The organism is Paenibacillus phoenicis (assembly GCF_034718895.1).
Lineage (GTDB): Bacteria > Bacillota > Bacilli > Paenibacillales > Paenibacillaceae > Fontibacillus > Fontibacillus phoenicis.
On record NZ_JAYERP010000001.1, the window covers coordinates 3972672 to 4030342 of the forward strand.

The window sequence follows — 57671 nt, forward strand, 5'->3', positions numbered from 1 at the left end:
GAGCAGGGGAAGGTGCAGAAGCTGGACGGGGAACTGATCGTGCGAGGCTCAAGTCATGTTCGTTTAAGCTAAGAGAAGCGGAGACGAAGCTGATCTTGAGCTCAGCGGAAAATGTAAGCGGTTAACTACAGGGGTTCTGTTGACGAAAATAAAAACGTTTTTATCCATACGGGATAAAGAGAGGAGCGCAAAATGGCGAAGTCAGCTGCGTCAGCCAAAAAGCCGATGGGATTAAGAATGAAGCAGTTCTTTATCGATTTCGGCAGGCAGTGGGAAATCCAGTCGATGATCTGGCCGGGCATCATTTTTATGATTATTTTTTGCTACATTCCCATCTACGGACTTACGATCGCTTTCAAAAATTATACGGTCATCGATACGTTAAGCTCCGCTCCATGGGTAGGTTTGGACAACTTCAAAATTATCGCCACCGACAAATACTTCTGGGAATCCGTGGTGAATACGCTGGGGATCAGCTTCCTGAAGCTGGCCATCGGTTTTGTGATCCCGATTATTCTCGCGATTATGATCTATGAGGTCGGGATGGGCCGGTTTAAAAAAATCGTGCAGACGATCTCGTACCTGCCGCACTTTTTGTCCTGGATCGTGCTCGGCGGGATGCTCATCACCTGGTTCTCGACCACCGGGATGTTCAACCAGATGCTGCTGGACTTGGGCTTGATCTCGAAGCCTCAGAACATTCTGCTTGATCCGGGCAAGTATTGGTGGATCGCGGTGCTGTCGGATGTTTGGAAAGAGGCGGGCTGGGGAACGATCCTGTACCTCGCCATCATGGCCAAGATCGACCCGACTTATTATGAAGCCGCGAAGATCGACGGGGCGAGCCGGCTCCGGCAAATTTGGAACATCACGCTGCCCAACATGCGGATGATTATTAGCTTGAACCTGATTCTGACCATCAGCGGCCTGCTGGGTTCCAACCTGGACCAGACCTTGGTGCTGATGAATTCTCAGAACCGCGAAAAGGCCGAGGTCATCAACTCCTACGTATACCGGATGGGGATGACGCAAGGGGACTTCTCCTACGCGACTGCCGTCGGACTTGGGGTTTCGGTTGTATCGGTCATTTTGTTGGTGCTGGCGAATAAGGTGACCAGCAAACTCAACGATAATCAATCTGTCCTGTAAGGAAGGAGCAGCAGCCATGAATCGAAAGGTGCTCAAACAGGATCTCGACAGCAGAATCTTTGATACGGCGAATGCTGTGATCCTGATCTTATTTACGATCATTATTGTGATTCCACTCTGGAATGTCATCGTTTCTTCCTTCAGTTCGGGACGAGCTCTTGCCGAAGGAGGGTTTGTCTTCTGGCCTAAAGAGTTTTCTCTGGAGAACTACCAGGCGGTGTTTCGGGACGATACGATTTGGCAGTCGTTCCTGATCTCCGTCCTCAAGACAGTCATCGGCGTTGTGACCCACGTCTTCTTCTGCGCGATGATTGGCTACGGTCTCAGCAAGAACAATGTACGCGGCCGCAAGCTGTACGTGACGATGGGCGTCATTACGATGTTCTTCTCGGGCGGTATGATCCCGACGTACTTACTGATTAAATCCCTGGGGCTGCTGAACAGCTTCTGGGTGTATATCATTCCGGCTTTGTTCAGTTATTACGATGTCGTGATCTTGATGAATTTCTTCCGCAATGTGCCGGATTCCCTGGAGGAATCGGCCAAGATTGACGGTGCCGGCGACTGGAGAATCTTCTTGAAGATCTTTATCCCGTTATCGATGCCGGCCTTGGCTACCATCGCTTTGTTCAACGGGGTAAGTCAGTGGAATGACTTTATGACAACCAAGTTGTACATCACAGATGAATACCTGTACCCGCTGCAAATGAAGCTGTACGAAATCATCGTACAGTCCCAGACCCAATCGATGCAGAACATCGCGGGTTCCGTCGTCATTGAAACGACAACCAAAGGAGTTCAACTCGCAACAATTGTGATTACGACTTTGCCGATTGTTGTGATTTATCCATTGTTACAAAGATACTTCATCTCGGGCATGATGCTGGGGGCGGTGAAGGAGTAACGCATCCGCATGAAACGCTAGGCTTGATGTGCGAGTTGGACTAGCTGTGCTTCTTACAAAAAAAGGAGGGTACAACGAATGCTTAAGTTGAACAAAAGTCTTGCAAGAAAAGGGATGACCGCATGCGCTGCACTGCTCACCGCTGCGCTGATCGTTACCGGCTGCGGCGGCTCCGGCGGCGGTTCGAAGGCCGCAACAGAGGTATCCTTGGAAGATCGGTATACCTTGGACCCGAACACGCCGGCATGGAAGCTGGACAAGAAAGAAGAGCCAACCCAGCTGACCTGGTACGTGAACGCCGATTGGTGGAATACCGATTTCGGCAATGATGTGGTCACGAAGAAGATCAAGGAAGATTTGAATATTGATATCAAATTTATTACCGGCGACGATACCAAGCTGAATACGTTTTTTGCCGGAAGCGACATGCCGGACTTGATTACTGTGTTCGATTCCAATTCGGCCGTTGTGCAGAAGGCTTCTTCCTGGGCCTTGCCGCTGAACGAGCTGGCGGAGAAATACGACCCTTATTTCAACAAAGTCGCCGCGCAAGATACGCTCAACTGGTTTAAGCAAGCGGACGGCAACACGTACGGTTACCCGAACTACTCCAACACGCAGGCCGATTATGACAGCGGTAACATTCCAGCGAAGACGGCTTTTGTGATCCGCAAAGACGTGTACGAAGCGCTGGGTCAGCCTAAGATCGGTACGCCTGAGGAATTCAAAAATGTGATGCAGCAGATTAAAACCCAATTCCCGGATCTGATTCCGTTTGGATTTAACTCAATTGGCGAGGGGACGGGCTCCTTGGGGGATGTGTTCCAAGACTTCCTGGGCGTTCCGCTGGAAACGGAGAACGGCGAGTTCTACAACCGTAATTTGGACGAGGATTATCTGACCTGGCTCAAGACGTTAAATGAAGTGCACCGCGCGGGAAATATCAGTGACGACAGCTTTGCCGATGACGGCCCTGCTTTTGAAGAGAAAGTGAAAGCCGGCAAATACGCCACGATATTGCTGGACGGAACGCCGCAGCAAGGCGGCAACTTGCAAATCTTCGCCACCGCTCATCCGAATCAAGCCTACCTGGCGATCGACGGACCGCAAAGCACGGTGGGCAACACGCCAAAGCTGAACCAATCCGGGATTACCGGCTGGATGATCAGCTTTATCACGAAGCAATGCAAGGACCCGGCGAAGGCGATCCAAATTTTCACGTACCTGTTGGATGAAGAAGGCCAAATGCTGATGAACTACGGCATCGAAGGCGAGACCTACACGAAGAATGCGGACGGAACGGTGCAATTCACACCAGAAGTGAAAGAGCTGCAGCAAAAGGATGCCGATAAATTCAAGAAGGAATACCGCATGGGCGAATTCATGTTCTTTGGCCATGACCGTCACAAAGCGCTCAGCGCCGATGCTTTCCCGGATTCCATCAAGCAAATGCAAGAGTGGGGCAAAGGAAAGCTGTACCCTCACTTCGTCCTTGAAAATATCAACCCGGATGCCGGATCTCCGGAAGCTCGCTCTTTGACGGCGATTAACACCACTTGGAACACGACGATGGTCAGCTTGATCCGCGCCAAGAGCGACGAAGAATTCGAGAGCACGCTCAACAATTACAAGAAGTTCCTTGAGGACAACGGTTGGGATAAAATCGTGCAAATCCGTACGGAGAAAATGAAAGCCAATAAAGAAAAACTCGGCCTCCAGTAAACCGTGGCCATTAATCGAAGTGGAGGGAAACAGCATGCGTGAGCTTGACATTTATTATTCCACTGGAGAAAAATCACTCTTCGTCCGTACAACGGAGGAACAGCTGAGGCCGGCGGATTCCGATGCCGGGGATGTCGAGGTCCGATTAGACGAAAGCGTCAACTATCAGACGATGGATGGGTTTGGAGCGTCTTTTACCGATTCGGCCGCCTATCTGATTCATCAGGTGCTTCCTGAAGAGCAGCGTTCTTCCTTGATGAAGAAGCTGTTTGACCCGGAGGAGGGAATTGGCTTATCCGTGCTGCGCAACCCGATGGGGGCCTCGGATTATGCCCGGTTCTTCTATAGCTACAACGATTTGCCCGAAGGTGAGTCCGATCCGGAAATGCAGCGGTTCTCGATTCGTCACGACGAAGTCGATGTCATTCCGCTCTTAAAAGAAGCGCTGGCCTTAAATCCGTCCATCAAGCTGTTTGGCTCCCCCTGGAGCGCACCGGGATGGATGAAAACCAGCGGTTCAATGATCGGCGGGGAACTGAAGAAGGAGTATTACGAAGCGTACGCGAACTACTTTGTCCGTTATATCGAGTCTTACGCCAAGCACGGTTTATCCATATATGCGGTGACGCCGCAGAACGAACCGCTTTATGTGCCGGGACATTATCCGGGGATGCTGATGACGGCTGAGATGCAGACCGATTTCGTGAAAAATTATCTGAAGCCGGCTTTTGTGAAGCATGGCTTGTCCACGAAGATTTTGGCGTATGACCATAACTGGGATCGGCCGGATTATCCGCTGACTGTGCTGAAGGAAGCGGCCGAAGCGGTCGACGGAGTAGCGTGGCACTGGTATGGAGGGGTAGCCTCGGCGCAAAGCCAAGTGAAGGAGGCCTTCCCGGGCAAAGAGGTTCATTTTACCGAAGGCTCTGGCGGGGAATGGATTCCGGCGTTTGAACCGGCGTTCTCCAATGTTATGCGGACGGGAATCGAGATATTGCGAAATCACAGCCAATCATTGGTGCTCTGGAATATGGCTTTGGATGAGCAAAATGGTCCGACTGTACCAGGCTTTGGCCGCAGCACCTGCCGCGGGATCGTGACAGTGAACCAGCAGACCCGCGAGCTCGAGTATACGCTGGACTACTATGCACTGGCCCATTTCAGCAAAGTGATCCGTCCGAAGGCCGTAAGAATCGCCGCCGAGTCGGGACAGCCTTCGATACGTTCCGTCGCGTTCCGCAATACGGACGATTCGATTGGGGTCGTATTGTTTAATGACGGCGAGCAGGCCTCTGATGTTCGCTTGCGTCTCCGGGGAACCGAGCTGCCGAGTTTCCGGATGGAATCAAAAAGCGCTTTGTCGATCCGACTGACCAATTGAGAAATTGAGAAACGAGGAATAAGTAGACGAGGCTCTCCCTATGCGGGAGGGTCTTTTTTTCTATGAAAACAACCGATCTGCTTTGCCGCCATCCGCAATTTTGCTGAGACACAGCAGGCCTATTTTCGACAACTCTCTGATCCAAATGTCAGGATCTTACGGGATTCTTTGCGCCTAGGGGTATAACTGCTCGGAAGAAAGTAAATGATACGGACGTCAGGCTTGCAACTAAGGAGATTATTGAGTAAAATAACAGTGGGACTTAAAAAGTTATCCCGGGACATTTTAAGGCCAGGAGATGGAGAGAGAAGACGAAGCTTGCAGGAGTGGAAAGCATGCGAAACATATTAGAGATTCAAAAGCAGCTTCTTCCTGATCTCATGGACATTCTCAAGAAAAGGTACACCATACTTCACCAGATCATGTTGTCTGATGTCATTGGCCGTAGAACCTTGGCGAATTCGCTGGACATGACGGAGCGTGTGTTGCGTGCCGAAACAGATCTCCTGAAGGCCCAGGGCCTGATAGAAATCGAGAATATAGGCATGAGAATCAGCGACGCGGGACGGCGATTGCTTGAGGATTTGGAGCCGGTCGTCAAAGAATTGTTTGGCCTCTCCAACTTGGAGGAGACGATCCGTCAGCATTATGGGCTGCGCAAAGTAGTAATTGTACCTGGAGATTGCGAGGCCTCCCCGCTGGTGAAGCGGGAACTGGGGCGAGCAGGTGCCAAAGCGCTGCTTAGTGTAATGCGCGGGGATGAGGTGGTCGCGGTAACCGGCGGCACTACGCTGGCGGAAGTCGCGGATCAGCTGAATCCGCCGCCTAACGTCACGATGAAGCAGAGCTGGTTCGTACCGGCACGCGGGGGTCTTGGCGAGAGCCTGGAAATCCAAGCGAACACGATTGCTTCCGGTATGGCGAAGCGCGTGGGTGCGGGTTATCGTTTGCTGCATGTCCCCGATCTGTTGGGGAAGGAAGCTTACGAGTCGTTGGTACACGATCCGAATATCCAGGATATCGTGGACATGATCCGTCAGGCGCGTATCGTAGTGCACGGGGTCGGAGACGCTATGGAGATGGCGCGCCGGCGCAAGCTGGAGCCAAGCATGGTCGAAGAAATCCGAAGAGAAGGCGCGCTCGCGGAATCATTTGGATATTACTTTAATGAAGACGGCGTCGTCGTGCACAAAATGCTGACCCTAGGCCTGCGTCTCGAGGATATCATGCGAACCGAGACGGTGATCGGCATCGCGGGTGGTAAGAGCAAAGCGAGAGCGATCCATGCCGTATTGCGGTTTGGCCAAGAGGATATCCTAGTGACCGACGAAGCGGCGGCACAAGAGATCGTAAATGAGTTGATCAACGGCTCCGGGAATAAATAGGTTTACTCATGACGGGTTTTATCGGGCCTGTCTTGAATAATAAAAAATCAAACACTGGGAGGAACTATCAATGAGTGTAAAAGTAGGGATTAACGGTTTTGGACGTATTGGACGCCTGGCTTTCCGCCGCATTCAAAACGTTGAAGGTATCGAAGTCGTAGCAATCAATGACCTGACAGATGCAAAAATGTTGGCTCATTTGTTGAAATATGATACAACTCAAGGCCGCTTCGAAGGCGACATCGAAGTACATGATGGATTCTTCAAAGTAAACGGCAAAGAAGTTAAAGTTCTGGCTAACCGCAACCCTGAAGAATTGCCTTGGGGCGAGCTTGGCGTTGACATCGTTCTGGAGTGCACAGGCTTCTTCACAACGAAAGAAAAAGCTGAGCTTCACCTGAAAGGCGGCGCGAAGAAAGTTGTAATCTCCGCTCCAGCTACTGGCGACATGAAAACCATCGTTTACAACGTAAACCATGAAATCCTCGACGGTACGGAAACGGTAATCTCCGGTGCATCTTGTACGACGAACTGCTTGGCTCCAATGGCTAAAGCGCTGAATGACAAATTCGGTATCGTTCAAGGCTTGATGACAACAATCCACGCTTACACTGGCGACCAAAACACGCTGGATGCTCCGCATGCGAAAGGTGACTTCCGTCGTGCTCGCGCAGCTGCTGAAAACATCATTCCTAACACCACTGGTGCTGCAAAAGCAATCGGCCTGGTTATCCCTGAACTGCAAGGCAAATTGGACGGCGCTGCACAACGCGTACCTGTTCCAACTGGTTCCTTGACTGAGCTGGTATCCGTTCTGAAAACGAAAGTAACTGCTGACGAAGTTAACGCTGCAATGAAAGCTGCTGCTGACCCAGAAACTTTCGGTTACACGGAAGACGAAATCGTATCTTCGGATATCAAAGGGATGACTTTCGGTTCCCTGTTCGACGCTACGCAAACGAAAGTATTGACTGTCGGCGACCAACAACTGGTGAAAACTGTAGCTTGGTATGACAACGAAATGTCCTACACTGCTCAATTGGTTCGTACGCTGGAATACTTCGCGAAAAAAGTAAAATAATCCAGTTACCCATATTAGAGATTCATCCCAAAGAGGAGCAACCTGTTCAGGACTCCTCTTTGGTTCTTGCATGTAATACGGCATTCACACACACCCCAAATAAATAGATAGAGATTCGTTTCATTGCGTTTTATTTAGGAGAGGAACCAAGACAAAGCCGTAGACGCGCATTTTTTGGTCTGAGAGACCCGCGCATACCGTTTAGGAGGAACGTGGAGATGAACAAGAAAAGTGTACGTGATGTGGAAGTCACCGGCAAACGCGTGTTTGTTCGCGTAGATTTCAATGTACCAATGCAAGATGGTCAAATTACCGACGACACCCGGATTCGCGAAACGCTGCCAACGATCAAATACTTGGTTGAACGAGGCGCGAAGGTGATTCTTGCGAGCCACTTGGGCCGTCCGAAAGGCCAAGTGAATGAAGATATGCGGCTTACGCTGCCGGCAAAACGCTTGAGCGAGCTGCTTGGCAAAGAAGTAGCAAAAGTCGATGAAGCTGTTGGGGAAGCAGTTAAAGCGAAAGTCAATGCGATGAACAATGGCGACGTCCTGGTACTTGAAAACGTACGTTTCTACCCAGGCGAAGAAAAGAACGATCCAGAACTCGCAAAACAATTCGCTGAGCTGGCTGACCTGTTCGTCAACGACGCATTTGGCGCTGCACACCGCGCGCACGCTTCGACCGAAGGGATCGCTCATTATCTGCCAGCCGTATCCGGCTTGCTGATGGAGAAAGAATTGTCCGTTCTCGGTAAGGCCTTGACGAACCCGGACCGTCCTTTCACCGCAATTATCGGCGGTTCGAAGGTAAAAGACAAAATCGACGTTATCGACAACCTGTTGAACATCGCGGACAACGTGTTGATTGGCGGCGGTTTGGCTTATACCTTCTTCAAAGCCCAAGGTTACGAAATCGGCAAATCGCTTCTGGATGAAACCAAACTCGATGTTGCCCTTGGCTTCATCGAGAAAGCGAAGAAGCTGGGTAAAAACTTCCTTCTCCCTGTCGACTGCATCGTAGCGGATGACTTCAGCCCAACCGCAAACCACAAAGCTGTGGATATCGACAGCATTCCTGCAGATTGGGAAGGCGTGGACATCGGGCCGAAGACTCGCGCGAAGTATGCTGAAATTATCAAGAACTCCAAGCTGGTTGTATGGAACGGACCGATGGGCGTGTTCGAAATTGATATTTTCTCCAACGGGACAAGAGAAGTGGCGGAAGCCTGCGCAACGACGGAAGGCTACACCATTATCGGCGGCGGGGATTCCGCAGCAGCAGCCGAGAAGTTCAATCTGGCTTCCAAAATGGACCACATCTCCACAGGCGGCGGCGCTTCCCTGGAATTCATGGAAGGCAAGGCGCTTCCTGGCGTCGTAGCATTGAACGACAAGTAAGAAAAAGTAGCTAGATCAAGGCTCAAAAAACGGGCTTCCAGCACCTCAGAAGGTTGGATGAAGTAATGAAGTTCGTTTTTTGAGCTACCTCTATGAAATAAAAGGAGTGGGCTCTGTGAGAACACCTATTATCGCCGGAAACTGGAAAATGTTCAAAACCGTTTCCGAAGCCAAAGCCTTCTTCGAAGCCGTGAAAGGGAAAGCGGAGGTTGCCGGCGTAGAGAGCGTCATTTGCGCGCCGTTCACCAACCTGCCGGCTTTGGTAGAAGCTGCGAAAGGCACGTCGATCAAAATCGGCGCACAAAACATGCATTTTGAAGACGAAGGAGCTTTCACTGGCGAAATCAGCGGTCGCATGCTGAAAGAGCTTGGCGTGGACTATGTGATCATCGGCCATTCCGAGCGCCGGGCGTATTTCGGCGAAACCGACGAAATCGTCAACAAGAAGATCCTGGCTGCCTTCAAACATGGCTTGACCCCGATCCCTTGCGTTGGCGAGAAGCTCGAAGAGCGTGAAGCTGGCCAAACGAAAGAAGTCGTGAAGGTTCAAACCGAAGCGGCTTTGAAAGGTCTGACTGCAGAGCAAGCAGCGCAAGTGGTGATTGCGTACGAACCAATTTGGGCAATTGGTACGGGCAAATCCTCGACCGCACAAGATGCGAACGAAGTAATTTCCTACATCCGCAGCCTGGTTCAGGGGCTTTACGGTGACGACGTAGCGGCGAAAATCCGCATTCAATATGGCGGCAGCGTAAAACCAGAAAACGTGAAGGAGTATATGGGCCAAAGCGACATCGACGGTGCGCTTGTCGGCGGTGCCAGCCTGCAGCCAGAATCGTACATCAAGCTCGTTGAGGGGGCGAAATAAATGACGGCTCCAAGACCAGTAGCTCTGATTATCATGGACGGGTTCGGGCTTCGCGACAAAGTGGAAGGCAACGCGGTTGCCCAAGCGAAGAAGCCGAACTATGACCGTTATTTGAAACAATACCCGAACACTACGCTGACGGCCAGCGGGGAAGCCGTTGGTTTGCCAGAAGGGCAAATGGGGAACTCCGAAGTCGGCCACTTGAACATCGGCGCCGGCCGGATCGTTTACCAAGACTTGACTCGGATCTCCAAATCGATTCGTGAAGGGGAATTCTTCACGAACGAGACGCTGGTGGATGCGGTACGTAGCGCGAAATCGAAGGGTAAAAAGCTGCATCTGTACGGCCTTCTGTCCGACGGCGGCGTTCACAGCCACATCGATCATATGTTTGCGATGCTCGAACTGGCGAAGAAGGAAGATATGCATGAAATTTATGTGCATGCATTCCTGGACGGACGCGATGTAGCTCCGGACAGCGCGAAAGGCTTCCTTGAGCAATTAATCGCTAAGATGAACGAGCTTGGCGTGGGCAAGATTGCCACCGTCCAAGGCCGTTACTATGCGATGGACCGCGACAAACGTTGGGACCGCGTCGAGAAATCGTACCGGGCCATGGTTTATGCGGAAGGTCCCAAATATACCGACCCGATTAAAGCAGTCACGGAATCGTACGAGAAATCGGTCTATGACGAATTCGTGATGCCAACCGTAATCGTGGACGACAAAGGCGAGCCAATCGCACAAGTTGAGAGCGGCGATTCCGTCGTGTTCTTGAACTTCCGTCCAGACCGTGCGATTCAGCTGTCCAACGTATTCACGAATAAAGACTTCCAAGGCTTCGATCGCGGCCCTAAATTCCCGAAAGATCTGCATTTCGTCTGCTTGACGTTGTTTGCAGAAACGGTGAACGGGTACGTTGCGTACAAGCCGAAGGATCTCGACAATACTTTTGGTGAAGTGTTAGCTCAACACGGGAAGAAACAACTGCGGATCGCCGAAACGGAAAAATACCCGCACGTGACATTCTTCTTCAGCGGCGGACGCGATGTTGAGCTTCCAGGCGAAAAGCGCGTGCTCATCAACTCCCCGAAAGTCGCAACTTACGACTTGAAACCGGAAATGAGCGCTTACGAAGTCGCTGAAGCTTGCGTGAAGGAAATCGAATCCGATGAACACGACGCGATCATTCTGAACTTCGCAAACCCGGACATGGTCGGCCACTCCGGTAAAATGGAGCCAACGATCAAAGCGGTTGAAGTGACGGACGAGTGCGTAGGCAAAGTCGTAGACGCCGTTCAAGCCAAAGGCGGAGTGGTTGTCATTATTGCCGACCACGGGAACGCGGATATGGAAATCGACGATGAAGGTCGTCCGTATACAGCGCATACCACGAACCCGGTACCGTTTATCGTAACCGACGAGAACGTGGTGCTTCGCGATAAAGGCATTCTCGCCGACGTAGCTCCGACGCTGCTCGACCTGATGGGCTTGCCGAAGCCGCCGGAAATGACCGGTCAATCGATGATTGCCAGCCGCAAGGCGTAAGAACATAGATTACCATTTGAATGGAATAACTACTTAAAAAGGAGACTGTAACCATGACGATTATTTCTGACGTATACGCTCGCGAAGTCCTGGACTCCCGCGGGAACCCAACGGTTGAAGTTGAAGTTTATCTTGAATCCGGTGCTATGGGCCGCGCCATCGTTCCTTCCGGCGCATCCACGGGTGCGCATGAAGCTGTAGAGCTTCGCGATGACGACAAAACTCGTTACCTAGGCAAAGGCGTACTGAACGCCGTGAAGAACGTTAACGAAATCATCGCTCCTGAAGTGATTGGCATGGACGCGCTGGACCAAGTCGGCATCGACAAATTGATGATCGAGCTGGACGGCACGCCAAACAAAGGCAAACTGGGCGCTAACGCGATCCTGGCCGTTTCGATGGCAGTTGCTCGCGCAGCAGCGGATGCTTTGGATCTGCCGTTGTACGCTTACCTGGGCGGATTTAACGCGAAGCAGCTTCCGGTTCCGATGATGAACATCGTTAACGGCGGCGCGCATGCTGACAACAACGTAGACGTACAAGAATTCATGATCCTGCCGGTAGGCGCTCCTTCCTTCAGAGAAGCGCTCCGCACAGGTGCTGAAATCTTCCACAACCTGAAATCCGTTCTGAAATCGAAAGGCCTGAACACGGCAGTAGGCGACGAAGGTGGCTTTGCACCAAACTTCTCTTCCAACGAAGACGCATTGTCCTCGATCATGGAAGCTATTACGAAAGCTGGCTATACACCGGGTAAAGACGTATTCCTGGGTATGGACGTTGCTTCCACCGAGTTCTACAAAGACGGGAAATACCATCTGGAAGGCGAAGGCAAATCCTTTACCTCCGCTGAGTTTGTGGACTTGCTCGCTTCTTGGGTTGAAAAATATCCGATCATCACGATCGAAGACGGCTGCGCTGAGGACGATTGGGAAGGTTGGAAACTGCTCACTGAGAAACTGGGCAGCAAAATCCAACTCGTGGGTGACGACCTGTTCGTAACCAACACCGAACGTTTGTATAAAGGCATCAAAGAAGGCATCGGTAACTCGATCCTGATCAAAGTAAACCAAATCGGTACGTTGACCGAAACGTTCGACGCAATCGAAATGGCAAAACGTGCTGGCTACACTGCGGTAGTATCCCACCGTTCCGGCGAATCCGAAGACAGCACGATCGCCGATATCGCTGTGGCAACGAACGCTGGCCAAATCAAAACCGGTGCTCCGTCCCGTACGGACCGTATCGCGAAATACAACCAATTGCTTCGCATCGAAGATCAATTGGCCGATCTCGCTCAATACAACGGCTTGAAATCCTTCTACAACCTGAAAGCTCATCGTTAAGAAGGGCGGCCGTTCAGATCACGGCCTAACTAACGCAAGTCCCCTGCTCGTAAGAAACAGGGGACTTTGTGTATGGTTGGACGGGGTTGTACGCACGAAACGGTTGTTATTTCGGGAACGCTGTGGTACAATAATAATGCTGTTTTTGTATCGTAAACATCAAAGTTATGGAATAGATGAAAGATGTTTCTCACTTAGGAGGTGGATTGAATGGATATTTTGCTTAAGGTATTGCTCGTTATTTTCTCGATCGGCTTGATCGCAGTTGTGTTGCTGCAGAAAGGGAAGAGCGCGGGTCTTTCCGGAGCCATCTCCGGGGGTGCTGAACATCTTTTCGGAAAAACGAAAGCTCGCGGCATGGAGCTCGTTCTCGAACGAGTCACGGTTGGATTGGCGGTTGGCTTCTTCATCTTGTCGATCATCGTGGCCATCGTACCAGACTAAGCAAATCAAATTTGTCAGGCAAGCCCTCGTCTCCTATGGGGAGACGGGGGCTTTTTAGCTTTTACCCGCATTTCGGTACGGCCTCTCCTCGGCAACATAGTGTCTCCTTCCGGCAACATAGTATCTCCGCCCGCCTTTTTTGAGGATTATCCCGTTGCATCAGGTTGTTGTGAAAGTGCAACAGAATCAGAAACAGAAAAGTGAACAGAAATAGGGCAACAGAAACAGAAAGTGAAACAGAAGTAGAAGCAGAAATAGCAACAGAAACAGAAAGTGAAACGGAAGTAGAAACAGAAATAGCAACAGGAACCGAAACCCAAGCACAGTGGGGAAGTAAAATTGTCTGCGAAAAAGGCTAATCGATACGGGCCTATAAGAAAAGTTGCAAAAAATTGATTGGTAAGGATATCACGATCAAGCCGAAGGGTATGGATAAAAGCCGTCTTGGAACGAGTTCAGAGATAACGAATTGTTTGAGAAAAGAAGGGAGCCTTGTTTAGGCTGATTGAGTACAAATGGCACCCATTGTGAAACAAACCACCCACCTACCTGATTACATACACTCCAATAACCCCAAGCTATAGCACCTCATCCTGCCATTTCCCGACCGTTCTAGCACTTCGATTAAGCAGCAGCCGCAATCGCAATGGACTGATTCTGGTGATGGTTGATCAACTCGCGGTAAGGGATAGCTGGAATGGATATGCACATCTGCAGCATGTTCTGGTGCATTTCTTCCTCGGAACCGGACATACGCAGATGGCGGCGGACGGTGCACTCATTCAAATATGCCTGAAGATGCTTTATTCCTAAGGCGACATATGTACGCTTTAGAGAATTCCATGCCGCTCTTACTTCTTTCCGCAAAGGCAAATACAGCCGATAAGCCAAATGGAACGACTGAACGGTGGAGGTATGGACATCGATATGATCATGGATGAACGCGGCGAGATCATGCCGGTCGGCCCGTTGTCCTCTTTTATGCGAAATCAGCTGGATCTTCACCCGCTCCGGCTCGCCATACTCCGTGACCGTGCAGCCGGCTACAACCGCGGTGGCATAAGGCTGAGCAGCCGGATGATAACGCGACGAATCATACGCATACTGATCGCAGCTTACCTTCACGTCTCCAGAGAGCAGTTCCCGAGCATCGCATTCGCCGAGGGTATGACGGATTTTGTGCAGCATGAGCCAAGCGGTCTTGTAGGTAACTTGAATCACCTGACTCAACCGCAGCGCCGAGATGCCGTCGGGAAGCAGGAACAACTCGATGGCTCGAAACCACTTCACAAGGGGCAGATGGGTTCTTTCAAAAATCGTGCCGACCAAAGGAGAGGCTTGATAGCTGCATCTTCCACATTCAAATAAAGGAAGGCGACGGGAGGACAGACGGGTGCACTCGGTATAAGCGCAGCGCGGACAAAAGAAACCGTCAGGCCACTTCATAGCGATGATCGCCTCGATGCAGTCCGCCTCACTTTGAAAACGGCTGCTGATAGGGTGAAGATCCGTATTCATATTTAATTCCATGCCCGATCCCTCCGCTTCAAACGAAACTAAAATCAAATATACGCACATATATTCTTGTTTTCCTTATTATACCAAACATACGTTCCTATTACAAGAATTTAATTCCATTTTTAACCTAATTATTTTGCTTTGGATGATCAGCAAAAAAATGAGGATGGAAACCTCTTAAAATCCCCATCTGAACGAAAGGGATAATCAGGTAAAGAGGGGAGGAAGGTATAAAGGTGGGAAGGGTGGAACGGCGGTAGGATGGAGCGGAAGTAAGATGGAGCAAAGGTAAGATAGAGCAAATAGATAGAGCGGTGGAAAGTGTAGAAGGATAACGGTGGAACGATGGAACGGCGAAAAGCGGAGGTACAGAGGGGTATCTATAACGTTCAAGAGAAAGGACCTCAACGACGAAGTTTAAGTGCCCGAAAGATGCCGTTCTGTAAATGGGCGGCGATGCGGTGAGACGATCTTGGGTCTGAGTTCTGAAAGAGAATTGTAACAATATTGAAAGGAATTTTTTAGTAATAAATGTTAGATTATGTAGGATTTTCGTGGTTTGTGAGGGGTAAAAATATTACAATTTTGGTACATGCAATGAGAGGAGGAAGGAATTTGTACAAGCCGGTGGACACGGTGGAGGAAGGAACCTTGTTCCACTCGATTTGGATGGAGGCCTGGATGGAAAAAGGCTTTGAGCCGGAATTTGCTGAGAACGTCTTAGGTCGTTGCCTCGTATATGACGAGGCGGGGGTGCCGGTGGGAACGGTGGAGTTTAAACCCTATGTCCCGCACTCGGACGAGCCCTTGAACCGATTGGCGCCGTTTGACGATCATCCGGCCATCATGTGCTCTGGGCCAGGGGAGATCGCCGAGGTGGATAAAGTCGCTCTGCTGAAGAGATACCGCGGCCGCAACCTGAACCGGTTGCTCGCAACGATCGTCCTGTTTGCAGAGCAGAACGGGATTCGCCATTACGTCACCTTGCTTGAGCCCACCTTGTTCCGGGCGCTTCGTATCTCTTTTCATGTTCCGATGACCCAAGTTGGGGAACGCCAATTCTATAAAGGAGACGACGTTATACCGGCCATTATTCATGCGGCAGAGTTCTATGAGCATCCGGAGCGTTATGATTGGTATTTGGAAACGATCAAGTCCTTAAGTCTGGACACGGTTTTATCTACATAATGCAATAAAGGGAAAGGCTTGCCTCAGGCAAGCCTTTTTTTGTGTGATTCTTTGCTAGCCGACTGAGACAGGCTCTTTGGTAGGTTCCGCCGGAACGGAAGTCTCTTGATCTTGAATCGTCTTCGCTTCCGGGTTGGTCGAACTCGAAGAAGGTTCGTGTGATTCTGAAGTGGACCCGGACGACACCGTTGCTGGTTGAGGAGTGATGTCCTGCGTCGTATCCCCTGCGGCCGTCGCCGATAGGGTGAGAATCAAGTTGTCGAGATCTTGATAGTGTCTCACGATCTCGTGAATTTTGCTGTCCTGCGCTTCGATGCCCGCCAGAATTTGCTGCGCGGCGCTCATGTTGTGCTCGGTGCTCTCAGCTAGCTCCATAATTTCTGTCATAATGCTGGTGTACTGGTCCTGCATCTGCCGTACCGAGCGATCGACTTCGCCAGAGTGCTCATTCACCGTGCGGGCATTGTCAGACACTTTGCCCATGTAGCTTTGGACTTCTTGGGCTTCTTCCTGCCCGGAATGAACCGCAGTGGAGCCAAGTGTGATCTGTTCAGCAACGTTGTTGATTTGCCCAATGACGTCCGCCAGAATATCGTTAATCCGCTGGGTGGCCTGCTGTGAGTTCTCGGCAAGCTTGCGGATTTCCAAGGAGACCACGGCGAAGCCTTTGCCATGCTCTCCGGCATGAGCGGCTTCAATTGCGGCATTCATCGCCAGCAGGTTTGTTTGCGCAGAGATACCATGGATCGTATCGACAATTTGGCTGACTTGCTCATTTTGGTCCCGAAGCTTCTGCATTTGGGTGACGGTGTCGGTAATGATTTGCTGCAAATGTTGAATATGTACGGATAAGGCGTTCATCTTCGCTCCGGCGGCTTCTGTATTATGCAGCATGTCTGATGACAGCTCTTGAAGCCGGGCTGAGATCTCGGCTGTCACCTCTACGGCTCCGCCAACCTCCTGCACCGATTGGGTTGTAGATTGCAGCCCCAGCGTCTGCCGTTCCAAGGTCGAGGAGACGCTGCCAAAGGTCGTCGTAATTTCTTTGGAGATGGACCCCGTGACGGTTACGTTCTCCCGCAACTGAGTGCTTAGACGTCCCAGCACGTCCAGTGAAGCTTGCAGTTTCGAAAGCAGCTCGTCACTGCGGCGTTTTGCCTCCATCGTATCCTGCTGCTGAGATAATACATCCTTCTGCAGACGTTCGCTGAACCGGGCAGCAAAAGCTAAAGCAACTGTCAGAAATGCCAGGAACAGCAGCAGATAGCTCAACGACTCGCGGGGGAATAATTTATCGTGGTAGAAGGGAACGTTGAAGAAATAAATCGTAATCCCCATCCCCAATAAGCCAGATAGAATGATCGGCTTGTAGTTCGAATACAACGTCATGATGCCGATAGATACGTAGACGAGCAAATACGTGCTGACGATCGGATCGGGATCATGATAGATCAGCAGAAAAGTCAACAATGAGGTGATCACGGGAATGACAAACATGACGTAGCGGGTTCCTTTGTTGGCGTAAGTCATGTAGGTTGCGATGGAGCAACAAATTCCGCCGACGATGATCAAGGTATATAGAACTTTGCTGTCCACCTGGATCATGATGTCGGTCAGGACGCCAAGGGCGACCATTCCCCATATAATTTTGACGAATAATTTATTACGTCGTTGCAGAATTCGATAATTCTCCATACCCTCTCCCTCTCATAATTCATGGAATCCCTACTTTATAATGTCGGTTATTTTTTCATAAAATGAAGGCTTTTTCATGAAAATCAAGCGATTTCACCCAATCCCGGGCGAAAACGGATGCCAAACCCGAATTTCGTGTATACTAGGGGATATACACCGTGAGGAAGATCATGGAATCATCATGCAAAATAACACCCCGGCCCCTGCGGGACGAGCCGGGTTTGAGGTGAAATCATTTGAAAGTAATTACGGAAGAGGAACTGCTCGCTTTTATGCGGGAAACGGCATATAAACCGATGACGTACCAGGAGTTGGAGGAGCATTTTGGGATCACCGATGCCGCCGATTTTAAAGAATTTCTGAAAATGCTCAACCGGTTAGAGCAAAATGGACAAATTATTCTTACCCGCACTCATCGCTACGGGGTTCCGGAACGAATGGATTTGGTGCGCGGGCGCTTGCAGGCTCATCCCAAGGGCTTTGCATTTCTGATCCCAGAGGATCGCGATCATCCGGACGTCTACATTCATGCTAATGATTTGAAGAGCGCGATGAACGGCGATACGGTGCTGGTGCGCGTCAGCTCGAAGAGCGCGGGCGGCGGCAAGCTGGAAGGTGAGGTCGTACGCATCGTGCACCGGGCCATCACGCAGGTGGTAGGCGTCTTCCAGAACAACGAATCGTTTGGCTTTGTGATCCCGGACGATAAACGGATCAACAAGGATCTGTTTATCCCGCGGGAAGGCTTTGGCGCTGCAGTTGACGGCGAGAAGGTCGTGGCCGAAATCGTGGAGTATCCCGAGGGACGGTCTGCGGCGGTTGGTCGGGTCATCGAGATTTTAGGTCACAAGGATGACCCGGGCGTCGACATTTTGTCGATCATCCGCAAGCATCAGTTGCCGGAGGCTTTTCCGGATGACGTGATGGCAGAGGCGCAGGAAGTTCCCGACGTGATCGACGAGGCGGAGATCGTCCGCCAAGGACGGCGGGACTTACGCGACAAGGTGATCGTGACGATCGACGGTGAGGATGCGAAGGACCTGGATGATGCCGTAAACGTAGAGCGCCTGCCCAACGGGAATATTAAGCTGGGCGTGCATATCGCCGACGTTGGGTATTACGTGCGGGAGAATTCGAAGCTCGATCAGGAAGCCTATAACCGCGGCTGCAGTGTGTACTTGGTAGACCGCGTTATTCCGATGCTGCCGCACCGGTTGTCCAATGGGATTTGCTCGTTGAATCCGAAGGTGGACCGGTTCACGTTGTCCTGTGAGATGGAATTTAACGAGCAGATGAAGGTCGTGAAGCACGATATTTTCACCAGCGTGATCCGTACGAAGGAGCGAATGACTTACACGAATGTGCGCAAGATCCTGGAGGAGGAAGATCTTGAAGTTACGGCACGGTATGCGGATCTCGTTGAGACGTTCCAGCTGATGAAGGAGCTGGCGCTGAAGCTGCGGGCGAACCGTATGCGGCGCGGGGCGGTCGACTTCGACTTCGTGGAATCGAAGGTGATCGTTGATGAGAACGGGAAACCGGTGGATATCGTCAAGCGCGAGCGTTCGATCGCGGAACAGATCATCGAGGAATTTATGCTGGCCGCGAACGAAACGGTGGCGGAGCATTTTTATTGGCTGAAGGTGCCGTTTATTTATCGGATCCATGAGGATCCGGATCAGGAGAAGTTAATGAACTTCCTGGCGTTTGTCGCCAACTTCGGCTATACGGTCAAAGGCAGCAAAGGCAACAAGGTGCATCCGCGCGCGTTGCAAACGCTGCTCGAGGATATTCAGGGCACGAAGGAGCAGACGGTCATCAGCACGATGATGCTGCGTTCGATGAAGCAGGCGAAGTATGATGCGGAAAGCACCGGGCATTTTGGGCTGGCGGCAGAGTTCTATACGCACTTCACGTCGCCGATCCGGCGCTATCCGGACTTGGTGATCCACCGGGTTATCCGCGAGGTCATCGAAAGCGGCGGGACGCTGAGCGAAGCGCGCATGGAGTATTTGGCCAGCCGCATGCAGGATATCGCGCAGCAATCGTCCGAGCGGGAGCGCATCGCCGTGGAGGCGGAGCGCGATACGGAACAGCTGAAGAAAGCGGAGTTCATGCTGGACAAGGTCGGGGAAGAATTCACCGGCATTATCAGCAGCGTAACCAGCTTTGGCATGTTCGTCGAGCTGGAGAACACGGTGGAAGGGCTGATCCGGCTTAGTGCGATGACGGATGACTATTACCATTTCCACGAGCAGCATATGGCGCTGATCGGGGAACGGACGTCGAAGATCTATCGGATCGGCGACGAAGTGAAAATCCGCGTGGCCCGCGTGAATATGGACGACCATACGATTGATTTTGAGATGGTCGACATGAAGCCGCGGCAGCGCGGGGATTTCGCGGGCGGGCGCGGCGGCTGGGGCGGCGGCCGGGGCAACAAGGCCGCCAAGGGCAAGGACGCCGGCCGTGGCAAAGCCGGCGGCGGCAAAGGCAAGGGCGGCCGCGGAGCCGGCAAGCCCGGCCGAGCAGCGGCGGCGGACTTCGTCGCCGCCGATGAGGACGCCGGGGTGGGCACCCCCGGCGGGAAGCGCGGCAAGCGCGGCGGCGCTGCCAAAGGCAGCGGCGGCATCGCGCTTGGCCGCGCTGAGGCCCGCGCCGACAGCAGCGCGGGCGAGGACACCGGCGCCGCGGCGAGCGCGCCGGCGCCGATGTTTGGCTTCGGCTCCGGCAAGGGAGGCTATGCCTCCGGGACGGTCGCCGTCGCCCGCGATGCCGGCCCTGGTTACCGCACCGGCGAGGGCAAGAGCTCGCGGCGGAAGAAGACGTCCGCGAGCGGGATCTTCATCGGCGCCCGCGACGAGGGCGCCGGGGATGCCGCCCCAAGCCGCAAGCGGGGCGGAGGCAAGGGCAAGAGCGGCGGCGGGAACGCCACCGCCGCGTTTGTGCGCAAGAAGAAAAAGTAAACACGTTTCCAGATTATCGATTTGGAGCTAAAGACACCGATGGCGGTGTCTTTTTTTTGCTTGCTTATTGTCCTTCTATAAGGGAGCGAGGAAAATCACAATGTTGTACAATTCGCATGCTAGAAATTGGGATGAAAACGCGTACATTTTCCGGATGCGGGATGATAAGATGATTTTGGGCGAAAGAGGCTGATTCCACCACCAGCTACTTGGAGAAAGGAGGAGAATATGGAGCTTGATGCGAGAAGCAGTCAACTGTTGCGTGAGCTGTTGACCAATCCCGGAATCAAGAACAAGGATCTGGAGCATAAGTACGGCTTAAGCCGAAGGCAGGTGGAGTACAGCCTGAGCAAAATCAATGATTGGCTCAAAGCCAATTATTTGCCGGAAATCAAGAGAAGCAGGACCGGGCAATTTCTGATCGGCAAGGCGCTGTTTACCGCGCTGTCGATGGACCGGGAGCGGAACACGAAGGGCAACTACAATTTGTCCGCGGAAGAACGCGCCAATCTGATTATTTTGATGATGCTGAGCAAAAACGAAGAATTGTCGCTGTTTCATTTTACGCATGCTCTCGGTGTGAGCAAAAATACGATTCTCCGCGACTTGAAAAATGCGCAGGATGCCATAAGCCCGCTGCATTTAGAGATCAAATACTCCAGAATGCACGGCTACTACATCGAGGGAAATGAGTTTAACCAGCGGCAGGCCCTGATCGACATCGTCCACAAAACGCTGGAAACGTATGGCGGAGAGAACTGGCTCAGGGAGCTTGCCGGAGCCGCTCCTTCCCAAGTCGCCGCCCTTCGCCGCAAAATCGAAGCGGTGGAAAGCAAGCTGAACCTGAAATTCACCGACGAAAAGCTGGAGTCCATGCCCTATATTTTGCTGTTGCTGCTCAGAAGAGTGAAGCAGGGGCGAGTTGTCGAGGGGTTCCATATTCACTATGATGAACTGTCCGATACCAAGGAGTACAGGGCCGTGGAAGAACTGCTCAGCGAGCTTGAGCCCATTCCGATGGAAGAGAGAATGTTCATTACGCTACATCTGCTTACGACCAACATCTCTTCCACCGATTATTTGTCCGACGATACGTTGCCGGAGCTAAACCGGGCGTTGTCCGAGATGCTGTCCCAGTTCGAGCGTAACGCCTGTGTCACGCTGCAGGACAAGGAGCAGTTGCACAACAAAATTTTGCTGCACCTGAAGCCGGCCTATTACCGGATCAAATACCGTCTCTCCATTACGAATCCGCTGCAGGAATCGGTCAGCAAGGAGTTCAAGGAACTGCATCATCTGGTCAAAAAATCTTGCGGCCCTCTCGTGGAACTGATTGGCGCCGAAATACCGGAGAGCGAAACGACTTATTTGACGATGCTGATCGGCGGCTGGTGCACAAGGCAGGGGGACAGCATTCGGCAGAAGATCAGGGCGCTTGTCGTTTGCCCCAAGGGCGTGTGTGTCTCCAGGCTATTGGAGAGCACTTTGCGCGAACTGTTCCCGGAATTCGTCTTTTTCGATGCGCTGTCCGTCCGCGAGTTCCACAATTACGCGCTGGAGTACGATGTCGTGTTCTCCACCGTTTATTTGCCGACCGACAAGAAGCTGTTTCTCATTAAGACATTTCTCGGGAAAGAGGACAGATACAGACTGCGCAAGCAGGTGATGGAGGAGCTCCACGGTTATGTTCCTTCCGAGTTCAACATGGACAGAATCATGGAGATCATCGGAAAATATGCCGTTATCCAAAACAGCCAGTCTCTGCTCCTGGAGCTTAGGCAGTATCTCATGCCTGAACGCGAGCCAAGGAACAACCCCTTTATGGCCCCGGAGATGCCGGACTTAAGCGATCTAATTGTTCCAGATACGATCACGCTGGCCAGATGCGCAAAATCTTGGGAGGAAGCCGTCCGTATGGCCGCGGAGCCGCTGCTTCGCCGCGGCAGCATCACTGCGGGCTATGTGCAGGCTATGTTGGAAGCCAGTGAGAGCAGGGATCCTTACATTATCATCGGCCATCAAGTGGCCATCCCGCACGCCGATCCCGAATGCGGAGTCCATGAAGTGTCCATGAGCCTGCTGCGTCTGGAGGAACCGGTATGTTACGCGGAAGGGTACATGATCCATGTCATTGTGGTCATTGCCGCCAAGGATAAGTACCGGCATCTGCGCTCCTTGAACCAACTGATGAAGCTTGCCGGCAACCAAGAGGAGGTGATGGCCTTGATTGAAGCGGATACGCCCGAGAAAATCCACGAAATCGCCGCCGCATTTTCCATAGATGAAGAGAGAGGGATCGTACATGAGTACCGAATGGCTTGAGGAATCTTTCATTTTGCTTGGCTTGGAGGGAGACAGCAAGGAAGAAGTGTTAAGCGAAATGGCCGGCAATCTGCTGGCCCACGGTGTTGTGAAGGAGAGCTACATCCGGGCGATCATCGAACGCGAGCAGACCTTTCCCACCGGGCTTCCGACCGTGTCCTGCTCCGTCGCCATTCCCCATACCGATATCGAGCATGTGAACCGCAAGGCGATCAGCATCGGCATTTTAAAGCGGCCGGTGGAGTTCGGCATCATGGGCGAAGAGAGCGCGACGACCCCGGTGGAGATCGTATTTATGCTGGCCATGGACCAGAAGAAATCCCAGCTTAGGCTGCTGACGCGCCTGATGCAAATTATCCAGGACGGACGGATGCTTGATGCGCTTCGCCATGGGGAGAGCGCCGCCGCCGTCAAAGCATTGATGAACGACAAATTGCAGCCTGAAGAAATCAAGGAGGTCGAATCATATGACTAAAAAGACCATTCTGGTCGCCTGCGGGGCGGGCATCGCCACCTCAACCATCGTCACTGAAGCGCTCAAGGAATTGTGCAAGGCCAACCATATCGAGGCCAATTTAGTGCAGTGCAAAATTACCGAAGTGCCCTCGCTGGCTGAAGGTGCGGACCTGCTCGTCAGCACGACCATCGCCAACAAAGAATATCCATTTCCGGTCATCAACGCAAGAGCGTTTCTGACCGGGATCGGCATCGATGAAGTCAAAGCCAAAATTTTGCAGGAACTGTTGAAATAATACATTTTTACATTTTGGGGGGATTGGAATGCAAGATATGGTTGGCGCTTTACGCTCATTTTTGGATTTAGGTCCGACCGTCATTTTGCCGGTGGCGATCTTTATTCTGGGGATAATCTTCGGGCAGAAGCCGGGCAAGGCTTTCCGTTCCGGTCTGACGATCGGCGTAGGGTTTATCGGCATCTCTCTGGTCGTGGATTTGCTGGTTAATAATCTTGGACCGGCGGCGAACGGGATGGTCGAGCGGTTTGGCATCCAGCTCAACGTGATCGATGTCGGCTGGCCCGGTTCGGCTTCCATCTCGTGGGCTTCGCCGATCGCGCCGTTCATTATCCCGGCAGGGCTATTGGTCAACGTGATCATGCTGGTGACGAAAACGACCAAGACGATGAACGTCGATATTTGGAACTTCTGGCATTTCACTTTTACAGGCGCTTGTGTGTATGCGCTTACCCAAAGCGTCGTTTTAGGTTTGCTGGCTGCGATCATTTTCCAGATTATCGTGCTCAAAATTGCCGACTGGACCGCGCCGATGCTGGAGAGCTATTTCGATTTGCCCGGCATTTCCGTGCCGACGGGCAGCACCGTATCTTATGCGCCGCTCGGCATTCCGCTGGTGAAGCTGATTCAGAAAATTCCGGGAGTGAGCAAGCTGCATGCCGATCCGGAAAGCATTCAAAAGCGCTTTGGCGTCTTTGGAGAACCGATTTTCATGGGGCTGGTGCTGGGGATCGCGCTTGGCATTTTGGCCGGGTACAACGCGGGCGAGGTGATCAAGGTCGGTATGGCGATGGGCGGCGTAATGTTCCTGATGCCGCGGATGGTCAAAATCTTGATGGAAGGTCTGATGCCGATCTCCGAATCGGCCCGCGATTTCCTCAAACGCAAGTTCGGCGCCGACAACGTGTACATCGGGCTTGACGCCGCAGTGGCCATCGGCCATCCGTCGGTCATTGCCACCGCGCTGATTCTGGTTCCGATTACTGTTGCGCTGGCGGTGTTCCTGCCCGGCAACAAGGTGCTGCCTTTCGTTGATCTGGCCACGATTCCGTTCATTGTAGCCTTCATCGTCGGCGCGGCCAAAGGCAACATCATCCACTCGGTGATTGCCGGGACCGTGCTCATCGCCTTGTCGCTATATATGGCGACCGACCTGGCGCCGCTGAATACGCAAATGGCGATAGATGCCCATTTCAACATGCCTGAGGGAACAACGCAAATCTCCAGTATCGACCAGAGCGGGAATCTGATCAACTACGTCATATATAAAGTGTTTGCCTTGTTTAACTAAGGGCGGCAAACAACTGCATTCCAGAGCTAATATAAGCTGGCACTTATATTAGCCCGTGTGAAACAACAGTCTTTGCATCCGGATGGCTTGGACAACAAACGGCCTGTTTTTCAAATAAGCTCACCCCGAACAGACGGGAAACGGGCCGTTTATGACCTTTTTTGGGGGCTGCAAAGCTGCCGAATAAACGCGGAAAACCGATCCTTACATCCGCGCTTATTCTTCCTCATTATACCTTATGCAGGCAGCGGCGCACCACCAAATAAATAGATACAAATTGGAGGGGCGAAGATGAAAGCATTGGTTAAAAAGGAGCTTGGATTTGGAAACCTGGAGGTCATGGAGGTCGAGGAACCGCAGATCGGGCCGGATCAGGTCAAAATTGAGGTGAAGTATGCCGGCGTGTGCGGAACGGATCTGCATACCTATGAAGGCAAGTATAAAGTCAAGGCGCCCGTTACCCTGGGCCATGAGTTTTCCGGCCAGGTGGTAGAGGTGGGAGCGAACGTAGAGGGAATCCAGGTCGGGGACCGCGTCACTTCGGAAACGACCTTTTTCATTTGCGGGGAGTGCAGGTATTGTAAATCACGGCAATACAATCTGTGCGCAAGCCGCAGAGGGCTGGGAACCCAGCAAAACGGAGGTTTCGCCAAATATGTCGTCGCCCGCAAAGAAAGCGTGCATAAGCTGCCGGACAACGTGGATTATTTGTCGGCTGCCCTGACCGAGCCTCTTGCTTGCGCGCATCATGCCGTTTCCAAGGCCGGCATTAAGGAAGGCGAGGTCGTTGTGGTGCTAGGCCCGGGACCGATCGGGCTCTTGACGGCGCAGATCGCCAAAAGCCTGGGCGCAACTGTGATCATTACCGGGCTCAGCAAAGATAAGGTCCGTCTCGAAAAGGCGCTTGAACTGGGGATCGACTATGCTGTGAACATCCAAAACGAGGACTTAAAGGAGCTGGCTAACGGGCTGACGAACGGATACGGCGCGGATGTTGTGCTGGAATGCACCGGCGCGGTGCCGGCTGTTGCGATGGGACTGGACGTTCTGGCCAAACAAGGGCGTTATGTGCAGGTGGGCATATTCGCATCGCCGGAAATCCCGGTTGATTTTGAGAAAATTATCCAGAAGGAAATCAGCGTCATCGGCTGCCGCAGCCAGAATCCGTTCGATTGGGAGCCTTCCCTGCGGCTTATGAACGAACAGCGCGTCAACGCGAAAGCGCTGGTGACGCACAAATTCCCTATAACGGAATGGGCAGAAGCGTTTAAGCTGATGAGAAACGGCGAGGCGATCAAGGTTGTTCTGACCCCCGTTTCTTAAAGCAGGGGCTTCAATTTAGCGGAAGCGGGTGATTGTATGGTGGAAAGCTTCCTGGACTATATTTTGGGACCGCACGGCAGGTATATTAGCGGACTTTTGCTTAAATATCAATTCCCGGCAAGCTGCGTCGTTTTTATCTATGCCATCTTCAAAATCGTTCGTCGGACGGCGCTAAAAAAGCAGGGGACGAAAGGAGAAAACCGATGAATAAGCCGAAGCTGGCGCCATCGATTCTTGCGGCGGATTTCTCCAAGCTTGGCAGCGAGATTGAGGCGGCCGACAAGGCAGGAGCCGATATGATTCATATCGATGTGATGGACGGAGCGTTTGTGCCGAATATTACGCTGGGACCGGACATCATCGCATCCGTCCGCCCCTATACCAATCTGGCTTTCGACGTGCACTTGATGATCGAGGAGCCGCAGCGGTACATCGCCCGTTTTGCCGCTGCAGGCGCCGATATCATTACGGTTCAAGCGGAGGCGTGCCGCCATTTGCACCGGACCATTCAGGAAATTAAGGCTTCCGGCGTCAAAAGCGGCGTCGCTCTCAGTCCGGCGACACCGCCGGACGTGCTGGATTACGTGATTGGAGAGATCGACATGGTGCTGCTGATGAGCGTAAATCCAGGGTTTGGCGGGCAAAGCTTCATCCCTGCTGTTCTGGAGAAGATCAGGGCGGTGCGGAAAACGATCGATGCGCTGGGCGTGAGTGTGGATATAGAGGTGGACGGAGGCATCAAGCTGTCCAATGTCGGTAAGGTTGTCCAAGCGGGCGCCGATGTGATCGTCGCCGGTTCCGCTCTGTACAACAGCGAAGGCATCGGGCACAATGCCGCCCGTTTCAGAGCCGCCATGGACAACGCGGCTTTGCCGAAAGGGATGTGACCGCTACACGCTGGTCGCGAATTTTGGATGGGCTGCACCCGGTACGGCGCGCGGCCGGGCGAGGATGCCTTGTGCAGCCGAAAGCGGCGCATCCCAATGATGCACATGGCGCGGGCGATAAATTGGGATGAAAACGCGTACATTCGCAATTTTCACAATGATATGATGAAAATGAGGAAAGGAGGGTGAGATTGTTGCGATGAAGGTTGTCATAGCCAATGACCACGGCGGATTGATGCTGAAAAGGGAGCTTGCGTCCCTGCTGCGGGAAATGAACGCGGAAGTCGTCGACCTCGGCTGCGATACCCAAGATGCGGTGGATTACCCCGACTATGCGATTCGGGCGGCGGCGATGGTCGCCAACGGAGAAGCGGAGCGGGGAATTCTGATTTGCGGAACGGGAATCGGCATGTCGATCGCGGCCAACAAGGTGCCCGGCATTCGCTGCGCGCTCGCGCATGACGTGTTCAGCGCGAAGGCGACGCGGCTCCATAACGACAGCAACATGCTGGCTTTGGGCGAGCGGGTTATCGGGCCCGGATTGGCAAGAGAAATCGTGAAGACCTGGATAGAGACGGAGTTTGAAGGCGGACGCCATCAACGGCGGATTGACAAGGTGTCAAATTACGAGCGTTCCGCCCGATCCGAATAAAGAAAGAGGGAGAAAACCTTATGAATACTGATTCTGCTGCAAACAGTATCGAAATGCTGGCGGTGAATACGATCCGCACTTTGTCCATCGATATGGTCGAGCGGGCGAAATCCGGCCATCCGGGCATGCCGATGGGCGCTGCGCCCATGGCCTACGCGCTGTGGGCCGGTGAGCTGAGCCATAATCCTGACAATCCGGGATGGTTCAACCGCGACCGGTTCGTATTATCCGCCGGACACGGATCGCCGCTGCTGTACAGTCTGCTGCATCTGTTCGGCTACGGGCTGACCTTGGAAGATTTGCGAAGCTTCCGGCAGTGGGGCAGCCGAACGCCGGGGCATCCCGAGTTCGGCCATACGCCCGGAGTGGACGCGACGACCGGCCCGCTGGGTCAGGGCATCGCGATGGCGGCGGGAATGGCCATGGCCGAACGGCATTTGGCTTCCATCTATAATAAGGAAGGTTACCCGCTTGTAGACCATTACACCTACAGCATTTGCGGCGACGGCGACCTGATGGAAGGCGTGTCCGCGGAAGCGGCGTCACTCGCCGGACATTTGGGATTGGGACGGCTGATTGTGCTGTACGATTCCAACGATATTTCGCTCGACGGCGATCTTGACCTGTCTTTTTCGGAAAATGTCCTGGAGCGGTTCCGGGCTTACGGATGGCAGACGCTGCGCGTGGAAGACGGGAACGATCTTGCGGCGATCCGCCGGGCGATTGCCGCAGCCAAAGCCGATACCGAACGGCCGTCCTTGATCGAAGTGAAGACGGTCATCGGCTTCGGCGCGCCGAACAAGGGCGGGACGTCGGCCTGCCACGGCGCTCCGCTGGGAACGGAGGAGGCGTCGGCCGCCAAGGCCGCCTATGGTTGGCATTACCAAGAGCCGTTTTATGTGCCGGAGGAAGTGAAGGCGCACTTTGCACGGCTGGCGCAGCGCGGACGGGAGCGGGAAGCCGCCTGGAATGAACTGTGGAACAGCTACCGGCACAAGTTCCCGGAAGAGGCTGCGCGGTTTGCCGCCGCCGTATCCGGGCAGCTTCCGGAAGGCTGGGATGTGGGCTTGCCTTCGTTCGCGACCGGCCAGATGATGGCGACGCGCGATGCTTCCGGCAAGACGCTGAACGCGGCGGCGCAGGCCATCCCGCAATTGATCGGCGGCTCGGCCGATCTGGCAAGCTCCAACAAAACGCTGCTTGCCGGCGAAGGCAATTTCAGCCGCCGCGATTACGCCGCGCGGAACATCTGCTTCGGCGTACGCGAGTTCGCCATGGGAGCGATGATGAACGGCATGGCGCTGCATGGAGGCGTCAAGGTGTACGGAGCGACGTTCTTTGTATTCTCGGACTATCTGCGTCCGGCGATTCGCCTGGCGGCGTTGATGAAGCTTCCGGTCATCTACGTATTTACGCATGACAGCGTGGCGGTCGGGGAAGACGGGCCGACCCACGAGCCGATCGAGCAGTTGGCTTCGCTGCGAGCGATGCCAGGATTGTCCTTGATCCGTCCGGCGGATGCGATGGAGACGGCCGCGGCTTGGCGGCTTGCGCTGGAGAGCCAAGATACGCCGACGGCGCTCGTGCTGTCCCGCCAGAGCCTGCCGACGCTGCCCATTTCCCGGGAAGCGGCTTACGAGGGCGTGGCGAGGGGCGCGTATGTCCTTTCGCCTGCGCAGGGCGAGGCGGAAGGTTTATTGCTGGCGACCGGCTCTGAGGTTGCCCTGGCGCTGGCCGTACAGGCGAAGCTGGCGGAAGAGGGGATCAAGGTATCGGTGGTCAGCATGCCGAGCTGGGACCGTTTCGAGCGCCAGAGCGCCGAGTACAAGGAAAGCGTGCTGCCGTCTTTGCTGAAGGCGCGGCTAGCGATTGAACTCGGTTCACCGCTTGGCTGGAGAGAGTATATAGGGGAGCAAGGGGATGTGCTTGCGCTGGATCATTTCGGGGCGTCCGCGCCGGCGGAGGTTTTGCTCGAAGAGTACGGTTTTACGGTCCGGCATGCGGCCGACCGATTTAAGACGCTGGCGGCAGCGGTGAAAAGGCAGGGTGGCGGATCATGGTGAACGAGACGTTTGTAGTGACGGAGGAGTCCGGCATCCATGCCCGCCCGGCATCGGTTCTGGTGCAGCACGCGAGCAAATTCAAATCGGACATCCGGCTGGAATACGACGGGAAGACCGTCAATCTGAAGTCCATCGTCGGCGTCATGTCGCTGGGTATTGAATATGGGCATCGCTTCACGATCACGAGCTCCGGGGAAGATGAAGAGGAAGCGATCGCCGCTTTGCGCGGAGTTATCATCCGGGAGGGGCTTGGCCAATGAGCGTGAAGATGGTGCGAGGCATTCCCGCTTCGCCGGGCATTGCGATAGCGAAGGCCTATGTGATGGAAAGCCATGAGCCGGTGATCGAGAAGGAAAGCGCGCTTGGCGCGGAAGCGGAATTGGAACGTCTGGAAGCCGCCGTAGCCCAAAGCAGCCGGGAGCTTGAGGAAATCCGTGAGCATACCGCCGCTGAACTTGGAGAGGAAGAAGCTAAAATATTTGAAGCGCATTTGCTTGTCCTTCAGGACCCGGAGCTGCTCGGCCCGGTCAGGGACAAGATCCGCAATGAAGCGGTGACGGCTGAATTCGCCCTGCGGGAAACGGCGCGGGAAATCGCCGCGGCGTTCGAAGCGCTGGGCACGGAATATCTGCGGGAACGTGCCGCGGACATCCGCGACGTAACGCGGCGGGTGCTGGCTGCCTTATCCGGCGAACCGTTCCAGGATCTCGGCGGGATCACGGAGGAGGTCATCATTGTCGCGCATGACCTGACGCCTTCCGATACGGCCCGGTTGAACCGGACTTTTGTGAAGGGATTCACGATCAGCGCCGGCAGCCGCACCTCTCATTCGGCGATCATGGCCCGATCCATGGGGATTCCGGCGATCGTCGGAAGCGCGGACGTGATGGAGTCTGTCCGGCACAACGATCTGTTGATCCTCGACGGCCATGAAGGCGTCCTGCTGGTGAATCCTTCGCGCGAGCTTGTCGCGGAGTATGAAGACAGACGGAGGGAAGAAGCGCAAAAGAAACGGGAATGGGCTTTGCTCGTCGGGCAGCCTACCGTCACCGGCGACGGGCAGCGGGTGCTGCTGGCCGGAAATATCGGCAGTCCAGCCGACGCCGCCGAGGTAATTGAATGCGGCGGCGAAGGCATCGGTCTGTTCCGTACGGAATTTCTGTATATGGGGCGCACCGACGCTCCGTCCGAAGAAGAGCAATTTTCGGCTTACCGCCAGGTGCTGGAGACGATGGCCGGAAAGCCGGTCATCGTGCGCACGATCGATATCGGCGGCGATAAGGAGGCGCCTTGTCTGAATCTGCCGCGGGAGGACAATCCGTTTCTCGGCTTCCGGGCGATCCGCCTGTGCCTAGATAGCGCGGGGGAGGAGCTGTTCCGTACCCAACTGCGGGCTCTGCTGCGGGCGAGCGTGTATGGCCGGCTGCACATCATGTTTCCGATGATCGCCGCTCTGGAGGAGCTGCGGCGGGCCAAGCAAATGCTGGCGGAAGAGAAAAGGAAGCTTCTTGCTGAAGGGGCAGAGGTTTCGGATAACGTCAGTGTCGGGATGATGGTCGAGATTCCGTCGGTTGCGGTGATGGCCGATCTTTTTGCGCCGGAAGTCGATTTTTTCAGCATTGGAACCAACGACCTGATCCAGTATACGATGGCGGCCGACCGGATGAACGGCCGGGTCTCGCATCTATACCAGCCGTTCAATCCGGCGGTGCTTAGGCTGATCGCGGGAGTGATTGACGCCGCGCACGCCCACGGCAAATGGGTGGGCATGTGCGGGGAAATGGCCGGAGACCGCCTGGCCGTTCCGCTGCTGCTCGGTTTGGGGCTGGACGAGTTCAGCATGAGCGCCGCGTCCATTCTTCCTGCCCGCAGTCTGATCCGCAGCCTGTCCAGGGCGGAGATGGCCGTTATGGCGCAGCAGGCCCTGCGGCTGGCCGATGCCCGGGAGGTCGCCGACTTCGTCCGGCGCTCCGTTAACGCAGCGGTCGTATCTCCTTGATATTGGCATCAGGAGGACATTTTGAGACGTTTTGTTTAGGCGCATCCGGTTTCTGAGTTTCTGATCCGTTTTGAGAAGCCCGTGTTCTTTCACGTTTTGGGAGAACCGGGTTCTTTTTTTACGTCCTTAGTTTGCGTGCTTGTGGCTTGGAACACAGTGGCCTTATTTTGTCTTTTGCCGTTTACCACTTGATTCCTGTTTTTTCGGCAAATAAAAGGCGCTTTTCTTGCTCCTTGTTATTGTTGTAGGAATTACGGAGGAATTATTCATAGTCCGGGGGTTCATTTTCGGCAGCGCATCCTTGCTTTTGACCGCCGGAGTTGATACAATTAATGTCTGGTAAACTGCCCCGTGGGGCTTCAGGAGGAGGATGAACATGGGTAAGAAAAGTGAAGGCAAGGTACTCGCGCAGAACAAAAAAGCTTCCCATGATTATTTCATCGAAGACACCTACGAAGCGGGCATGGTCTTGACGGGAACTGAAATCAAATCGATCCGCAATGGCCGAGTGAACATCGGGGATGCGTTTGCGACGATCCGCAACGGCGAGATTTTTATCCACAACATGCATATCAGCCCGTTCGAGCAAGGCAACCGGTTCAATCCGGCCGACCCGACGCGAACGCGCAAGCTGCTGATGCACAAAGCGCAAATCAACAAGCTGCTCGGCTTGTCCAAACAGGAAGGCTATACGATCGTGCCGCTGAAGATTTACATCCGCAACGGATACGCGAAGTTGCTCCTGGGTCTGGGCAAAGGGAAAAAGCAATACGACAAACGCGACGCCGCCGCCAAACGTGACGCACAGCGCGATATCCAGCGCGCGCTTCGCGAAAAGCAGAAGGTGGCAAGGTAAGTTCAGTTGCTCAGTTCCCTCTGTTTCCATCAAGTCCATAAACATGAGGCAGTTTAAACGTGTTATACTATGTATTGTAACAATGCGGTCGCTAATCCTTGGTCGGACAAGGAAAGTGACTGCAAAGCAGCACACCTTTGCCGGCTGCACCGATGATCCAAAACCTTTTTCATTCGGGGGCGTTTTTGGATTCGACGGGGGTAGATCGAGCATGGGTAGCGGGTAGTGGGGAGCGTCCGCTTTATCAACGCTAACGCCAAATTTAAACGGCAAAGCTAAACAACCAACTCTGGCTCTGGCCGCCTAATAACGGCCTCCAGGCTCCTACCTTCCATCGCCCATGTGGCAGGATAGGGGCTCAACCATTAGTGGGATACGCTGTCCAGTCTCCGCCTGGGGCTGGCTGAAGAAGACAATCAGGCTGATCCGGAAGGAAGCCGGTTACGGGGCGGCCTTCCGGGTGACATCAAAACCGTGACTACACCCGTAGAAGCCTGTGTGGCGTTGCCTTCGGACAGGGGTTCGACTCCCCTCGCCTCCATTGTTAAAAACCCTGTACGACGCGTACAGGGTGAGAGTTAAACCATATCTTTGCCGCCGCGGCAAACTTTTGCTTTAATGTTGCATATTTTTGTCTGTATGTGGACAAAAGTATGCTTTTGTTTTATAAACCATCTTTTCGCCAAAGTTAGGGTGGATCAATGTTGGATCATTTAACCTCAGTTGGAGAAAGAATAAAGTCGATCAGAAGACAACATCAATTGACCAAATTGAATTTGCCAAAAGATAAGAAATATCCCAAAGTACGCTCAGTGAGTTCGAATCTGGGAAAGTTACTTAACTGTGACGCCCAATTGCCGCTTTCAGCGACGGCAGAAATGTATCTCAAGAAGCATGAAATGGACGTAAAGATGAAAATGGCCTTGCCTTTACTTACAAACTTCGCAAGCTTGCAACTGAGCCATCCCAATTCAGATCCCTTCATGCAGACACCCATCATGTACGCACCATTTTTTCATTGTGGGATCGAGTACCTATCAAGGCAGACTTGCACTGTCTTGCGGTTTTCACACACCCTTCCGAGATCGTCAGCGCATTCCGCAATGGTTACTTGCTGGAAATCCAAGAAACGGTTCGCTGTTGTTTACGTGTACTAAACCATGGGAAAAGTTTTGGGAATATTTCCGGAAGGAAAAAGATGCAAACGGCGAATACCAAATCAGTCCCGGCACACGATGGCCATCCGGACACGCTCCGGTAAGCAGAAAGCTATCGATCGTGACGGACATCGTGGGGAAAGAACTAATCAATTCCTTATAATATTGGCCGTGTTCAATTAGGTGTTGAAGCGCAGGAAGCTGTTTTTGTTCAATTCCTTTATCAATCGCTTGCGACATTAAAGAATCAATCATCATAGGTCCCTTCAAACTGGTGTTGGACGTAGTACAGCCAGAAGCCGGCCAGACTGGAAAGCAGAAAGATCGGTCCCTGAACCAATAAAAACGCTTGCCAGCCGATTGTCCAACAAAGCAGCCCGGCGACAGCGGCGATTCCAAGATTGATGATGTAGGTATTAAGCCGTTCCTTCATCCGGGCTCCCTTCCGGTTAAACCGGTATTCAATGAGGAAAACGTAGGTGGGACCGAGCCCGAACATAATCAGGGGGTTTCTGTACATGCGGTAAGCCAGCCGCTTCAGCCGCGGCAACGCCAAATATTCCTCCACAGTCAACGTCCAAATGTCTCCCATGCCGCGCCGATCCAAGTTGCCGCTGGTCGCGTGATGGACCGAATGGCTGCGCCGCCACTGATGGTATGGACAGCAGGTTAATATTCCGGCAATCGTTCCTAATACCTCGTTGGCGGTGCGGTTGGCAAAGAAGGCGCCGTGGCAGCAGTCATGGAAGATGATGAAGATCCGGACCAACAAGCCGGCTGCCAGAACAGCCGGAATCAAGGCAAGCCAATAAGACACCGAAAGGCTCCAATAGGCAGCGTACCAGAGCACAAAGAAAGGTACAAAGGTATTCACGATTTGCCAAATGCTCCGTTTCAGGCTCGGTCTTTCGTAAGGTGCGATAATTTTGCGCCAGCTTTTCTTCACGTTGTGATCGATCGCCAAAACTCCTCTCGCTGATTCAATAACTGAAATCATCAAAGCGTGTGCGAAGCCGAAGGGGGGTAAGGGGAATTTGTCCAAATTAACAATGAGCTAGTAGGAAATTTAGGATTTAGGTCGAAATATAAGAAGTAAGGATGTTCGAGTTATCAACTGGAAAGATAATAAGTTTAATGTAGCATGGAGGCTTCCTTAGCCGATGACCTATCAGAAAGTGAACATTTCTTCAGAAGATGATATCTATTTTGCGTTAAGTACCGTTCGTCATTTTATGAAGCAGCTCCCTTTTTCCGAGGCAGATCAACAGAGAGTTTATGTGAGTGTTTCGGAGTTAACCCGAAACATTTTGGATCATGCTTGCGGCAAAGGGATTTTTTATTGTGAATTAATTGATCAGGGAATCCGTTTTACAGTGACCGATGAAGGGCCGGGAATTCCCAATATAAATGAAGTGTTAAATGGAAAGAAGGGATCGTCTTCCTGTGGACTAGGACTCGGATTATCCGGTGTGAAGAGATTAATGGATGAATTTCAGATTGAGACTTCGACGAGAGGGACGAAAATAGTTGCAACCAAGCGGACAGGAAAAAACTAAAAAAGCAACTCAAACGGACGATACATTAAGCCGTCTTGCTTCCATAGGTCAAATAGCGGCGGGAATCGCGCACGAAGTGAGAAATCCATTAACAGCAGTGAAGGGATTTCTACAATTACTGCAAAGGGAGGTTTCCCATAGTTATTTAGATTTTGCTTGCTCGGAATTGGAACAGGCAATCTCTACGTTACAAGATCTATTGCAGGTTTCTAAGCCCGACTTGGAAGATGAGTCCTGTATTGCGATTAATCTTTGTTCGGAATTAGAGTCTTTGCTTTATTTGTTTCAGGATCAAATCTATCGGGTTCAAATTGCAAAGAAATTTCGCAATAGTGATGAAATCATTTATGGGAAAAGAAATCAGTTAAAGAAAGCGTTTTTTAATCTCTTGAAAAATGCTTTTGAAGCCATTCCCAATCAAGGAACCATTACCATCGAGCATTACCGTGTGGGCGACATTATTTATGTTATCATTTCGGATACAGGTGTAGGGGTACCTAAAGAAAAGCTTCAACTGTTAGGTACCCCTTTCTTTACAACGAAGGATGAAGGCACGGGAATGGGGCTAACTCAGGTCTATTCGACCATCTACCAACATGGAGGTACAATCGATGTAAAAAGCAGAGAAGGAATCGGAACCACATTTACCATTCAATTTCAAACAAAAATGATCGAACAGATTGGAGCGATGGATTTGGATCTGCAATATGTAAAAGGTCAAAGCTTTAAAGAATATTTTTTGCTGAACCAGGATCGTTTTAATGAGTTGTTTACTTCGGAGACCCGAGATACGATTCAATTAGTTAAAGACTCCATGTATAAAATCAATGTGCATGAGATTTTTGAAAAAATGGCAAAGCTCTTGGTTGAAGATCGTCAGCATGAGCTGACGATGCTCGCCAAGGAACTCGGAAAGAATGGTGCACAGAACGACTTTCCCTTAGTCTTAAAGCTGGAATTGCTCCAGGCGTTTCGTAAATTATATTGGAATTTCTTGCATAACTATCATAAGCATGTCGAGCTTGACATGGAGGGTGTGTTTCAACTCGGAATCAAAACCAATTTTATGTTGGACCATTATATTTTCCATTATTTTTCGAGCTATATCGAGTACAAGGATGAATTGCTTCGTTCTCACCGCGAAACGATCGATGAATTGTCCGTCCCCATTATTCCTTTATCATCCTCGATGGCGGTGCTGCCCATTGTCGGAACATTGGATACCTATCGGGCGAAAAGAGTCCAGGAACGGACATTAAATCAGATCTCCAGCCTGAAAATCCAAAAAATTATTATCGATTTGTCCGGCGTTGCGTTTATGGATACGGCTGTGGTGGGACATTTGTTCCGAATTGTAGAGGGAATTGGCTTGCTCGGATGTAAAGCGATTATAACAGGTATTCGCCCGGAAATCGCGAACACCATGATCGAATTAGGGATCCTATTTACTGAAAAGGTTGACACCAAAGCAACTTTGCAACAAGCCTTGGAAGAATATCAATAAACCCGAGCTTGGGTCGTAAGCTATTTAAAAATAAGGATCGGATTAATAGTGTTTAATCATCTTCGATCACCTTTCATAAGGGATCCCCGTGCACGATTATTTGGCTTTGAATTGCGAATCTGCCAGGTAAGTATTCGGTATTTGCTGTCCGAAGGACCTCCATCTTCTCATTCAATAAATAGAGCTTGGTTTGGTCTTGTACAAGAACGGTCCGATCTTCACCAACCTGAAAGTCGGCTCTCTCTGACGAAAGTTGTTTTTTTCCTGCAAGTCCTTTGGCATTAAACTTATAAATTGTATTGCCGATCACTATCACAAATTCATCCTTATATCCATTTCCATCATAATAATTATCCCGCCATTGTGTACCAGTAAACTTTTTTGACCAAAGTAGGGCCCCATTCTTATTCTTTGCTAGAACAGTCGTCACGTTTTTCGCTTTATCAAAACCAGTGTAATATAGGGTACCGTCCGAAGATATTCCGCGAAAATCGTCTTTGCCAAAAGTAACGTCTGTTTTGAACTTGAAGTTTAGGTTGTCATCATAGAAGGAAACCCGTGCCTTGGTTTTTCCGAGACTCGAATAAGTGAATAGGTAGCCATTCTGGTAATCGTCAACGTATTCGTTCAACTGTTTCTTTTGCAGTAGTTTGCCAGTGGAATCAAAACGATAGATATTATACTTATAAGTGTTCAGCCGAATGTAGACGAGCAGAGTTTTGTTTTTTAGCATGAACATACCAGCAATTCCTTGACTAGAATCCTTCTCAGGGAAAGTTTTACTCCATAAAACTTTCCCTTCTTTGCTAGTTGCTTTTAAATGATAATTTTGATTTTTACCTCTATCTGTGTATATAGTATAAATTTCTCCTTTTTCGCCTATTTTAGCTGTTTTTCCCCAATCAACATATTGTTGACTATCTGATTTGAACGTGGTTTGAAGGGAGCCTTTAGTATCGTCCAAAATAGAAAAGTTGGTGTAATTATAATACTTTGAAGAGGAGGAAGAATCATCTTCAAACCAAGGACTACTATACTTCACATAGAGTTGTTTGCCGAATTTTTGCAAGGAGATAGAATTCATTTCATTATCAAAAGTGCAGCTCCAGAGAGGCGGAGGTAATTGATCGTATATCGGCATAAGCTGGAATGCTCGTCGAAAAGAAAAACAAGAGTGCTAAGACTGGATAAATTATTTTTTGCATTCAAAAACCACTCATTTCTCATAATAGGTAATATTGATAATACCATATAAATGTCGAATTTTAGTAGTATTTACAGCATTATATCCTTCACTCCATCCTAGGATTGAAATGCTACACTTAGTGTGGTTATTAATGCTGGACGCTACGATGGGGGAGGGAATATCCTGTGTTTGATATCAAAGGTTATGAAACGTTCGAAAAAATCGATCCGATCACCAAAGGCTGGTCGAGCGATAAAAAATACTATATTGAGACCGTAACCAACGAGAAATTGTTGCTGCGCATCGCTGATATTTCCCAGTACGACCACAAGAAACATGAATTTGAAGTCATGAAACGATTAGCCGAAAGCGGTGTGCCCATGTCGCGGCCTGTGGATTTTAGGGTATGCGACAACGGGCAAAGTGTCTATACCCTCTTGACTTGGTGTGACGGCGAAGATGCGCAGATGGTATTGCCGAAGATGACGGACACGATGCAATACCACCTTGGCGTGACAGCCGGGCAAATCTTGAGGATAATTCACAATGTTCCCGCCCCAGTTGATCAAGAACCATGGGATTCCTTTTTTAATCGAAAAGTAGACCGAAAAATAAAGCAATATCAAGACTGCGGCGTCAAAATGGATGGCGACGAGCTGATCATGGCTTATATTGAAGCGAATCGGCAGTACCTCGCCCGGCGGCCGCAGTGCTTTCAGCACGGCGATTATCATGTGGGCAATATGATCATCTCGCCAGAAGGGGAGCTGTGGATCATCGATTTTAATCGCAGTGATTACGGCGATCCTTGGGAAGAGTTTAATCGCATTGTGTGGAGTGCTAAGGTGAGTCCGCATTTTGCTACGGGGCAGATTCATGGCTATTTTCATGGAAATCCCCCGGACCAATTCTTTAAGTTATTAACTTTCTATATTAGCAGCAATGCGTTGTCTTCGATTCCTTGGGCCATCCCTTTTGGTGAAGAGGAAGTCGCTGTTATGCAGCAACAGGCCCGAGATGTTCTTGCCTGGTTTGATGGGATGAAGAATCCGGTGCCTGCATGGTACTTGTCAGATTTTTATATCCAGTATATCGATGGAATCCCGTACAAGTTGAAGTCTCCCTATGACTTCTCGTTTCTGAAAGAGTACGGAGAGGTCTTTAAGGTGTACGACGATCAAGATTCGGGCAACATCTGCTTTGGTGTAAAAATCAAGGATCAGAAGGTTTTTATCAAATTTGCCGGAGCCCCCACCGCACGATACACTGGCCAACCAGAGGAGGCCGTGGCCAGGCTGAAAGCTGCGGTTCCGATTTATCAGGATTTGGCGCACCCTCATTTGATCCGATTGATTCAAGCGGAAGAAGTGGGCGGAGGATTTGCGGCGATTTTTGAATGGACAGACGGCGAATGCTGGGGGAGAATGTACCCGCGGTCCAGAGAGAAATTTATGCAGCTGCCCGAACCTGCCAAGCTTGAAGTGTTTAACGATATATTGGATTTTCACATTCATATTGCTGGGCGTGGATATGTGGCCATTGATTTTTATGATGGCTGTGTCTTGTATGACTTTGCTGCAAACAAGACAATCCTATGCGATATTGATTTATACGCCAAAAGCCCCTACATCAACACGATGGGCAGAATGTGGGGCTCCTCACGCTTCATGTCTCCAGAAGAGTTTACGCTTGGTGCAGTCATCGATGAGGTATCGAATGTGTACGTGATGGGGGCTGCGGCGTTTGCACTCTTTGGTGGGGAGACCGACCGATCGATTGAAAAATGGCGATTGAATGATGAATGTTATGAGGTGGCGTTAAGAGCCGTTAGCGAGGATCGGAGCAAGCGTCAGCAATCCCTTTTGGAGTTGAAACGGGAGTGGGATGCGGCGCGCTTGAAGTGAACTGAACTATGCTAAAATCAACGACCATGTGAGGTTGTTGATTTTTTTGTTGGTTAGGATGATTCGGGTGAGAACAGCTGACAGGGGGATACTCGACGAACTTAGGCTGATGTATAATGATTCCATCGAAAATCTGTATAGTAGAGGTGATAGAAATGAGCGAGGAGATTTCCATCTTGCCGATTCAATCCTTCTACTCGCTCGATGATTGTACCGTTGCGGCGACGGTGCTCCACAAAGAGCCTTTGATCATGAGATTCGAACGGCTGCTGACGGACGACGAATGCCGGCAGTTGATTGAAGCAGCCGCTCCCCGACTACGAGAATCCAAACTCGTGAACAAGGTGGTCAGCCAAATCCGCACGAGCCGCGGGATGTTCTTCGAAGAAGAGGAAAACCCCTTCATCCATCGCATCGAAAAGCGAATCTCCGCCTTAATGAACGTGCCGATCGAACATGCCGAAGGCTTGCAAGTCCTCCACTACGGCCCTGGCCAAGAATACCAAGCGCACTATGACTTTTTCGGTCCGAACAGCCCTTCCGCAAGCAACAATCGGATCAGCACGCTGATCATCTACTTGAACGATGTGGAGGCAGGGGGAGAGACCGTCTTTCCCTTATTGGATCTAGAGGTCAAACCCGAGCGCGGGTCCGCCCTGTACTTCGAATACTTCTATCGTCAACAAGAACTCAACAACTTGACCCTGCACAGCAGCGTTCCTGTGGTTCGCGGTGAGAAGTGGGTTGCAACCCAGTGGATGCGGAGGCAGCGTGTGAGGGAGTTTGGGGTTATTTCGAGTTGATCTTGAATCGCACTTTGTGATTATCGTATGGATTCAGATGACGGGCTATATAGAAAAAATGTCCAACGTCTCTTAGAGTCTACTGATATGTAGTTCATTGAATATCTGCAAGGCGTCTTTGAACCCTTGCAGATATATTTTTACTTTTAAGATTTCTTGTAATGCGAATTGAGCATCTTCATAAAGAAATAAAGTTTGTTTGAGATTGTCAGGAAGTGCTTCTCGTAGTGTCATGATATATTGTTCTGATTCACACGATATTTGCTTGTAATCAGAGTTGTTGGTCTTAAGTTCATTGTATAAAGACTCTAATCGGTTACGAATAAGCGGATCAATTAAAACCTCTAAAGAATTGATCATGAATCACACCTCCCGGGGATTTAATTTTGCAAATAAAAATTCGACCTCACAAACATTATTTTAACATATCAAATATTTCGGTCAAGCGAACATAAATATAACTTTGTTTATGCAAAGATTGTTCAATATAATTAAAGAAAAATTCAACTTCTTTGCGAGGGGTTTGGCAATGATAAGCTATAAGCCATTTCAAAAATTACTTATAGATCGAGAGATCAAGAAACACGAGTTAATTAAAATGACGGGAATATCTTCTGCTACGATGGCAAAGTTGAACACAAATGAATATGTCTCTCTAGAAATCATTGATAAGCTTTGTTCAGCTTTAAATTGTCAGCCTGGTGATTTGTTGGAGCATATTCCTGACAAGAAATAAAAGAATGATCAGTTATTTAGAAGCATCCCCAGGTAACAAGACCGGCTTAAAAGCATGTAAGGCTCTGGTCTACGAGTGGTGGAGTCCTAAAATTGTTGCGCAAAGAATCACTTAGGACCATAAAGCTGTAAAAAGCGAGTTCCAGGATATCCTGGACTCGCTTTTTTTGTGTGCGCCCAGCATGGGCATCGTCTTTAGGGTGAAAGTCCCAAACAGGGGCTGGCGAGCGCCTACCGTTAACCAATGATAATGGTGTCTGTCGTGAGGCGGAATCTGAAGGAAGCCGGAGGCAAAAGCACGGGCCAAGGTAAACGAACTGGATTTGAGGAAGGATAAGTCGGATGAGTGGTCACTGCACAACGAAATCCAAAGCCGCCAAGGGCTTGTCCTGTAGACTCCAGTGGTCGCGGTCAGAAAGAGGGGGCCCTTATCTGGGAAGGCCAGCGGGATAAAAAGCGAAGAAACTTCGTAACCATAATCGAGAGGTTGTGCTAAACCCGAAGGAGTCAGCAGAGACCATAGTACGCAAGTAATGGGACGCCGATAAGCAGAAGGGCCGAACCGAAAGGAGAGAGTAACCCGATTGAGTTCGCATGAAGGGCATAGAGACAGCCGAATATTTCAAAAGGGAGCTGCCAACAAAGAGAAGGGAAGCCGCCAGGAGAGTTGAGAGCGCCGAATTCTTCACCGGAGCAAGTCGCCCTTTTCCTCTCGCAAAGCAAGTAACGACTTGTTGGAGCAAATGCTCGAAGGAGGAAACCTACGACTCGCCAATAAGCGGGTCGTCCAAATCGGAGGAGCTCCCGGTGACAGAGTAACGGTAGCAGAGCTACAGGCTTACCTAAACACTCACTGGGGAACGGTGAAAAATGAACTTCTAACGGGAATGTATAAACCGTTGCCCGTCAGGCGGATGGAAATCCCCAAACTCGGAGGCGGAGTAAGGCAACTCGGAACCCCAACCGTGATGAACTGCTTCCCCAGCCCTTCTGCAAGTGATGACTCCAATCTTCGATGTTCACTTCTCCTGGTACAGCTACGAGTAGAGAGCACACGATGCTGTAAAACAAGCCCAGCAATATATCCAAAGCAACCTGCGATGGGGCGTGGATATGGATTTAGAAAAGTTCTTTGATCGGGTAAACCGCGATTCGGGCACTCGGAGTGTCAGAATAGGCCTGCCATGTCATGGCCAATACCTGGCGCGGTGCGTGAGAAATGTCACGAACACAAATAGCGCCCTTCCGACTTCCTACTGGGAAGTGAAAGGGCTGAAGACTTTACTTTATCGTTATCTAGAGCCTTGTTTAATCTTTTGGAAGCACCCGCATTTACGGTGGTGTCTGAGGACGGGGGGTAGCCGCCCCTCCTACTCGATCGGTATCCTTGCGGGCTCGAAATGCGATGAAGACTACGAAGAGTCCGAAGAGTCGTAGCATGCACTCAATTCTACCGTAAAGTTGGCAACGTCGAATGAAATCATTAACAATTTGAATTAGGAAATGAAATTTCATTGCAGTACTTGAATAAGTGTGTCTATCAGAACATCAATTCGGATAGTTGAGAGATTTAATTGAAAGATGAACGGCATTAGTTCTCCACTTGTTTGCTATAATCCAGGTGATTATCTAGTACTTAAGACACAAAAATTAGATAATATAGGCAGGAATGGTGTGAAGATATGTAGAATATTAGACTTTAGTGATGGATTGTGTCGCTTCAGTATACGCTATTGTACACTTGGACATAGACTGTATGCTAGGAAGCAAATTTGATAGGGGAAATGACAATGAGTGTAAATACCTTAGTGGATAAACTGAAAAGTTACTCAGATGAATATTGGGATTTTACAGGTTATAGAGATAGAAAGGCCTTAATTAAATATCCCGCAATGATGGTGGCACCAATGCAAGAGCAACTGTTACAAGATATTCTGGAGTTCGATACCAATATCAGAAATATTCTCGATCCTTTCGTCGGATCGGGTACAGTACTAGCTGCGGGAGCGAAGCATAATTTAACTACATATGGAATTGATATTAATCCTTTAGCAATATTAATTACACGAGTAAGACTAGAAGGTATTCCACCAATAAAAATCAGAGAGAGTATTGCTCAATTAAAAAGCCATCTCTCTCTATTTTTAGGGAACATAGAGATGCATTACTTCAATAATATTGACAAATGGTTCAGGAGTGATGTCATCGCTGATTTAAGCACAATAAGAAAAGCTATTGTCCAAGAAAAGGATATCAATATACGAAGGTTTTTTTGGGTTTGTTTTGCAGACACTGTACGAAAATACAGCAATACTCGTTCGACTACCTTTAAACTGCATGTTAAAGAAGAAACTAAGATTAAATCAATGAAAAATGATTGTATAGAGTATTTTGTCAATAAGATATCTACGTTATACAGTGATTACGTAAACGATCAAGAGACTATAATTACTAACCTTTATACAGGCAATGCGACAGACATCTTAAGAAACTTCGAGAGTAATAGTATTGACCTGATTTGTACATCTCCCCCATATGGAGATAATCATACAACTGTAACATACGGACAGTATTCGATTCTACCGCTCTTATGGATTGATGTAAATGACCTGGACTCATTTGATATGTCAATGCTCGATAAGTTCACTGCAATTGATAGAATGAGCCTAGGTGGGCATTACAACTTAAATAATTTTTCTGTTGAAATTGACTTTGAAGACTTGATTTCCAACTTGAGTTTGGAAAAGGCGAAAAAGGTGAAGTTCTTTATTAATGATTATTGTAAGGTATTTGTAGAATTAGCGAGAGTCCTAAAAAAAGATAAGAAACTCGTGTTAACTCTAGGTAATAGACGAGTTGACAATAAGGAATTTCCTTTTGATGTTTTGAATGATAGGCTAGCTGAAAAATATGGATTAGTGGAAGAAGCGGTCTTAACAAGAAATATCCAAGGTAAGAGAATGCCCATTAGAGTATCAAATATTCCCAATCATGGTGCTGTAAAATCAATGAGTAAAGAGTACGTTAAAATATATAGAAAAGTGTTAGAAGGGAGAAGTGAATGAATGAGTGTGGTGAAAGAAACTCTTCAGATTGATGCTTCAGCCATTGCCGACATTTTGGGGACTGTTGGTAGTCCACTAATCGTTGTGTCCGAGCTAATCAAGAATGCTATAGATGCTTCAGCCAATACTATTAGACTTACATATGATAGAGATGCAAGGTCCATTGCTGTTTTCGACGATGGGCATGGATTTACACTTGATGATATCCAGCAACTTTCAAGACCTGGTTTCTCCCGCAAAAAGGTGAATGGCAACTTAACCAATGCTAAAGGTTTATTTTATACTGGGAGCAAAGGCTTAGGATTGTTGTCAGTCTTTTCCCTCTGCGAAAGCATAACTATACAAACCACTAGTGACAATGATGGTGAGTATTTAATTAATTGGTATAAAGATTCAGGAAGTTATTCTTATGAGAAAGTTATTAATGCTGAATTACATAAAGGAACAAGAATTACGCTGAACAATGTTCCTCAACAAGTATTGGCGCTACTTACTTCACAGGCAGAAATAAAAAAGCTGCGCCATATCTCTACTTATTTGTATAAAAACAAAGTAATTGATTTTCCCGAAATAACTCTTGAAATTGATGGTAGTCCTCCCGCTTCATTGCTTTTTACCACTGAGTTTAATGATATGCTATTTGATGTAGTATTTAGTTATGACAAAGAATCGGAGACGTTGAATTTCCAATGTATTTCGAAAGATGGAGATATAAATGATTCTGTAGTCACTATAACTTCCTTTGATACCTTGAGCATAGAATCAATATTGGACAAGTATTATAGTATTATTGAGACAATAAAGACTCGAACGAATGATAATATTAGTTTTAAAGATCTTGAAAATGTTGAAGGAGTACCCTCCTTTGAGGGACGGTTATTGGTATATGAGAAAAAAACTGCAGGTGGTATGCTTAAGGATCATGGTGCTGGGGTAAATATTTATGTTAATGATTTCGCTATGTATAACTACTTGTCGGAGGAACTTGACTGGCTAGGGTTAGCGGATTTCTCACAACGTAAAAAGGTAACGCGGCTTAAGCCTCATAATGTTTTTGGATTTGTAAATTTGCCATATTTTGATGAATCGAAAGAACAGCTAAAAATATCTAATGAAAGAGCAGATTTTATTCAAGATACAGTATTTGTAAAGTTGATGTATTTGATTAAAGGTGTAATCATGTTCATGATTTTAAATATTGATGTAGCTAAGAATAACCCCAAATATAAGAGACGGGCCTCTTCATCAACAACATCTAATTCTAGTAGTGATAGTAATTCAGGTGCGAATAACCAGTTGGGGACGAACGTTGAGGTAAATAACGGTGAGGACAGAAACTCAGAGAGTCATTTGCAACTTGAGGAACCTGACGAAAACAATAACTCTAAAGAAGGTAAACAATCAAACAAAGAGTTTGACGATAGCGCTAATAAAGATGACACACATGAAAACACTAGTAATAAAGATGTAGAGGACGATCAAGAAGATAGCTATGAACCTGAAACTGTTTTTAAACCTCAGCATAAGAAACGTAACAATCTGACTTTTACTTCTTCAGAAGGTCAATTGTTTGATTCATTGAAAAATACTGATGATTTGGGCAATAAAATATATCAAACTGTATGTGAACTAAGTAAGCTTAACGTTTTATTCTATCCCTATGCGACGGTTTGCTTGTATCGGACATTATTAGAGTCTGCAACTCAGTACGCTTCAAAAAAACTTGGATTACAGTACCAGGAAACAGCCCTTCCATCTTCAATCACCAATGTGTTGAACAAGTGGGGGGCCACACCAAATACTTCAAAGGAATTTAAATCTAACGTTGGTCTTTGGAGAGATCTTATTAATAAGAGGAGTCTATTAGACAAATTAAATTTATACATTCATAATGTTACTCCAGTAGATGTTGATTTAATTTTGGACACATGGAAGTCAATGAAGGGCTATATTCGTGAATGCATTAAGTAGCATCCGAAATTTGTATGCTTTTAGTTTCATATTTCTAAACTTCTTAAAGAATAACAACAATACAGCGGGAGATTTACCGGATTGAGGAGTTCTTGTAATTGGAGAACCTTAGTTCTGCGATCTAATTGTCTAAACTTCCTCTATGTAGATAAGAAAAGTGCTTCAATCAAGTAAACATGCAGCAAACTTGTTTTTTGGGAGGCTTCACTAATGGCCTCTTATCCTTTTTTTTGAAACGAATAATCGTTTGAAAAAATTCAGGCCGAATTTGTGGGTAGTGTATTAAGAGAATTTTCAGCAACTGAAAAATCTATCTATGACTATAAGTTACAAGAATTCTTAACATTTATCTTCTTATATTAGACAATACGAGAAGGTACAAGTAACACAAAATAAAAGGAAATCACGAATAGAATTACCGCATATCGTTTTACTTTGTCTACAAGAAAACCGAGCCGTTAATTGGCTCTAGCCAGGAATAGATGCTCAAGAAAATCTATGAATTATTAACCTTACGCCACTAACGGTCCTACTGTGTAATATTGATGGATCTCGTCTGCAATTAGAGATAAGTGATAATCGTATAGTGAAAGAATATGTAAATATCACCGTTATCGTCCCGTAAGTTGTAATTGACGTAATAAGGTGATTATTGCTAGTTGGAAATTAAGTTAGAAGGAGAGCTCTATAGCCTTATCTTTGTCTAAGAGGCTAGCGATGGATTTGCATAAATTCACTATTTCATGTAACTGATAATCAGGCTGACACAGAAAAAACGTTTCCTTCTAAGAGATTGTCCTTTAGTAGTCTGAGTACTACTTTTGACAATCTCATTTTATAAATTCTTACAACTTAGGATATAGTATTGAAATAACATTAAGTTGAAAATTATAGTAACACTAACCATCAGAAACGAGGGTCAACATGCTCACTCAAGTTAGAAGCTGGACACATGATGATGCAGTTCCCAATCTCATCGGTAGAAAAAAAGTGGACTGGTCTATTTTTGAATATGGGTCGACGATACCAAATGAGTTTGTGAAATTCTTCAATGAAGCCAACGGTGGAGAATCGGTTGAAGTCGGCAAAGGAAAACAGCTCATCCTTATTTATAATGGACTCAATTATCAGGCCTCTTTAAGAAATGTTGATCAAGTAAGTGCAGGAAGAGCTACTTTTCAAATACGTTACCACTCTCCCGAGATTAAAGAGCTTATGAAATCTGTTTTCAAAACTTCCTATGACTATATCCTATCGCAAAAACCTCAGGATCATGGTAGCAAAAAGCAAGTACTAGTTCCAGAAGAATTAGCGGAATACATCGAGTTTTACTCCACAGGTGAACCATTCAAGTATGAGATGAAACTGATCCCCTCCACGAGCCCCAAATCCCCTAACATTTGGTGGGTCAATCAAGGTTCAACTCTTAATGCAGAAAGGGAAGAAGGGATACTGTGGGCACCTTTGTCTGGCAAAGGAGGCCGCTCGCAATATCATTGGGATACGATGGATGAAGTGCGAAAAGGGGATATCATCTTACATTACGCGAATGGATCATTGCGCTTTGTAAGTAAGGCGATTGAAGACCCTGTACATGCTCCAAAGCCATCCTCAATGGCAGGATCAAATTGGGAGGAGGAAGGGAGACTTATTCGGGTGGAGTATTTCTCACTTGAGCCGAATATTCCATTGAATAATTTTTCTCAAGAAATACTGAAGTTGAATATTAATCAGGGACCAATCCATTCAGGTGGTGGGGTAAAGCAAGGTTATCTATTCCGGTTCACTATCCCGGGGTTGAAAGTCATCCAGGATCAATCACCTCAAGTAAAATGGCCAGATTTTACGTTTATAAAGGAAGATTACAATATGGATGAGGTAGTAAAAAGTCCAGCTCTCATTGAGGATAGAGATGTAGTGGAAGTTCTAAGAAAGATCAAAGCGTATATTAGCCAGAAGGGTTTTAGTTACCCGATGCACCTCATCGAGAACTTCTACCTCTCCCTCAAAACCAAACCTTTCGTCATCCTTGCAGGCGTATCGGGAACCGGGAAAACCAAGCTGATTAAGCTCTTTGCGGAGGCGTTGGGAGCGACTTCGGAGAATGGACAGTTTACGCTAATTCCGGTCCGGCCGGATTGGAGTGATCCGTCGGATTTGATTGGCTACAGTGACTTGTCCGGCAAGTTTCGTCCAGGGCGTGTTACTGAGGTGTTGTTAGAGGCCTCCCGTAACCCGAGCAAACCTTATTTCATCTGCCTGGATGAGATGAACTTAGCTCGAGTAGAGCACTATTTCAGTGATATGCTCAGCATTTTGGAGACTCAGGAATGGCGCGACGGACGTATTGCTACCGCTCCAATCATTCACAGCAGCTCGTTCGTGCAGGATGAGGATCAAGAAGTGTATGGCAATCTGTCGATTCCGGAGAATGTGTACTTGATCGGAACGGTCAATATGGACGAGACGACGCATCCTTTCAGTAAAAAGGTGCTCGACCGGGCAAATACCATCGAGTTTAATGATATCTTTTTAGATCAGTTTCCTGACGAGGAGTTAGGGGCGGGGCCACGTCCAGAGGCAACACCTAATCGGTTCCTAAGAAGTGATTATCTGCAGCTAGTAGATGCCTATAATGCGGATTCCAAAGATCTGATTAGTAGTACGACCGAAAAGCTAATGAAGATCAACAGCATTTTGGAGGAGATCCATGCGCATGTTGGTTTTCGCATTCGGGATGCGGTGTGCTTCTATATGCTCTATAATCAACGGTTTGGATTGCTGGCCGAGGATGAGGCGTTTGATCACCAGTTGCTCCAGAAAATACTTCCTCGCATTCAAGGCAGCAGCGCTTCGATCCGGAGAGTTCTTCTGAACTTGATGCGGGAGTGTGTGGATTCTTCTTTTACCGTCAATGAGTATTTGGAGGACACGACCTCATTGTTCGAGGGCGATAAGCTCAAACCCCTACTCGATCGGGCCAAGTATCTGCGTAGTGCAAGGAAAATCGCTTCGATGTTACGGAGGCTAGAAGAAGATGGATTCACCTCTTACTGGTTATCGTAATGCGCCAATAGAGTTACTACGCATAGAGACGAATCTGTTTGATTTGTATATCAAAGGGAAGCCATTTCATCCGACCGTCGAAACGATGCAGCTTCATCGGCAAGAAGGGGATGTGTGGGTGGATGCCCATTTCCAAATCGATGTCCCATCTCCGAAAGTGGAGATGACTTCGATTGAGGTCTTTTCTCATCAGACGATGGATCTTCAGACTTGGAATCCGGGCGATCCGGCAGAGCCTCTGTTTTTTGAAACACAACCTTATGAATTCGTGGTGGAGAAGAAGCAGGAGGATCTACCAATCGTATTTTTCCATGAAAATCTTCACTTACGTCAAGCTGTGAAACCAATAGGGAGTCGTGGCCGGATCTTGTCCGGGGTACTTAACTTTCAAAATGAGGTTGGCCTGTCGGAGTTGGAGCTTCGCTTGCATGGCGAAGTGATCTTTAAGCTGCAGCTTGAAGTGTTTCCGTCCAAAATGGACTACAAACGCGATTACGAAGTGATTTTGCGAGAGGTGAATGAGCAGATTTATAATCTGTCTTTTGACTTTCTGCGTAAGACGTTTCATCTTACCGGGTTAAGGGAGACACGACATCAGAGTGTGACGGAGTTTTTTACGATATTACAGCAGGTTTTTGGGCAGTTGACCCAAGGTGTCGACCGCATCAAAAACGCTCCCCACTACAAAATGCGCCGTGAACCTCATCTTGTGGAAGCATCGAAGGCGAAGCGGGTAGGGAAGGAGAATATCGCTTTTTTGCGCAAACGGCCAGAGCTGTGTGTTCCTGGGCAGGAGCTACCTACGCATGTGCTTGAGACCCGGCGGTATAGGGACTTCGATACGGCAGAAAATCGATTCATCCGCTGGGCGTTACTGCGCATCACTTCGAAATTGAAAGAGCTACGGTCCCACGCAGCAAGGAGAGAAAACACGGACCCTGTATTGCTGAAGAAAACCGACGTGATGAGTTCGCAGTTACAGCGGCTGTTGAGGCAGGATTTTTTGCAAGTCGGGGATATGAAGCAGGTTTCGCTATCCCTGGTCCTACAGATGGCTCCGGGGTATCGGGAGGTCTATCGGATTTATCTCTTGCTGATGAAGGGGCTTTCGATCCAAGGCGATCTATTCCGGTTGTCGATGAAGGACCTGGCGCAATTGTACGAGTACTGGTGTTTCCTGAAAATCCATGATTTGATGCGGCGAAAATATGAGCTGGTAAGCCAGGATCTGATTAAGGTGAACCGGAGCGGTCTATTTGTGACGTTGAACCAGGGACGGAAGGCGAAGATGGTGTATCGGAATCCGCGAAATGGAGAGGTGTTTACCCTCTACTATAATTCTCTGCCACCGGGAGACAGCCACACTACGTTGGCACAGAAACCGGATAATGTGCTGACATTAAAAAAGAATGACGCGGCGATTGAGTATAAGTATATTTTTGATGCCAAATATCGCTTGAATTCAGCCTATGAGGGGACGCCTTACTGGAAGAAGTACAAGCAGCCAGGTCCTGAAGAGGAAGACATCAACATAATGCACCGCTATCGGGATGCGATTGTGTACCAGGATCAACGGAACGGTGATTACGAGCGGAGTATGTTTGGAGCGTATGTGCTTTTTCCGTATCCGGATGAGGTGAAGTTTAAGGAGCATCCTTTTTACAAAAGCATTCAGCTCGTCAACATCGGGGCGATCCCGTTTCTGCCGAACACAACCGGTCTGATGGAACAACTGCTGGATGAGATCATTCAAGACAGCCCGGAGAAAGCCTATGAACGTTCCACTCGCCCCAGCGGGACGAAGGAATATTACTACAATAAGTTTGCGGGCAAAAATGTCCTGGTGGGTTCTCTCAGGGAGCCTTCCCAGCTGGAAATGGCGCTGAAGCTCCGTTTTTACCATATGCCGTTGAAAAATATCGTCGACCACAAGCTGCTGACTCAAATCGAATACATCGCGATGTGCCAATCTCGCAAGAAGTTCCAAGGTCCCGGGAATACGGGGATTCATTGGTTTGGTCGCGTTCTGGATTGGAAGGTGGTCCGGAGACGGGAAATTACGGAACGGCCGGCTCGGCCCGGGACGGAAGAGGAGCTGTATGTTAAGTTTACGATCGAACGGTGGGAGCGGCGGGACAAGCCCATTGCGCTAGGTGGACAAGGGATATATACCTGCCTGTACACAAGCAAGTACATGTTTGATCGAGCCAGTGAAATTGCGGAATTGAAGCTGGAGAATGAGGAAGACCTACGGAAATGGCGTGAAGCACGTCGACTTGGCAAGGTGAAAGTGCAACTGGATCACACCGATGTGGATTTAGCAGAGAAAGTGGTGGGGATTCGGATTGAGGAATCCTAGGAGCACTTCTGAAAAAAGTTAGTTTGATGCAATGAAACCCGCTCAACGAGCGGGTTTTTGCTTTCAAGGTTATATGATTGAATTTACATGAATTAATCGTTTGTAGAATCGATAAACTTTACATTCTTAAGGGCATATTCCAATGCCATGTTAATGATTTCGTTCCGAGAACGATTGCTCTTTCGGGCAAGTTCATCTAATTGTTCTTGAAGGATTTTTTCAATGCGAATGGACATCGTTACAGTCTTGTCTTCCCTTGGAGTTATGATGAACTCATCATTGCTCACACGAATCACCTCACATATCAGTATAGATAGAAAGTGAGGGATTATAACATAACACAAAAAGTGTTAATTTATGAATACAAATTGCAATGTAATAACATTACATATATAATTACAAATATAATGAACTGACTGAAAATGTGAAAAAGACTACCTTGTTGCACTCATACTCTATAGAAGCACACGGTTTTTTTGATCCCGGGGCGGTATATCATGTAGGAGGGCATCATTTATGGAAATTATATTAGAATCAATTCCAGGTGGAGCCTTATTCTTTGATGAATACATAAACGATTGGTTTAAAGTGAAATTTTATCTGGAAGACCAAAAAATCGTTAGTCCCATTTATGCTTATGGTCCAAATTCAGAAGGTAAGGAATTCAAAACTGAACTATATTTCAGCAGTTTGCTACCCTATGTAGATGATGTTAGGATTAAAAGAATTCTATTAGAGAATTTGATATCGGATGCAAGATTCGAATTGAATTTCTATGAACAGGAACTAAACACAGCTACTCCCGAAGAACTCGCGAAAATATGGGAACCACGCGATAAGAGTAAATGGTGGACATTGTTATATCTAACAAAAAGGGAAGTTCTACATTACAGTAAGTACGATGCACAAAGAAAACTTCATAAGTACGAGAAAATGCTAAATGAATTGTCAAATGACTTTTAGTTTTTACGCGTATTGAATGGTTCCTTGGTACTTTTTAACACATCATAAAACCCATTGACATATAGGACAGGGGGACGACTCCCCTCGCCTCCACCATGTAAATCCACTACCGCATAAGTTGGAGGATTTTTCTATTTCCGACGGCGGCAAATGGCCGATTTGCCCTGTATGTCTACAATCCCCTCGAACCTCCTTAGGCGAACGCACATATATGCATTACGGATTGAGCATGATTTAAAAAATCAAATCCACAACCTTAAGCGGTTGTGGATTTTCATTATACTCAGTTCATGACATTGAACAATATAGGAAGCAAGACCAATTGATTGATGACATGCGTGGCGATATGTCCGAGCATGGCGTAGGCTAATCCGTGTTTCCAATATAAATAGCCAAATCCGATGCCCGGCAAGAAGTTAAGCAATAACGTCCGGATTACGGTAACGGTGCTTAACCCCAACATTTGTGCAGTCGCAGGAAGATGCCCTGCGGCAAAGATCAATGCGGCCATGACCATCCCCGCGATATAAATGCCATTGCGATCTGTAGTTTTCGTAAGCTTGCTGGCCAGCCATATGATGATCGACATGAGTCCGAATCTGAGCAGAAGCTCCTCAATGATTCCCCCGTACAATACGCTTCCCAGAAAATAAAGCCAGGAAAATTCAAATCTCTCCGCCAGTCCCAAACTTTCGGCAAAAACCAGCTTTTCTGCAATGGCAATAAAACTGGCTGACAATAGTCCGATGCTCACCGCTGCAACAATGCTTTTCCTGCTCCAAACAAACGGTTTGTTCAAATGTACTTTTGGAGAAGCCCATACTCCTGCGATTGTAGCAAGACTCGCCAACGCTGCAGTTTGAAGCATAGCGATCAGGATAATCACTTGCTTCGACCCGAGCTGAGCCGCTACTTGACTTTCCAGTTCAGGCGTTAAGGTCATCGCTTGCTGCGCTCCTAACAAAGCGCCTGAGATCAAGCCTAGCACCATAACGGCCATCACTTTTTTCGCAGATACCATCTTCTTTATCTTGGTCATCGCTCGTTTTCCTTCCCAATTGTGGATTTCACTGCATCGCTGATGGCAGCATCGTCACGAAGGCCGACATCGCGCAAGTAGATCGAGCCGTTGGCGGATTGATCAAACACGAAACGGATTCGGCTGATCCGCTCCGGCTGGAACGACGGATTGACGTGGCGAAAGTCGGATAGCCGGAAAGCGAAGTTTTGAAAGACCGGCTCCTTGGTCGGCATCAGCGATGTAAACGGCCATTTTACGATACCGCCTTCGAACATCGGCAGCAGACCGCCCGCTGCACTCAGTGGCATGGAAGCCGTGTTGCCGCTTGTATCCTCGACCTCGATGGTCAGATCAACAAGCTCTTCCTGCGTACCCGACCGATCAGCCATGGAGAAGACGAGGGTGCCATTCGGCGGGACGGCAAGCCCGGTGTCGGGCAGGACGATCGTATAGGAAGGGATCCCGTCGACCTTGCCGCGGTCCCAACCGAGGCGAACGGCGCTGAACGGACCGGGGGCGAATTTCATCTCGACCTGTTCTTCTTTCCATTCCGTCAGCCGCTCTCCAATCAGTTGACCGCCGGGCAACGTGGTTGTGGAAAGATCGATATCCTCGTCGAAGGTGCTGATAAGCGTCGTCCGGGCGTCCAAATAATCGTTGATATACATCGTATCCGGCAGCCATTCTCTTGCGTGGCCGAGGTCTTGGAAAATGGCGCGGTATTCGGTCCTCCCGTACAAGGTTGCATCGAGGAAGGACGAGATAAGCACCTTCGCCGCTTGCAGCTGCTCCTCCTGCGGGATCAGCTGGGCCCGGTTATACAGCAGGTTGCCGAGTCCCGGTGCATCGCTTCGCCCCCACACCGTATTGAATTGCCCGTGATTGGCCCCGTAGATATAGACCGACGCTTTGAAATTATCACTGCCAGGTGTGAAGCCGACCCGGTTATACTGGCTTGCTCCGGCGAAGGAACTGACGTCCATGTCGTGGGCGCCTTGAAGGGCGAGGTAGTTCAGATCGATCAGCTCTGTCGGCCGGCTTGCCGGCTCGTACTGGCCGTCTGTACCTGCCAGCGAGATGACGGAACGGATGCCAAAGCCGTAATTGAACTTGATGTTGCCGTCCTCCGGCGGTGACTGCAACTGGTTGTACGCGGCCGCCACCGTTACCGCCTCGCCGCCGCGGGAATGGCCGATCAGCGCGATCCGGTGCATATCCACTTTCCCATAGAACGGGTTGCCCACCGTGCCGTTCCATTTCTTCCATACGCTCAAGTGCTCCAGCATGAGCCAGCCGCGTGCCGGGTTTTCCTTCTCCAGCACGTTCAACATGAACAGGTCGTCGAAGGGCGAGGTGTTGAGAAAATTTTCATCGATCGACACGACGATATAGCCGCGGCTCGCCAGCAGTTCCCCCAAATAGGCATAGCCCGGGTCTGAATAATCGGTGGCGAGATGGTTGCCGTGCACGATCATCACGAGTGGAAATGGCCCTTCTCCATCAGGATACCAGACCAGCCCGTTTAACGGTATCGCTTCCGGTCCAAAACCAAATGTCTTTGTACGGAGGGAGGACCAGTTCGCCACAAAGGCCGAGCCGTCCACCGGCTCCGTGATCAGCGAATCTTCTGCGTTAAAAACCTTTCGGTAGCCGTTTGCGCTGCCGTAGGTTAGTTTTTTGATCGGATACGTCCCCGGCTCCGCAGGATTCGCTAATGTTCCCGGGTAATGCTCTGGTGCTTTCATGACCGACAGCCGGTAAGGCTTCGCCAGTTCCGCGCGCCCGCCATCCACCAGCCAAGCTCCCGTGCAGAGGGTAAACACAACGGTCACTGCCGTCGCAATTCCGGCTATCACCTTCGTGCGTGTTTTTGCTTCGCGATATGAACCCCGGATCCAGCGGGATATTATCGCTCCCGATAAGGAACAGCCGGCCAGCACGGACAAGGTGACGATAAACATGACCGTCATCGGACCAATAAAGCTGATGAACAGCAGGATGAAGGAGGCAAGCGCCAGACCTATGTACCGCGAAGGCATACGTTTGGCAAGATGCAGCACTCCAGCAATAACCATGGCGATTAAAGCAATGGCAAGCAGGAACACTCCGGTCCCGGTCACATAATCCCACAGCCCCCGCGACCCGATCAGATGATAGCTTTGGATGAGAAAAATGACGCCAGCTATGCCAAAGAGCGCGATCGATGCTCCTTTCCAGCCCGGAGTCAGCGGGGGTTGACGCTTGATCCCCCCGACAATCCGTTCCCGCCACGTTCGGATCGAACCCCTTCTGGACAACTCTGTTTCTGCCATATCATGACCTCTTTCTCAGATGATTGTTACAACAACATCCAATATAGAGACCTCGTCTTTCCGCCACCTGTCGCTTTTCTTACAATAACCTTACATAGCAGGAAATCGGCTTTACGGTGCGAACAATACGAAGGAGTGAGGTGGTGGAATAATGCGCAAAACGATACTGTTAGTCGACGACGAGCAGGACATCGTGGACATGCTGAAGCTTTTTCTGGAGCCAGATTATCACGTTCTTGAAGCCAATGACGGACAATCCGCGATGGAGATGTTCGCTCGCGCGTCAATCGACCTGGCGGTGATCGATATCATGATGCCTTATGTGGACGGCTTCAAGCTCCTTCAATGGATACGGAAACATTCCAGGATTCCGGTGATTGTTCTGTCGGCCAAAAATCAGGAGGCGGACAAAATTGCCGGGCTTGGCCTCGGTGCGGATGATTTTATCGCCAAGCCGTTTAGTCCTTTGGAGGTGGTGGCCCGAATTCAGGCGCATTTGCGGAGAACGTACGAATTTAACGATGCCGGTGCGGCGGCGGGAGCAGGCGTGGACACGGCCATTGCTGAGACCCGGCTGGGTGAGCTAATCCTGGATCATGAAGCGTGCTTGTTATACAAGCGCGGAGAACCAATCGAGCTGAGCGCGATCGAATACAAGCTGCTGAAGTTGTTTATGAGCAAGCCGGGGCGCATCTATACGAAAAAGCAAATCTTCGAGCAGGTGTGGTCCGAACCCTATATCGCTGACGACAATACGATTATGGTGCAGATCAGTCGGCTGCGGGACAAAATCGAGGATTCGCCGCGGGAACCCTTTTACATTAGGACGGTTCGCGGCCTCGGATACCGGTTCGCCAAAAAGGATGAGCTGGATGCAACGTAAACCAAAAAAGCTGTTTGGGATGTTGCTTCGGAACTACGTGATTTTTTCACTGACGCTGGGAATGAGCTTCATCGTGCTGCTGCTTTTTTTCGTGGAAAGAACCAACGTGCGAATGCCTAAGGATATGTCGTTGCTGCAAGCGCATGCGATCGTTCGTCCGGATCCGGCTGACATCCAGAGCGATGTGATTGAAGAGGTGGATGGCTGGGTGGAAATTCTCGATGAGCAGCTGCGGATCATGGAGGTCCGAGGAGAGAAGCGGGACGGCAACGTGACGGGCTATACGGAGGGGGAACTAAACGCTTTATTTTACGATTCGGACGACAATCCGTACTATACGTCTATGGCTCCATTCCATACGAATGACGGAGAGCGTCGTTACGTCCTGGTCAGGCTGCCGAAACAGCAGATCCGGGCGGATTTCATGCTCAATGAGAAGACAGAGA

Annotated in this window: 45 protein-coding genes, 1 other RNA gene and 3 pseudogenes (2 of these 49 cut by a window edge); 40 read left to right on the top strand and 9 right to left on the bottom strand. The window is 49.6% G+C overall.

Going from position 1 to position 57671, the window contains the following annotated elements; genetic code table 11:
• The 13 genes from U9M73_RS18885 to U9M73_RS18945 all read left to right on the top strand — a co-directional run.
• Positions 1-72, top strand: partial view of a LacI family DNA-binding transcriptional regulator gene (locus U9M73_RS18885; protein ID WP_009224980.1) — the 3' end only. It extends 933 nt beyond the left edge of the window; 72 of the gene's 1005 nt are visible here — the last part of the coding sequence; the start codon falls outside the window, past its left edge; its stop codon occupies positions 70-72.
• Positions 73-192: 120 nt separating this feature from the next.
• On the top strand, positions 193-1149 hold the full coding sequence (locus U9M73_RS18890; RefSeq protein WP_009224979.1) for an ABC transporter permease: 957 nt from the start codon (positions 193-195) through the stop codon (positions 1147-1149).
• A 16-nt stretch (positions 1150-1165) separates the two neighbouring features.
• Positions 1166-2053: a carbohydrate ABC transporter permease gene (locus U9M73_RS18895; protein WP_009224978.1), complete on the top strand. Its 888-nt coding sequence runs from the start codon at positions 1166-1168 to the stop codon at positions 2051-2053.
• Positions 2054-2131: 78 nt separating this feature from the next.
• On the top strand, positions 2132-3775 hold the full coding sequence (locus U9M73_RS18900; RefSeq protein WP_323078538.1) for a type 2 periplasmic-binding domain-containing protein: 1644 nt from the start codon (positions 2132-2134) through the stop codon (positions 3773-3775).
• A gap of 34 nt (positions 3776-3809) precedes the next feature.
• A complete protein-coding gene (locus U9M73_RS18905; RefSeq protein ID WP_323078539.1) occupies positions 3810-5156 on the top strand; it encodes a glycoside hydrolase family 30 protein in 1347 nt (448 codons plus the stop codon).
• 335 nt (positions 5157-5491) lie between these two features.
• The gene (locus U9M73_RS18910; RefSeq protein WP_260071833.1) at positions 5492-6541 is read left to right on the top strand and encodes a sugar-binding transcriptional regulator; all 1050 of its coding nucleotides are present in this window, start codon (positions 5492-5494) and stop codon (positions 6539-6541) included.
• 70 nt (positions 6542-6611) lie between these two features.
• Complete coding sequence (gene gap / locus U9M73_RS18915) at positions 6612-7622, top strand: type I glyceraldehyde-3-phosphate dehydrogenase (protein WP_260071834.1); 1011 nt, start codon at positions 6612-6614, stop codon at positions 7620-7622.
• Between the two features lie 218 nt (positions 7623-7840).
• Positions 7841-9022 carry a phosphoglycerate kinase gene (locus U9M73_RS18920; protein WP_323078541.1) on the top strand — a complete coding sequence of 394 codons (1182 nt, stop codon included), beginning with the start codon at positions 7841-7843 and terminating at the stop codon, positions 9020-9022.
• Positions 9023-9137: 115 nt separating this feature from the next.
• Positions 9138-9890, top strand: coding sequence for a triose-phosphate isomerase (tpiA, locus tag U9M73_RS18925; protein ID WP_260071835.1), 753 nt, complete (start codon positions 9138-9140; stop codon positions 9888-9890).
• The gene (gpmI, locus tag U9M73_RS18930; RefSeq protein WP_009224971.1) at positions 9891-11438 is read left to right on the top strand and encodes a 2,3-bisphosphoglycerate-independent phosphoglycerate mutase; all 1548 of its coding nucleotides are present in this window, start codon (positions 9891-9893) and stop codon (positions 11436-11438) included.
• Between the two features lie 53 nt (positions 11439-11491).
• Positions 11492-12784 carry a phosphopyruvate hydratase gene (eno, locus tag U9M73_RS18935; protein WP_323078544.1) on the top strand — a complete coding sequence of 431 codons (1293 nt, stop codon included), beginning with the start codon at positions 11492-11494 and terminating at the stop codon, positions 12782-12784.
• A gap of 210 nt (positions 12785-12994) precedes the next feature.
• Positions 12995-13228 carry a preprotein translocase subunit SecG gene (gene secG / locus U9M73_RS18940; protein ID WP_260071836.1) on the top strand — a complete coding sequence of 78 codons (234 nt, stop codon included), beginning with the start codon at positions 12995-12997 and terminating at the stop codon, positions 13226-13228.
• Between the two features lie 200 nt (positions 13229-13428).
• A complete protein-coding gene (locus U9M73_RS18945; RefSeq protein ID WP_323078546.1) occupies positions 13429-13587 on the top strand; it encodes a hypothetical protein in 159 nt (52 codons plus the stop codon).
• A gap of 265 nt (positions 13588-13852) precedes the next feature.
• Here the strand turns inward: U9M73_RS18945 and U9M73_RS18950 are convergent, their stop codons facing one another.
• Positions 13853-14758: an IS1595 family transposase gene (locus U9M73_RS18950; RefSeq protein WP_323078547.1), complete on the bottom strand. Its 906-nt coding sequence runs from the start codon at positions 14756-14758 to the stop codon at positions 13853-13855.
• 603 nt (positions 14759-15361) lie between these two features.
• Between U9M73_RS18950 and U9M73_RS18955 the strand changes: the two genes are divergently transcribed.
• Positions 15362-15934: a GNAT family N-acetyltransferase gene (locus tag U9M73_RS18955; protein ID WP_323078549.1), complete on the top strand. Its 573-nt coding sequence runs from the start codon at positions 15362-15364 to the stop codon at positions 15932-15934.
• Positions 15935-15988: 54 nt separating this feature from the next.
• On the opposite strand, the gene U9M73_RS18960 is transcribed toward U9M73_RS18955, so the two are convergent.
• Positions 15989-17629 (bottom strand): methyl-accepting chemotaxis protein, encoded by a 1641-nt coding sequence (locus tag U9M73_RS18960; RefSeq protein WP_323078550.1) that lies wholly within the window; start codon positions 17627-17629, stop codon positions 15989-15991.
• A gap of 272 nt (positions 17630-17901) precedes the next feature.
• On the opposite strand from U9M73_RS18960, the gene rnr reads away from it, so the two are divergent.
• The 13 genes from rnr to ssrA all read left to right on the top strand — a co-directional run bounded on the left by rnr (position 17902) and on the right by ssrA (position 33284).
• Positions 17902-20595, top strand: a complete 2694-nt coding sequence (rnr, locus tag U9M73_RS18965; RefSeq protein ID WP_407673986.1) for a ribonuclease R — start codon at positions 17902-17904, stop codon at positions 20593-20595.
• Positions 20596-20823: 228 nt separating this feature from the next.
• On the top strand, positions 20824-22917 hold the full coding sequence (locus U9M73_RS18970; protein ID WP_323078553.1) for a BglG family transcription antiterminator: 2094 nt from the start codon (positions 20824-20826) through the stop codon (positions 22915-22917).
• Positions 22898-23392, top strand: coding sequence for a PTS sugar transporter subunit IIA (locus U9M73_RS18975; RefSeq protein ID WP_009224962.1), 495 nt, complete (start codon positions 22898-22900; stop codon positions 23390-23392). The genes U9M73_RS18970 and U9M73_RS18975 overlap by 20 nt, the downstream gene beginning before the upstream one ends.
• Positions 23385-23669, top strand: a complete 285-nt coding sequence (locus U9M73_RS18980) for a PTS sugar transporter subunit IIB (RefSeq protein WP_009224961.1) — start codon at positions 23385-23387, stop codon at positions 23667-23669. Before U9M73_RS18975 ends, U9M73_RS18980 begins: the two co-directional genes overlap by 8 nt.
• 28 nt (positions 23670-23697) lie before the next feature.
• Complete coding sequence (locus tag U9M73_RS18985; protein WP_009224960.1) at positions 23698-24960, top strand: PTS galactitol transporter subunit IIC; 1263 nt, start codon at positions 23698-23700, stop codon at positions 24958-24960.
• Positions 24961-25251: 291 nt separating this feature from the next.
• Positions 25252-26283, top strand: a complete 1032-nt coding sequence (locus tag U9M73_RS18990) for a zinc-binding dehydrogenase (protein ID WP_009224959.1) — start codon at positions 25252-25254, stop codon at positions 26281-26283.
• A gap of 203 nt (positions 26284-26486) precedes the next feature.
• Complete coding sequence (gene rpe, locus U9M73_RS18995) at positions 26487-27170, top strand: ribulose-phosphate 3-epimerase (protein WP_323078555.1); 684 nt, start codon at positions 26487-26489, stop codon at positions 27168-27170.
• A 199-nt stretch (positions 27171-27369) separates the two neighbouring features.
• Positions 27370-27822 carry a ribose 5-phosphate isomerase B gene (gene rpiB, locus U9M73_RS19000; protein WP_009224957.1) on the top strand — a complete coding sequence of 151 codons (453 nt, stop codon included), beginning with the start codon at positions 27370-27372 and terminating at the stop codon, positions 27820-27822.
• 20 nt (positions 27823-27842) lie between these two features.
• Positions 27843-29885: a transketolase gene (gene tkt / locus U9M73_RS19005; protein ID WP_323078558.1), complete on the top strand. Its 2043-nt coding sequence runs from the start codon at positions 27843-27845 to the stop codon at positions 29883-29885.
• On the top strand, positions 29879-30145 hold the full coding sequence (locus tag U9M73_RS19010; protein ID WP_009224955.1) for a phosphocarrier protein HPr: 267 nt from the start codon (positions 29879-29881) through the stop codon (positions 30143-30145). The genes tkt and U9M73_RS19010 overlap by 7 nt, the downstream gene beginning before the upstream one ends.
• On the top strand, positions 30142-31884 hold the full coding sequence (gene ptsP / locus U9M73_RS19015; RefSeq protein WP_323078560.1) for a phosphoenolpyruvate--protein phosphotransferase: 1743 nt from the start codon (positions 30142-30144) through the stop codon (positions 31882-31884). The genes U9M73_RS19010 and ptsP overlap by 4 nt, the downstream gene beginning before the upstream one ends.
• 376 nt (positions 31885-32260) lie before the next feature.
• Positions 32261-32740: an SsrA-binding protein SmpB gene (smpB, locus tag U9M73_RS19020; protein WP_036645069.1), complete on the top strand. Its 480-nt coding sequence runs from the start codon at positions 32261-32263 to the stop codon at positions 32738-32740.
• Between the two features lie 175 nt (positions 32741-32915).
• Positions 32916-33284: a transfer-messenger RNA gene (gene ssrA / locus U9M73_RS19025) on the top strand.
• A gap of 664 nt (positions 33285-33948) precedes the next feature.
• Here ssrA and U9M73_RS19030 read toward each other — a convergent pair.
• Both U9M73_RS19030 and U9M73_RS19035 read right to left on the bottom strand, forming a co-directional pair.
• Positions 33949-34155, bottom strand: a pseudogene (locus tag U9M73_RS19030) (alkaline phosphatase family protein); the annotation flags it as partial.
• Positions 34154-34894 (bottom strand): annotated as a pseudogene (locus U9M73_RS19035) (fatty acid desaturase); the annotation flags it as partial. The pseudogenes U9M73_RS19035 and U9M73_RS19030, both read right to left, overlap by 2 nt.
• Before the next feature lie 163 nt (positions 34895-35057).
• Between U9M73_RS19035 and U9M73_RS19040 the strand changes: the two are divergent.
• Positions 35058-35453 (top strand): ATP-binding protein, encoded by a 396-nt coding sequence (locus U9M73_RS19040; RefSeq protein WP_323078562.1) that lies wholly within the window; start codon positions 35058-35060, stop codon positions 35451-35453.
• Positions 35425-36957, top strand: coding sequence for an ATP-binding protein (locus tag U9M73_RS19045; RefSeq protein ID WP_323078564.1), 1533 nt, complete (start codon positions 35425-35427; stop codon positions 36955-36957). Before U9M73_RS19040 ends, U9M73_RS19045 begins: the two co-directional genes overlap by 29 nt.
• 73 nt (positions 36958-37030) lie before the next feature.
• Here the strand turns inward: U9M73_RS19045 and U9M73_RS19050 are convergent, their stop codons facing one another.
• A complete protein-coding gene (locus U9M73_RS19050; RefSeq protein ID WP_323078566.1) occupies positions 37031-38098 on the bottom strand; it encodes a hypothetical protein in 1068 nt (355 codons plus the stop codon).
• A gap of 230 nt (positions 38099-38328) precedes the next feature.
• Here U9M73_RS19050 and U9M73_RS19055 point away from each other — a divergent pair, with 230 nt between their 5' ends.
• Both U9M73_RS19055 and U9M73_RS19060 read left to right on the top strand, forming a co-directional pair.
• Positions 38329-40047 carry an aminoglycoside phosphotransferase family protein gene (locus U9M73_RS19055; RefSeq protein ID WP_323078567.1) on the top strand — a complete coding sequence of 573 codons (1719 nt, stop codon included), beginning with the start codon at positions 38329-38331 and terminating at the stop codon, positions 40045-40047.
• 155 nt (positions 40048-40202) lie between these two features.
• Positions 40203-40850, top strand: coding sequence for a 2OG-Fe(II) oxygenase (locus U9M73_RS19060; RefSeq protein ID WP_323078568.1), 648 nt, complete (start codon positions 40203-40205; stop codon positions 40848-40850).
• Positions 40851-40922: 72 nt separating this feature from the next.
• Here U9M73_RS19060 and U9M73_RS19065 read toward each other — a convergent pair whose 3' ends face one another.
• Positions 40923-41210 (bottom strand): hypothetical protein, encoded by a 288-nt coding sequence (locus U9M73_RS19065; protein ID WP_323078569.1) that lies wholly within the window; start codon positions 41208-41210, stop codon positions 40923-40925.
• Between the two features lie 169 nt (positions 41211-41379).
• Here U9M73_RS19065 and U9M73_RS19070 point away from each other — a divergent pair, with 169 nt between their 5' ends.
• From U9M73_RS19070 to U9M73_RS19095, 6 genes and pseudogenes are all read left to right on the top strand, one after another.
• Positions 41380-41586 (top strand): helix-turn-helix domain-containing protein, encoded by a 207-nt coding sequence (locus tag U9M73_RS19070; protein ID WP_036645064.1) that lies wholly within the window; start codon positions 41380-41382, stop codon positions 41584-41586.
• A 583-nt stretch (positions 41587-42169) separates the two neighbouring features.
• Positions 42170-42737, top strand: a pseudogene (locus U9M73_RS19075) (group II intron reverse transcriptase/maturase); the annotation flags it as partial.
• A gap of 638 nt (positions 42738-43375) precedes the next feature.
• Positions 43376-44650: a site-specific DNA-methyltransferase gene (locus U9M73_RS19080; protein ID WP_164744232.1), complete on the top strand. Its 1275-nt coding sequence runs from the start codon at positions 43376-43378 to the stop codon at positions 44648-44650.
• Positions 44651-46621, top strand: coding sequence for an ATP-binding protein (locus U9M73_RS19085; RefSeq protein ID WP_323078571.1), 1971 nt, complete (start codon positions 44651-44653; stop codon positions 46619-46621).
• Between the two features lie 924 nt (positions 46622-47545).
• Complete coding sequence (locus U9M73_RS19090) at positions 47546-49687, top strand: McrB family protein (protein ID WP_323078572.1); 2142 nt, start codon at positions 47546-47548, stop codon at positions 49685-49687.
• Positions 49659-52046 (top strand): DUF2357 domain-containing protein, encoded by a 2388-nt coding sequence (locus U9M73_RS19095; RefSeq protein WP_323078573.1) that lies wholly within the window; start codon positions 49659-49661, stop codon positions 52044-52046. The genes U9M73_RS19090 and U9M73_RS19095 overlap by 29 nt, the downstream gene beginning before the upstream one ends.
• Before the next feature lie 92 nt (positions 52047-52138).
• Here U9M73_RS19095 and U9M73_RS19100 read toward each other — a convergent pair whose 3' ends face one another.
• The gene (locus U9M73_RS19100) at positions 52139-52333 is read right to left on the bottom strand and encodes a ribbon-helix-helix protein, CopG family (protein WP_016313935.1); all 195 of its coding nucleotides are present in this window, start codon (positions 52331-52333) and stop codon (positions 52139-52141) included.
• A 229-nt stretch (positions 52334-52562) separates the two neighbouring features.
• On the opposite strand from U9M73_RS19100, the gene U9M73_RS19105 reads away from it, so the two are divergent.
• Positions 52563-53009 carry a hypothetical protein gene (locus U9M73_RS19105; protein WP_323078576.1) on the top strand — a complete coding sequence of 149 codons (447 nt, stop codon included), beginning with the start codon at positions 52563-52565 and terminating at the stop codon, positions 53007-53009.
• A gap of 283 nt (positions 53010-53292) precedes the next feature.
• On the opposite strand, the gene U9M73_RS19110 is transcribed toward U9M73_RS19105, so the two are convergent.
• On the bottom strand, positions 53293-54048 hold the full coding sequence (locus U9M73_RS19110) for a CPBP family intramembrane glutamic endopeptidase (RefSeq protein ID WP_323078577.1): 756 nt from the start codon (positions 54046-54048) through the stop codon (positions 53293-53295).
• Positions 54045-56342: a poly(ethylene terephthalate) hydrolase family protein gene (locus U9M73_RS19115; protein ID WP_323078579.1), complete on the bottom strand. Its 2298-nt coding sequence runs from the start codon at positions 56340-56342 to the stop codon at positions 54045-54047. Before U9M73_RS19115 ends, U9M73_RS19110 begins: the two co-directional genes overlap by 4 nt.
• Before the next feature lie 151 nt (positions 56343-56493).
• Here U9M73_RS19115 and U9M73_RS19120 point away from each other — a divergent pair, with 151 nt between their 5' ends.
• On the top strand, positions 56494-57225 hold the full coding sequence (locus U9M73_RS19120) for a response regulator transcription factor (RefSeq protein ID WP_028538466.1): 732 nt from the start codon (positions 56494-56496) through the stop codon (positions 57223-57225).
• Positions 57215-57671, top strand: the start of a protein-coding gene (locus U9M73_RS19125; protein WP_323078582.1) for a sensor histidine kinase. 1004 nt of this gene lie beyond the right edge of the window; only the first 457 of its 1461 coding nucleotides appear in the window; the start codon lies at positions 57215-57217; its stop codon lies off the right edge, out of view. The genes U9M73_RS19120 and U9M73_RS19125 overlap by 11 nt, the downstream gene beginning before the upstream one ends.

Coding starts and splice junctions, on each gene's coding strand:
- U9M73_RS18890 (WP_009224979.1), top strand. CDS start 193: ATGGCGAAGTCAGCTGCGTCAGCCAAAAAGCCGATGGGATTAAGAATG.
- U9M73_RS18895 (WP_009224978.1), top strand. CDS start 1,166: ATGAATCGAAAGGTGCTCAAACAGGATCTCGACAGCAGAATCTTTGAT.
- U9M73_RS18900 (WP_323078538.1), top strand. CDS start 2,132: ATGCTTAAGTTGAACAAAAGTCTTGCAAGAAAAGGGATGACCGCATGC.
- U9M73_RS18905 (WP_323078539.1), top strand. CDS start 3,810: ATGCGTGAGCTTGACATTTATTATTCCACTGGAGAAAAATCACTCTTC.
- U9M73_RS18910 (WP_260071833.1), top strand. CDS start 5,492: ATGCGAAACATATTAGAGATTCAAAAGCAGCTTCTTCCTGATCTCATG.
- gap (WP_260071834.1), top strand. CDS start 6,612: ATGAGTGTAAAAGTAGGGATTAACGGTTTTGGACGTATTGGACGCCTG.
- U9M73_RS18920 (WP_323078541.1), top strand. CDS start 7,841: ATGAACAAGAAAAGTGTACGTGATGTGGAAGTCACCGGCAAACGCGTG.
- gpmI (WP_009224971.1), top strand. CDS start 9,891: ATGACGGCTCCAAGACCAGTAGCTCTGATTATCATGGACGGGTTCGGG.
- eno (WP_323078544.1), top strand. CDS start 11,492: ATGACGATTATTTCTGACGTATACGCTCGCGAAGTCCTGGACTCCCGC.
- secG (WP_260071836.1), top strand. CDS start 12,995: ATGGATATTTTGCTTAAGGTATTGCTCGTTATTTTCTCGATCGGCTTG.
- U9M73_RS18950 (WP_323078547.1), bottom strand. CDS start 14,758: ATGGAATTAAATATGAATACGGATCTTCACCCTATCAGCAGCCGTTTT.
- U9M73_RS18960 (WP_323078550.1), bottom strand. CDS start 17,629: ATGGAGAATTATCGAATTCTGCAACGACGTAATAAATTATTCGTCAAA.
- rnr (WP_407673986.1), top strand. CDS start 17,902: ATGCGGGAAACGGCATATAAACCGATGACGTACCAGGAGTTGGAGGAG.
- U9M73_RS18970 (WP_323078553.1), top strand. CDS start 20,824: ATGGAGCTTGATGCGAGAAGCAGTCAACTGTTGCGTGAGCTGTTGACC.
- U9M73_RS18975 (WP_009224962.1), top strand. CDS start 22,898: ATGAGTACCGAATGGCTTGAGGAATCTTTCATTTTGCTTGGCTTGGAG.
- U9M73_RS18980 (WP_009224961.1), top strand. CDS start 23,385: ATGACTAAAAAGACCATTCTGGTCGCCTGCGGGGCGGGCATCGCCACC.
- U9M73_RS18985 (WP_009224960.1), top strand. CDS start 23,698: ATGCAAGATATGGTTGGCGCTTTACGCTCATTTTTGGATTTAGGTCCG.
- U9M73_RS18990 (WP_009224959.1), top strand. CDS start 25,252: ATGAAAGCATTGGTTAAAAAGGAGCTTGGATTTGGAAACCTGGAGGTC.
- rpe (WP_323078555.1), top strand. CDS start 26,487: ATGAATAAGCCGAAGCTGGCGCCATCGATTCTTGCGGCGGATTTCTCC.
- rpiB (WP_009224957.1), top strand. CDS start 27,370: ATGAAGGTTGTCATAGCCAATGACCACGGCGGATTGATGCTGAAAAGG.
- tkt (WP_323078558.1), top strand. CDS start 27,843: ATGAATACTGATTCTGCTGCAAACAGTATCGAAATGCTGGCGGTGAAT.
- U9M73_RS19010 (WP_009224955.1), top strand. CDS start 29,879: ATGGTGAACGAGACGTTTGTAGTGACGGAGGAGTCCGGCATCCATGCC.
- ptsP (WP_323078560.1), top strand. CDS start 30,142: ATGAGCGTGAAGATGGTGCGAGGCATTCCCGCTTCGCCGGGCATTGCG.
- smpB (WP_036645069.1), top strand. CDS start 32,261: ATGGGTAAGAAAAGTGAAGGCAAGGTACTCGCGCAGAACAAAAAAGCT.
- U9M73_RS19040 (WP_323078562.1), top strand. CDS start 35,058: ATGACCTATCAGAAAGTGAACATTTCTTCAGAAGATGATATCTATTTT.
- U9M73_RS19050 (WP_323078566.1), bottom strand. CDS start 38,098: ATGCCGATATACGATCAATTACCTCCGCCTCTCTGGAGCTGCACTTTT.
- U9M73_RS19060 (WP_323078568.1), top strand. CDS start 40,203: ATGAGCGAGGAGATTTCCATCTTGCCGATTCAATCCTTCTACTCGCTC.
- U9M73_RS19065 (WP_323078569.1), bottom strand. CDS start 41,210: ATGATCAATTCTTTAGAGGTTTTAATTGATCCGCTTATTCGTAACCGA.
- U9M73_RS19070 (WP_036645064.1), top strand. CDS start 41,380: ATGATAAGCTATAAGCCATTTCAAAAATTACTTATAGATCGAGAGATC.
- U9M73_RS19080 (WP_164744232.1), top strand. CDS start 43,376: ATGAGTGTAAATACCTTAGTGGATAAACTGAAAAGTTACTCAGATGAA.
- U9M73_RS19085 (WP_323078571.1), top strand. CDS start 44,651: ATGAGTGTGGTGAAAGAAACTCTTCAGATTGATGCTTCAGCCATTGCC.
- U9M73_RS19090 (WP_323078572.1), top strand. CDS start 47,546: ATGCTCACTCAAGTTAGAAGCTGGACACATGATGATGCAGTTCCCAAT.
- U9M73_RS19095 (WP_323078573.1), top strand. CDS start 49,659: ATGGATTCACCTCTTACTGGTTATCGTAATGCGCCAATAGAGTTACTA.
- U9M73_RS19105 (WP_323078576.1), top strand. CDS start 52,563: ATGGAAATTATATTAGAATCAATTCCAGGTGGAGCCTTATTCTTTGAT.
- U9M73_RS19110 (WP_323078577.1), bottom strand. CDS start 54,048: ATGACCAAGATAAAGAAGATGGTATCTGCGAAAAAAGTGATGGCCGTT.
- U9M73_RS19115 (WP_323078579.1), bottom strand. CDS start 56,342: ATGGCAGAAACAGAGTTGTCCAGAAGGGGTTCGATCCGAACGTGGCGG.
- U9M73_RS19120 (WP_028538466.1), top strand. CDS start 56,494: ATGCGCAAAACGATACTGTTAGTCGACGACGAGCAGGACATCGTGGAC.